The organism is Paenibacillus piscarius, from assembly GCF_022234545.1.
GTDB lineage: Bacteria > Bacillota > Bacilli > Paenibacillales > Paenibacillaceae > Paenibacillus_AQ > Paenibacillus_AQ piscarius.
Genome location: NZ_JAIEUI010000004.1, coordinates 403,700 through 459,330, shown reverse-complemented (window position 1 = coordinate 459,330; position 55,631 = coordinate 403,700). Strand labels below are relative to the sequence as shown.

At 53.6% G+C, this 55,631-nt stretch carries 60 protein-coding genes and 1 pseudogene (2 of these 61 running past the window's edge); 41 read left to right on the top strand and 20 right to left on the bottom strand.

Annotated features, from left to right (window positions below; all coding sequences use genetic code 11):
- Positions 1 to 563: the 5' portion of an AIM24 family protein gene (locus tag K1558_RS10315; protein ID WP_238651466.1), read on the bottom strand. Its footprint begins 235 nt before the window's first position; only the first 563 of its 798 coding nucleotides appear in the window; the start codon lies at positions 561 to 563; the stop codon falls past the left edge of the window.
- A gap of 224 nt (positions 564 to 787) precedes the next feature.
- Here K1558_RS10315 and K1558_RS10310 point away from each other — a divergent pair, with 224 nt between their 5' ends.
- The 3 genes from K1558_RS10310 to K1558_RS10300 all read left to right on the top strand — a co-directional run bounded on the left by K1558_RS10310 (position 788) and on the right by K1558_RS10300 (position 4,591).
- On the top strand, positions 788 to 2,026 hold the full coding sequence (locus K1558_RS10310; protein WP_238651465.1) for an ATP-binding protein: 1,239 nt from the start codon (positions 788 to 790) through the stop codon (positions 2,024 to 2,026).
- A gap of 87 nt (positions 2,027 to 2,113) precedes the next feature.
- Complete coding sequence (locus K1558_RS10305; protein ID WP_238651464.1) at positions 2,114 to 2,548, top strand: tetratricopeptide repeat protein; 435 nt, start codon at positions 2,114 to 2,116, stop codon at positions 2,546 to 2,548.
- A 336-nt stretch (positions 2,549 to 2,884) separates the two neighbouring features.
- The gene (locus tag K1558_RS10300; protein ID WP_238651463.1) at positions 2,885 to 4,591 is read left to right on the top strand and encodes an ABC transporter ATP-binding protein; all 1,707 of its coding nucleotides are present in this window, start codon (positions 2,885 to 2,887) and stop codon (positions 4,589 to 4,591) included.
- A 715-nt stretch (positions 4,592 to 5,306) separates the two neighbouring features.
- Here K1558_RS10300 and infC read toward each other — a convergent pair.
- Positions 5,307 to 5,819, bottom strand: a complete 513-nt coding sequence (gene infC, locus K1558_RS10295; protein WP_238651462.1) for a translation initiation factor IF-3 — start codon at positions 5,817 to 5,819, stop codon at positions 5,307 to 5,309.
- A gap of 269 nt (positions 5,820 to 6,088) precedes the next feature.
- Here infC and K1558_RS10290 point away from each other — a divergent pair, with 269 nt between their 5' ends.
- A complete protein-coding gene (locus K1558_RS10290; RefSeq protein ID WP_338019681.1) occupies positions 6,089 to 7,819 on the top strand; it encodes an Imm51 family immunity protein in 1,731 nt (576 codons plus the stop codon).
- Between the two features lie 151 nt (positions 7,820 to 7,970).
- On the opposite strand, the pseudogene K1558_RS10280 reads toward K1558_RS10290, so the two are convergent.
- Positions 7,971 to 8,225 (bottom strand): annotated as a pseudogene (locus tag K1558_RS10280) (helix-turn-helix domain-containing protein); the annotation flags it as partial.
- Positions 8,226 to 8,244: 19 nt separating this feature from the next.
- A complete protein-coding gene (locus tag K1558_RS10275; protein WP_238651461.1) occupies positions 8,245 to 8,592 on the bottom strand; it encodes a helix-turn-helix domain-containing protein in 348 nt (115 codons plus the stop codon).
- Positions 8,593 to 8,748: 156 nt separating this feature from the next.
- Here K1558_RS10275 and K1558_RS33020 point away from each other — a divergent pair, with 156 nt between their 5' ends.
- Entirely contained in the window at positions 8,749 to 9,030 is a 282-nt protein-coding gene (locus K1558_RS33020; RefSeq protein WP_338019680.1) for a hypothetical protein, read from the top strand.
- Positions 9,031 to 9,056: 26 nt separating this feature from the next.
- On the top strand, positions 9,057 to 9,245 hold the full coding sequence (locus K1558_RS33015; RefSeq protein ID WP_338019679.1) for a hypothetical protein: 189 nt from the start codon (positions 9,057 to 9,059) through the stop codon (positions 9,243 to 9,245).
- A 341-nt stretch (positions 9,246 to 9,586) separates the two neighbouring features.
- Here K1558_RS33015 and K1558_RS10265 read toward each other — a convergent pair whose 3' ends face one another.
- Positions 9,587 to 10,387 (bottom strand): SDR family NAD(P)-dependent oxidoreductase, encoded by an 801-nt coding sequence (locus K1558_RS10265; RefSeq protein ID WP_420800425.1) that lies wholly within the window; start codon positions 10,385 to 10,387, stop codon positions 9,587 to 9,589.
- A gap of 191 nt (positions 10,388 to 10,578) precedes the next feature.
- Between K1558_RS10265 and K1558_RS10260 the strand changes: the two genes are divergently transcribed.
- On the top strand, positions 10,579 to 11,274 hold the full coding sequence (locus K1558_RS10260; RefSeq protein ID WP_238651460.1) for a TetR/AcrR family transcriptional regulator: 696 nt from the start codon (positions 10,579 to 10,581) through the stop codon (positions 11,272 to 11,274).
- On the top strand, positions 11,271 to 12,017 hold the full coding sequence (locus K1558_RS10255; RefSeq protein WP_238651459.1) for a nucleotidyltransferase family protein: 747 nt from the start codon (positions 11,271 to 11,273) through the stop codon (positions 12,015 to 12,017). The genes K1558_RS10260 and K1558_RS10255 overlap by 4 nt, the downstream gene beginning before the upstream one ends.
- Positions 12,018 to 12,098: 81 nt before the next feature.
- On the opposite strand, the gene K1558_RS10250 is transcribed toward K1558_RS10255, so the two are convergent.
- The 4 genes from K1558_RS10250 to K1558_RS10235 form a co-directional block, all read right to left on the bottom strand.
- Complete coding sequence (locus K1558_RS10250) at positions 12,099 to 12,914, bottom strand: hypothetical protein (RefSeq protein ID WP_238651458.1); 816 nt, start codon at positions 12,912 to 12,914, stop codon at positions 12,099 to 12,101.
- A gap of 330 nt (positions 12,915 to 13,244) precedes the next feature.
- Entirely contained in the window at positions 13,245 to 13,496 is a 252-nt protein-coding gene (locus K1558_RS10245; protein WP_238651457.1) for a helix-turn-helix domain-containing protein, read from the bottom strand.
- Positions 13,497 to 13,576: 80 nt separating this feature from the next.
- The gene (locus K1558_RS10240) at positions 13,577 to 14,203 is read right to left on the bottom strand and encodes a sigma factor-like helix-turn-helix DNA-binding protein (protein WP_238651456.1); all 627 of its coding nucleotides are present in this window, start codon (positions 14,201 to 14,203) and stop codon (positions 13,577 to 13,579) included.
- Between the two features lie 273 nt (positions 14,204 to 14,476).
- Positions 14,477 to 15,082, bottom strand: coding sequence for a hypothetical protein (locus tag K1558_RS10235; protein WP_238651455.1), 606 nt, complete (start codon positions 15,080 to 15,082; stop codon positions 14,477 to 14,479).
- A 273-nt stretch (positions 15,083 to 15,355) separates the two neighbouring features.
- On the opposite strand from K1558_RS10235, the gene K1558_RS10230 reads away from it, so the two are divergent.
- A complete protein-coding gene (locus K1558_RS10230) occupies positions 15,356 to 16,438 on the top strand; it encodes a polysaccharide deacetylase family protein (protein WP_238651454.1) in 1,083 nt (360 codons plus the stop codon).
- Positions 16,439 to 16,505: 67 nt separating this feature from the next.
- On the opposite strand, the gene K1558_RS10225 is transcribed toward K1558_RS10230, so the two are convergent.
- From K1558_RS10225 to K1558_RS10215, 3 genes are read right to left on the bottom strand one after another with little or no spacing between them, the layout of a single operon-like run.
- Positions 16,506 to 17,153: a Vat family streptogramin A O-acetyltransferase gene (locus K1558_RS10225; RefSeq protein ID WP_238651453.1), complete on the bottom strand. Its 648-nt coding sequence runs from the start codon at positions 17,151 to 17,153 to the stop codon at positions 16,506 to 16,508.
- Between the two features lie 51 nt (positions 17,154 to 17,204).
- A complete protein-coding gene (locus K1558_RS10220; RefSeq protein WP_238651504.1) occupies positions 17,205 to 18,491 on the bottom strand; it encodes a sensor histidine kinase in 1,287 nt (428 codons plus the stop codon).
- On the bottom strand, positions 18,491 to 19,168 hold the full coding sequence (locus K1558_RS10215; RefSeq protein ID WP_238651452.1) for a response regulator transcription factor: 678 nt from the start codon (positions 19,166 to 19,168) through the stop codon (positions 18,491 to 18,493). Before K1558_RS10215 ends, K1558_RS10220 begins: the two co-directional genes overlap by 1 nt.
- A gap of 166 nt (positions 19,169 to 19,334) precedes the next feature.
- Here K1558_RS10215 and K1558_RS10210 point away from each other — a divergent pair, with 166 nt between their 5' ends.
- From K1558_RS10210 to K1558_RS10200, 3 genes are read left to right on the top strand one after another with little or no spacing between them, the layout of a single operon-like run.
- Positions 19,335 to 20,078 (top strand): polyphosphate polymerase domain-containing protein, encoded by a 744-nt coding sequence (locus K1558_RS10210; RefSeq protein WP_238651451.1) that lies wholly within the window; start codon positions 19,335 to 19,337, stop codon positions 20,076 to 20,078.
- Positions 20,071 to 20,754 (top strand): DUF4956 domain-containing protein, encoded by a 684-nt coding sequence (locus tag K1558_RS10205; RefSeq protein WP_238651450.1) that lies wholly within the window; start codon positions 20,071 to 20,073, stop codon positions 20,752 to 20,754. Before K1558_RS10210 ends, K1558_RS10205 begins: the two co-directional genes overlap by 8 nt.
- A 28-nt stretch (positions 20,755 to 20,782) precedes the next feature.
- Complete coding sequence (locus K1558_RS10200; protein ID WP_238651449.1) at positions 20,783 to 22,957, top strand: carbohydrate-binding domain-containing protein; 2,175 nt, start codon at positions 20,783 to 20,785, stop codon at positions 22,955 to 22,957.
- A gap of 74 nt (positions 22,958 to 23,031) precedes the next feature.
- Here the strand turns inward: K1558_RS10200 and K1558_RS10195 are convergent, their stop codons facing one another.
- Positions 23,032 to 23,946 carry a phosphatidate cytidylyltransferase gene (locus tag K1558_RS10195; RefSeq protein WP_238651448.1) on the bottom strand — a complete coding sequence of 305 codons (915 nt, stop codon included), beginning with the start codon at positions 23,944 to 23,946 and terminating at the stop codon, positions 23,032 to 23,034.
- Positions 23,947 to 24,065: 119 nt separating this feature from the next.
- On the opposite strand from K1558_RS10195, the gene K1558_RS10190 reads away from it, so the two are divergent.
- The 3 genes from K1558_RS10190 to K1558_RS10180 all read left to right on the top strand — a co-directional run bounded on the left by K1558_RS10190 (position 24,066) and on the right by K1558_RS10180 (position 26,396).
- The gene (locus K1558_RS10190) at positions 24,066 to 24,611 is read left to right on the top strand and encodes a hypothetical protein (RefSeq protein ID WP_238651447.1); all 546 of its coding nucleotides are present in this window, start codon (positions 24,066 to 24,068) and stop codon (positions 24,609 to 24,611) included.
- A 285-nt stretch (positions 24,612 to 24,896) separates the two neighbouring features.
- On the top strand, positions 24,897 to 25,370 hold the full coding sequence (locus K1558_RS10185; RefSeq protein ID WP_238651446.1) for a DinB family protein: 474 nt from the start codon (positions 24,897 to 24,899) through the stop codon (positions 25,368 to 25,370).
- Between the two features lie 150 nt (positions 25,371 to 25,520).
- Positions 25,521 to 26,396, top strand: a complete 876-nt coding sequence (locus K1558_RS10180) for a phosphotransferase family protein (RefSeq protein WP_238651445.1) — start codon at positions 25,521 to 25,523, stop codon at positions 26,394 to 26,396.
- Between the two features lie 11 nt (positions 26,397 to 26,407).
- Here K1558_RS10180 and K1558_RS10175 read toward each other — a convergent pair whose 3' ends face one another.
- The 3 genes from K1558_RS10175 to K1558_RS10165 form a co-directional block, all read right to left on the bottom strand.
- Positions 26,408 to 27,295 (bottom strand): diacylglycerol/lipid kinase family protein, encoded by an 888-nt coding sequence (locus tag K1558_RS10175; protein WP_238651444.1) that lies wholly within the window; start codon positions 27,293 to 27,295, stop codon positions 26,408 to 26,410.
- A gap of 137 nt (positions 27,296 to 27,432) precedes the next feature.
- Positions 27,433 to 28,401: a catalase family peroxidase gene (locus K1558_RS10170; RefSeq protein ID WP_238651443.1), complete on the bottom strand. Its 969-nt coding sequence runs from the start codon at positions 28,399 to 28,401 to the stop codon at positions 27,433 to 27,435.
- A 70-nt stretch (positions 28,402 to 28,471) separates the two neighbouring features.
- The gene (locus tag K1558_RS10165; RefSeq protein ID WP_238651442.1) at positions 28,472 to 28,957 is read right to left on the bottom strand and encodes a GNAT family N-acetyltransferase; all 486 of its coding nucleotides are present in this window, start codon (positions 28,955 to 28,957) and stop codon (positions 28,472 to 28,474) included.
- A 149-nt stretch (positions 28,958 to 29,106) separates the two neighbouring features.
- Between K1558_RS10165 and K1558_RS10160 the strand changes: the two genes are divergently transcribed.
- Positions 29,107 to 29,448 carry a zinc ribbon domain-containing protein YjdM gene (locus K1558_RS10160; RefSeq protein WP_238651441.1) on the top strand — a complete coding sequence of 114 codons (342 nt, stop codon included), beginning with the start codon at positions 29,107 to 29,109 and terminating at the stop codon, positions 29,446 to 29,448.
- A gap of 62 nt (positions 29,449 to 29,510) precedes the next feature.
- Here the strand turns inward: K1558_RS10160 and K1558_RS10155 are convergent, their stop codons facing one another.
- On the bottom strand, positions 29,511 to 30,551 hold the full coding sequence (locus tag K1558_RS10155) for a C40 family peptidase (RefSeq protein ID WP_238651440.1): 1,041 nt from the start codon (positions 30,549 to 30,551) through the stop codon (positions 29,511 to 29,513).
- 89 nt (positions 30,552 to 30,640) lie between these two features.
- On the opposite strand from K1558_RS10155, the gene K1558_RS10150 reads away from it, so the two are divergent.
- Positions 30,641 to 30,880 carry an MFS transporter gene (locus K1558_RS10150; protein WP_238651439.1) on the top strand — a complete coding sequence of 80 codons (240 nt, stop codon included), beginning with the start codon at positions 30,641 to 30,643 and terminating at the stop codon, positions 30,878 to 30,880.
- A gap of 28 nt (positions 30,881 to 30,908) precedes the next feature.
- Here K1558_RS10150 and K1558_RS10145 read toward each other — a convergent pair whose 3' ends face one another.
- A complete protein-coding gene (locus K1558_RS10145; protein WP_238651438.1) occupies positions 30,909 to 31,343 on the bottom strand; it encodes a MarR family winged helix-turn-helix transcriptional regulator in 435 nt (144 codons plus the stop codon).
- 121 nt (positions 31,344 to 31,464) lie between these two features.
- On the opposite strand from K1558_RS10145, the gene K1558_RS10140 reads away from it, so the two are divergent.
- The 5 genes from K1558_RS10140 to K1558_RS10120 all read left to right on the top strand — a co-directional run bounded on the left by K1558_RS10140 (position 31,465) and on the right by K1558_RS10120 (position 35,481).
- Positions 31,465 to 32,049, top strand: coding sequence for an NAD(P)H-dependent oxidoreductase (locus tag K1558_RS10140; RefSeq protein WP_238651437.1), 585 nt, complete (start codon positions 31,465 to 31,467; stop codon positions 32,047 to 32,049).
- A gap of 129 nt (positions 32,050 to 32,178) precedes the next feature.
- Positions 32,179 to 33,033 (top strand): SDR family oxidoreductase, encoded by an 855-nt coding sequence (locus K1558_RS10135; protein ID WP_238651436.1) that lies wholly within the window; start codon positions 32,179 to 32,181, stop codon positions 33,031 to 33,033.
- 174 nt (positions 33,034 to 33,207) lie between these two features.
- A complete protein-coding gene (locus K1558_RS10130) occupies positions 33,208 to 33,660 on the top strand; it encodes a LytTR family DNA-binding domain-containing protein (RefSeq protein WP_338019684.1) in 453 nt (150 codons plus the stop codon).
- A gap of 13 nt (positions 33,661 to 33,673) precedes the next feature.
- Positions 33,674 to 34,108, top strand: coding sequence for a DUF3021 family protein (locus K1558_RS10125; protein ID WP_238651434.1), 435 nt, complete (start codon positions 33,674 to 33,676; stop codon positions 34,106 to 34,108).
- A gap of 137 nt (positions 34,109 to 34,245) precedes the next feature.
- Positions 34,246 to 35,481, top strand: a complete 1,236-nt coding sequence (locus K1558_RS10120; protein ID WP_238651433.1) for an alpha/beta hydrolase — start codon at positions 34,246 to 34,248, stop codon at positions 35,479 to 35,481.
- 2 nt (positions 35,482 to 35,483) lie between these two features.
- Here K1558_RS10120 and K1558_RS10115 read toward each other — a convergent pair whose 3' ends face one another.
- Positions 35,484 to 36,587 carry a GIY-YIG nuclease family protein gene (locus K1558_RS10115; RefSeq protein WP_238651432.1) on the bottom strand — a complete coding sequence of 368 codons (1,104 nt, stop codon included), beginning with the start codon at positions 36,585 to 36,587 and terminating at the stop codon, positions 35,484 to 35,486.
- A gap of 167 nt (positions 36,588 to 36,754) precedes the next feature.
- Here K1558_RS10115 and K1558_RS10110 point away from each other — a divergent pair, with 167 nt between their 5' ends.
- The 14 genes from K1558_RS10110 (at position 36,755) to K1558_RS10045 (ending at position 50,658) form a co-directional block, all read left to right on the top strand.
- Positions 36,755 to 37,567 carry a MerR family transcriptional regulator gene (locus K1558_RS10110; RefSeq protein WP_238651431.1) on the top strand — a complete coding sequence of 271 codons (813 nt, stop codon included), beginning with the start codon at positions 36,755 to 36,757 and terminating at the stop codon, positions 37,565 to 37,567.
- A 108-nt stretch (positions 37,568 to 37,675) separates the two neighbouring features.
- On the top strand, positions 37,676 to 39,667 hold the full coding sequence (locus K1558_RS10105) for an FAD-dependent oxidoreductase (protein WP_238651430.1): 1,992 nt from the start codon (positions 37,676 to 37,678) through the stop codon (positions 39,665 to 39,667).
- A gap of 104 nt (positions 39,668 to 39,771) precedes the next feature.
- Positions 39,772 to 40,308, top strand: coding sequence for a hypothetical protein (locus tag K1558_RS10100; protein ID WP_238651429.1), 537 nt, complete (start codon positions 39,772 to 39,774; stop codon positions 40,306 to 40,308).
- A gap of 228 nt (positions 40,309 to 40,536) precedes the next feature.
- Positions 40,537 to 41,727, top strand: a complete 1,191-nt coding sequence (locus tag K1558_RS10095) for a stalk domain-containing protein (RefSeq protein WP_238651428.1) — start codon at positions 40,537 to 40,539, stop codon at positions 41,725 to 41,727.
- 270 nt (positions 41,728 to 41,997) lie between these two features.
- On the top strand, positions 41,998 to 43,419 hold the full coding sequence (locus K1558_RS10090; protein ID WP_238651427.1) for a hypothetical protein: 1,422 nt from the start codon (positions 41,998 to 42,000) through the stop codon (positions 43,417 to 43,419).
- 128 nt (positions 43,420 to 43,547) lie between these two features.
- Complete coding sequence (locus K1558_RS10085) at positions 43,548 to 43,829, top strand: hypothetical protein (protein ID WP_238651426.1); 282 nt, start codon at positions 43,548 to 43,550, stop codon at positions 43,827 to 43,829.
- Positions 43,830 to 44,082: 253 nt separating this feature from the next.
- On the top strand, positions 44,083 to 44,484 hold the full coding sequence (gene tnpA / locus K1558_RS10080; RefSeq protein ID WP_238651503.1) for an IS200/IS605 family transposase: 402 nt from the start codon (positions 44,083 to 44,085) through the stop codon (positions 44,482 to 44,484).
- Positions 44,485 to 44,490: 6 nt separating this feature from the next.
- Positions 44,491 to 45,564, top strand: a complete 1,074-nt coding sequence (tnpB, locus tag K1558_RS10075) for an IS200/IS605 family element RNA-guided endonuclease TnpB (RefSeq protein WP_238651425.1) — start codon at positions 44,491 to 44,493, stop codon at positions 45,562 to 45,564.
- 428 nt (positions 45,565 to 45,992) lie between these two features.
- Entirely contained in the window at positions 45,993 to 46,838 is an 846-nt protein-coding gene (locus K1558_RS10070; protein WP_420800424.1) for an EcsC family protein, read from the top strand.
- 2 nt (positions 46,839 to 46,840) lie between these two features.
- On the top strand, positions 46,841 to 48,019 hold the full coding sequence (locus K1558_RS10065) for a nitric oxide synthase oxygenase (protein WP_238651424.1): 1,179 nt from the start codon (positions 46,841 to 46,843) through the stop codon (positions 48,017 to 48,019).
- A 39-nt stretch (positions 48,020 to 48,058) separates the two neighbouring features.
- On the top strand, positions 48,059 to 48,607 hold the full coding sequence (locus K1558_RS10060; protein ID WP_238651423.1) for a TetR/AcrR family transcriptional regulator: 549 nt from the start codon (positions 48,059 to 48,061) through the stop codon (positions 48,605 to 48,607).
- A 103-nt stretch (positions 48,608 to 48,710) separates the two neighbouring features.
- Positions 48,711 to 49,067, top strand: coding sequence for a nucleotide excision repair endonuclease (locus K1558_RS10055; protein ID WP_238651422.1), 357 nt, complete (start codon positions 48,711 to 48,713; stop codon positions 49,065 to 49,067).
- Positions 49,068 to 49,228: 161 nt separating this feature from the next.
- Entirely contained in the window at positions 49,229 to 50,326 is a 1,098-nt protein-coding gene (rlmN, locus tag K1558_RS10050) for a dual-specificity RNA methyltransferase RlmN (protein WP_238651421.1), read from the top strand.
- Between the two features lie 44 nt (positions 50,327 to 50,370).
- Positions 50,371 to 50,658, top strand: a complete 288-nt coding sequence (locus tag K1558_RS10045; protein ID WP_238651420.1) for a DUF6509 family protein — start codon at positions 50,371 to 50,373, stop codon at positions 50,656 to 50,658.
- A gap of 188 nt (positions 50,659 to 50,846) precedes the next feature.
- On the opposite strand, the gene K1558_RS10040 is transcribed toward K1558_RS10045, so the two are convergent.
- The gene (locus K1558_RS10040) at positions 50,847 to 51,284 is read right to left on the bottom strand and encodes a MarR family winged helix-turn-helix transcriptional regulator (protein ID WP_238651419.1); all 438 of its coding nucleotides are present in this window, start codon (positions 51,282 to 51,284) and stop codon (positions 50,847 to 50,849) included.
- 163 nt (positions 51,285 to 51,447) lie between these two features.
- Here K1558_RS10040 and K1558_RS10035 point away from each other — a divergent pair, with 163 nt between their 5' ends.
- The 5 genes from K1558_RS10035 to K1558_RS10015 all read left to right on the top strand — a co-directional run.
- A complete protein-coding gene (locus K1558_RS10035) occupies positions 51,448 to 52,899 on the top strand; it encodes an MDR family MFS transporter (protein WP_238651418.1) in 1,452 nt (483 codons plus the stop codon).
- Between the two features lie 36 nt (positions 52,900 to 52,935).
- Entirely contained in the window at positions 52,936 to 53,418 is a 483-nt protein-coding gene (gene greA, locus K1558_RS10030; RefSeq protein WP_238651417.1) for a transcription elongation factor GreA, read from the top strand.
- A gap of 143 nt (positions 53,419 to 53,561) precedes the next feature.
- Entirely contained in the window at positions 53,562 to 54,488 is a 927-nt protein-coding gene (locus K1558_RS10025; protein ID WP_238651416.1) for an AEC family transporter, read from the top strand.
- Between the two features lie 192 nt (positions 54,489 to 54,680).
- Positions 54,681 to 55,268, top strand: coding sequence for an RNA polymerase sigma factor (locus K1558_RS10020; protein WP_238651415.1), 588 nt, complete (start codon positions 54,681 to 54,683; stop codon positions 55,266 to 55,268).
- Positions 55,243 to 55,631 carry the 5' portion of a hypothetical protein gene (locus tag K1558_RS10015; RefSeq protein WP_238651414.1) on the top strand. 646 nt of this gene lie beyond the right edge of the window, so only the first 389 of its 1,035 coding nucleotides appear in the window; its start codon is at positions 55,243 to 55,245; its stop codon lies beyond the right edge, outside the window. The genes K1558_RS10020 and K1558_RS10015 overlap by 26 nt, the downstream gene beginning before the upstream one ends.

Here is a 55,631-nt window from a genome sequence, read left to right as displayed (position 1 = left end):
GCCGGAATCGGCGCTTCCAGCGCCAGTATGCCCTTGCCCCGGGCACTCAGGTTGAACAGGCCCTCTCCGCCGAGAACGGCAGAGGACACATTCTTGCGGGCTGTAACCGAGACATCCAGCGTGGTCTCACAGGCCAGGAACAGCCCGTCATCCAGAACGATATCGTCATGGTCTACGTCAATCAGCCACAGATACTTGTAAGTGGTCTCCAGCATAATCGTGCCGGTTCCTTTATAGAGCGGTTTAACTGCACTTGTTCCCGTGGCTGCGCCTGACAGCATATTGCGCATCAGACCGCCGACACCCTTGATGCCGGAGGTCATCTCAATGTTACCGATCATGTACTGCATAGCGCCTGCGCTGAGCATTACCTCGCTGTTATTCAGCTCAATCATAAGCTGCTTATTGCGCATGTTGCTCTGGCTCATGAAGTAATTGGCCTGCGCCTCGGCAACGGAGGTACAGCTTAAGTCCTCCTTGTATTCAAGCACCGAGAACCCGCCCAGCTCCTGCCTGACGACTACGTTGGAATTGTCCTTCAGATTACTGATGGTAAAAGCCATGGTGATCTACTCCTTCGGTCGCAATTATTATGCACAGCCGTGTAATCATGTCTTCCGCCATAAATATTCGACACCGCCCGCGGGTATCCTTGGCATTGAAATAAAAAAGACAGTATAACAATTCCTTTACATATATTATCAGATTAGCGTAATGTTCTAAGTATAGTGCCTTGCGCACAAACGCATTTGCCTCTACCCGCAGTAGAGCCGAAAGGAAGTTAGCCTTGTTTGAGACATTGCTGCTCAATTTCTTGTTCATGCTGTTTCCCGTGCTGATCTTTCTGATCTTCTTCGAGAACAGGCCCCATGCCTATAACCGGAAGATCCTTGTGCTGCTCACAGCCCTCACCATGATCCTGTGTATTGCCAAGCCGATTCAGCTGGAGAGCGGATTTATCTTTGACTTGCGGTATGTCCCGTTTATAATTACAGCTTTGTACGGAGGGTACAAAAACGTCCTTCCCTTATATCTGATCCTGAATATATACCGCTTCTATGTCGGCGGCGAAGGAACGGTGCAGTCGCTGCTGTTCTCGACGGCGGTTCTGGCTCTGGTTCCGGCGCTTAGCAAGCGGTTTCTTCGTTCTAAGCCGAGAGGCCGTATTATTTGGGCAACCTGTCTCGTAATCATCACGATGGGCTGTTATCTCATTGTTCTGAGCCTGATCCTGAACAAGCTGGATATGCAGTACTGGATGCTGGTTGTCAACGCCTTAACGATTCACGCTGTCGTCATGGCGGTCCTGATGATTCTGCTGGAGCAGATTCTGTTAAACCTCAGGAACCGCGAGCGGATGATGCAGTCGGAGCGCCTGAACGTGGTCAGCGAGCTGGCGGCCAGCGTCTCGCATGAGATGCGTAACCCGTTAACCGTGACCAGCGGCTTCCTTCAGCTGCTGAATCTGTCGAAGGGCCTCACTCCTGAAGAGAAAAGCTATATCGAGCTGTCCTTGCTGGAGCTGAACCGGGCGGAGAAGATTATCAGCGACTATCTGTCTTTTGCCAAGCCGCAGTCTGAGGACCGGGTCTACTCCAATCTCCAGGCGGAATGCGAATACACCAAGAATGTCATCCTGCCCTATGCCACTATTCACAAGGTTGCCGTTGAATTCAGCTTCAATAATTCACTATATACCCATTACGACCGGAACCAGATGCAGCAGTGCCTGATCAATCTCTACAAGAATGCCATTGAAGCGATGGAGGGGACCGAGGATGCGGTGCTGTCGATTGATATTTCCGAGAGTGAGCAGAACATCCTCATTACCATCCGGGATAACGGTATCGGGATGACGAAGGAGGAGCTGTCGCGCCTGGGCAAGCCGTATTATTCGACCAAGGCAGAGGGCACAGGTCTCGGAATGCTGATGGCCTACAATGCGGTCCATAAGGTGGGCGGGCACATCCGGGTCCAGAGTGTAAAAGGAAAAGGAACCACCTTCCGCATCATCATCCCTACATAACCTCAGGAGCCAGTGGGAAAGTCACCGTGAACATGATAAAGTAACTGTTAGAGGAATGGATTTATTAACCGGGAGGCCTAAATTGCAATGAGAGAAGAATTAATTGCCCAACTGAATGCCTGGCATGAGGCAGACGAGTTTGAAGAGATCGTATCGCGTATCAAAGAGGTGCCTACCCCGCTGATCGACGATGAGCTGGCGGTTCACCTCGGACGGGCGCTCAATAATCTGGGCCGTTATAAGGAAGCGCTTAAATGGTTCAACAAGACCAAGGAGAAGAGCAAGAAAGACCCGCTGTGGCACTTCCGTGTCGGTTACGCCTACTATTACCTGAATGAATACGACAAAGCGATCAAGGCCTTCGAGCGGGCGCATAAGCTGGACCCGGAGGATCAGGATGCAATAGAGTTCCTGGAATGGAGCCGGACTGAAGCGGCGGCGCTGGCAGATACGGAAGATGTTGAGGATACCGACGAGGCTTCCGCCACAGAGGGTGAGACTTCGGAAGAGACCAAGCGTTAGAGTCTGTGAAGGGAAGCCGGTATTGACAGTACGGCGGCCTGCAGCCTACAATGATGACAATCTTACAATCGGGGTGAACAGGATGCCATACCGTACCGTTACGAGTAACTAGTTACCGGGCTGGGTAGAACGCGTACCAGCCGCCAAGGGGGAAGTCTGCCCTTGGGACACGTTAACTAGGAACCTCGTACGGTGTCTGTATGGTTATTCTTGTTGTAGCCGGGACACTGGTTATTCCGCGCGCGATCCAACTGCTGATGCAGGCGGCTTCGTGTATGGAATGACGGGCAGTCCCGGCTTTTTTGCATACCTATGAATAGATTGGAGATTGAATTTATGCTGCGTAAAACTCTTGAATCCCTCAAAGGGTGGGTTATTCTATATCTGGTCCTCGGTTTCACCATTCAGCTCTTGGGCAGCCTGGGGATTGTTGTCTTTCAGAAGGTGCTGGATCAGGCGGCCGGGGGCTGGAGCTTCCGGGATATCCTGTTCTGGATTGTTCTGTACGGAATATTGCTGGGGTTAACGGTCGTTCTCAATTATGCGGATGAATATCCAAGTGCATACCTGTCCAACAGCATCACGGAGAGGCTGAAGATTATGGCCATGTCCTCCATCTCCAGAATGGATTACTCTGCTTATCAGAACATGGGCACCGGCCAGATGATCAAGGTGATCGAGAATGGTGCGGCCGCCGGTAACAGTATTCTGTTTTCTTTTGTTCTGCACACGCTGCATGAGCTGCTGCCGGCCATCCTCTTCAGTCTGCTCTTCATCAGCTACTATGATCTCAGCATCATGCTGGTGATTGCGGGCGGGTATGTAGTGATCTTTGTGCTGACGAATGTGCTGCTTAAGGTGCTTTACCGGATCAAAGAGTCTGTACTGAGCGAGCAGGAGAAAATGTCCCGGTACGGGGTGCGCGGCTTCATGGAGCTGGTGGTGTTCCGCACCAACAAGAAGTATGCCCAGGAGATCGCCAAGCTGAACGAATCGGCCCGGCAGATCATCGGGCAGAGTGCACGGCTGCAGATGGTGCATGAGGCTTTTTTTGCCTTGTTTGAATTGTTCATTACGCTGATTAAGGTCATTATTCTGCTCTACGGGGTGAAGCAGGTGGCCTCCGGGGAAGCCACGGTCGGAGTGATGGTCGCGCTGTTCATGTTTATTGAGAAAATATACACGCCGATCGCCATCTTCAACGTCCTGTTCGTCGGATACAAGCTGAACCGGGTCACCTATCAGCGGTTCGAGGATTTCCTGAATGCCCCGGTGGACCGCAATCTGGAGCAGGGCAAGGAGATCACCGCCCTGCAGGGCGGGATTGAATTCAAGGAGGTCACCTTCAGCTACGGGGATGTCCCGGTACTGGACCGGCTGTCCTTCTCCATTGCCCCCGGCACCTCGGTGGCGCTGGTGGGCCTGAGCGGCAGCGGCAAGTCAACGGTCATTAAGCTGATCACCGGCCTGCTGAAGAAAAGCGGCGGCGAGCTGCTGGTGGACGGAACAGATATCGATGAGCTGCGTCTGAACAGCTACTACGACCACATCTCGTATCTGTCACAGGATAGCCCCATCTTCGATACCTCAATCCGGGGGAATATGGTGTTCGATCAGGAGGTTCCGGATGAGGAGCTGTATGCAGTGCTGGATAAGGTGCATCTGAAAGAGAAGGTGCTGGAGCTGCCGGAGAAGCTGGAGACGAGGGTTGGTGAGCGGGGGCTGAAGCTGTCGGGCGGCGAACGCCAGCGGGTGGCCTTCGCCCGGGCCATTCTGCAGCAGCGGAAGCTGATTATCCTGGATGAGCCGGCATCCGCGCTGGACAATGTGACGGAGGCCAGTCTGATGGAGACCGTGTTCGAAGCGTTCCGCGGAAGAACGGTCATCATCATCGCCCACCGGCTGAATTTCATCTCCCGCGTGGACCAGATTCTGGTCCTGGAGCGGAGGAAGCTGGTTGGAGAAGGGGACTTCGCGACGCTGCTGCGGGATAATGCTCCGTTCCGCCACCTGTGGAATAACGGACGGGGGCAGGTGGAGTAGGGGGCGGGGCTGATGAGGGGCTGCTGGCGGAGACTGATTAGGTGACTGCTGGCAGAGACTGCAAGTACTTCATCAGATTCACACGTGTGAAAGTTACTTCTAACTCATCGCTTGCTGCTTAGGGTTGCCGTGCCCGATTAAGGTGCCAGGGGTAGGCTTAAGTGCAATCTGTACAACTAATCCGCCGGTTGTTCCACCAAACCTCTGTTTAGCTGTATTTCGTGCAAGTAAAATGCTTCTATACCTGGATTTTCGCCCATCCGGGCAAATGTAGTTGTACAGAATACAGTTAAAAGAGGAAAGCTTTCTGTTTCACTGTTTTTAGATGCACACAATACACTTATCTCTGATTATTCGCTACAAACGCAGCTAATACCTCACTGCAATTGTCCAGCGTTCCGTCTGCCGATTGCATTATGTACATGAGAATTAGTGATTTCGCCAGCTATATAGCGATCTGTTGCAGATCGTGCAATTGAAATCTGCATATTAGCCCGATAAAGCTAACTTTGCTGAAATCTGCTGTACAGAGTACAACAGGTTCGATAATATGGCCGATTTCGGGTCGATCTATTGCAGGTAATGCAATGGATCGGCATCCGGCAGGGTGGAGCTGCCAGCTCAAAAAGGCGATCTCATCAGAGATCGCCTTGGCGGGGCACTTCAACCTCGAAGCCCGAGCCATTCCGATTCGTTCTGCCAGATCGGGCCGCTACTACGTGAGCGGATTCATCCGCACCTGCGCGCCCTTGCCGCTGGTCTGCAGCCCGGAAGCCTTGCTTCCGGCCTCCTTCAGGTCCGCGACCAGGCGTTCCAGCACGGCCTTCGCAGCGGCGGCTTCCTTCGCGCCGGAGGACTTCACGACAAGCTGCACCGGCTTGCCGGAGCGTAAGTGCTTGTCCGCCTGACGGAGCTTTGTGTCGTAGTCATGCTCTTCGATATAAGCGGTGAAGCGCAGCTCCTTCACCTTCTCGCTGCTGCCTCCGCCGCCTTGGGGGCGGGTGGCAGTGCCTTTGCGGGCAGCCTTCGCAGCCGCTTTGCCTGTGCCCTTGGCCACCAGGCTGCAGGGCGGCGGGCTGCTCATCAGCGAGGTGCAGACGAGGTCGGCACCTGCGGCTCTGGCCATTGACAGTGCCTCTTCGCGGGATAGGGTGCCGAGCTTCTCGCCCTTCAGCCCGGTCAACTGGACCTCGGCGGCCCGGATCTGTTCATTTATCAGTACAGCCACGGATAAGCATCCTCCTTTAATCAAGTATGATATAGCTATCATATATGGAAGCGGAGCTGTCTTCAATATGGGTAGCCGGATGACGGCAGCGCGGCAGTAACTTTAGGCGAAATGGCAATGAATGATATTGGAGAGGTTGTCCTGGTGCCGGGGAGGTTCCGGACAGCCTCCTTTTTGTGCGGAATCAAGTTTCTGTGATCTGAAGCATGTTTAATCTACTGATTTTCCGGTGAAATGGGTAATAGTGACAGAACTAGGGAGGTTAAAGTATGGATGAAGCATTGCTTGCACAATTCAAGCGTTGGCATGAGCAGGATGAGCACCAGCAGATCGTGGACCGCATTCTGGAGATTCCGGTAGACGAGAGAGGGTATGAGTTAACCAGCCAGTTAGGCCGGGCCTACAATAACCTGGACCAATACGGGGAAGCGCTGGAGCTGCTGCTTAGTGTGGCGGAGGAGGGCGCGGATGATCCGCTGTGGCATTTCCGCATAGGATATTCCTATTATCATCTGAAGCAGTATGAGCAGGCCGTTCAGGCGTTTGCGCGGGCGGATGAATTGCAGCCGGGAGACGGAGATTTTCAGGCGATGCTGGAGTATAGCCGGGAGGGTGTGCAGCGTGAGGCGAGAGAGCAGGCCAGACGCGCCGAAGCGATACATAATGCTAAATTGCTAAGAGAGAGCGGAAGCAGGGACCTGGGTTCTTTTCTTGATTTCTGTGCGGATTTCTGGGATGACAGCGACTACGCCTTGGAATCTTATGTGTCTCCACTGCCAAGTGACGAGCTGATTGCTTCGGTTGAGGAGGAGCTGGGCTATAAGCTGCCGGCTTCTTACATCGCCATGATGAAGCAGCATAACGGGGGGATTCCGCGCAATACCTGTTTTCCGGTGAGTGAATCTACGTCCTGGGCGGAGGATCATGTGGCGATCTCAGGGATTGCCGGCATCGGGCGTGACAAAAGCTACTCTCTCTGCGGGGATTTGGGCAGCCGCTTCATGATCGAGGAGTGGGGGTATCCCGATATCGGCGTGGTCTTCGGCGACTGTCCTTCCGCAGGCCATGATGTGATCATGCTGGATTACCGCCACTGCGGGCCGGAGGGTGAGCCCGAGGTCATACATGTAGACCAGGAGGGGAATTATGAGATTACGTTCCTGGCCCCAGACTTCGAGACCTTCATCCGCGGGCTGGTGAACGATGAGGTGTTCGATACCTCGGAAGAGGACAAGCAGGCGGACCTGACGAAGGTGGCCTCTGCGCAGTTCTCTCCGCTGCTGCAGGAGCTGTGCGGCAAGGTAACGGAAGTGGACGACATAGAGGGCATCATCCGCAGGATCTGTACCGCCATCGTTGAGGAGAAGGGGCATTTCAGTCTTCATGCAGATGAACGCTCCACTCTGATGTATGATCTGCAATTCTGGCTCTACACCAACGCCTATCCGGATACGAGCCGTGAACAATATCTTGAGGTGTATTCCAAAATGATCGCGTTCGGCGGGGAATTCAGCACTGGCGGATATGCCCCGGGATTCATCACGGACTGGCTGGATGACCGTATCCGGCAGGGTATGATCGTGAACACCGGCGGGAATCTCCGGTTCACGGATGAAGCGAAGGAACAATTATTGAAGAAGCTGAAGGAGGCGGAAACGGTGGGAGCTGTGGATCTGAAGCCTTTTATTATTGTGGAGCAGGATAACGGCGGCAAGTCCGTGATTCTGAACGCAGGCAGCTATAAGTCCGAGGTGTTCGCGGCGCGGGAGGACGAGGGCTTCGAAGGGGGAGGATATGACTGGGCCTCTCTGGCCGCAGTCTTCCTGGAGGAGCGGATGCCGGAGCTGGCCCAGCTCATCCGCTTCGACCCGGAGGCGGATATGTTCTGCGCCTATTCCTCGGACGGCGATGCGCTGGTCAAGTTCGCCACCGCCTTCAAGCGGGCCTGTGAGGACGACGAGCTGATCCGCGATTTGTTCTCGCGGGCGGAGCTGGATTAGGGGGAATGGATGGGACTGCCTTCTTTTAGAGGGCGGTCCCTTGCTTTTATCAGAGAGATGAAAATAGGTGAATCCGGCCAGCCAAGTGGCATAAATGTGGGGAAGCGTGGCGGGTAGCTGTAGTTCTGCAACTAAGCCGCCCGCCGGGCCATAAGGTATCTATAGAAAAATTTCGCTCTCCGCGCTCAACTTGACCCACATAATTGGTATGTAGACCTGACCGTTCTGCAAGCTGCTCTTGCGAGAGGTTCATTTCTTTACGTGATCTTCGGATGCGGTCTCCGCGTTCAACCCCGCCTATATAGCTATAGTGAAGTGATGCAGCTTCTGCCAGTTGCTCCTGGGTCCATCCTTTAGCTTTTCTAAGCTCACGTATCCGACTTCCTACACTTTCTGGTAAATTCATGGGATCACCTCATGAATACTTATGCCTCAAAAGCTCCTTTTACCTCGCCAACAATCCTCTGTAAAGTGCTGATTTGCTTCACGCTTAATCCACGAACAATAACCGCATATTCATCAAGGGCTTTCCGCTGCGCAGCTTCAGTCTCGTTGAGACCTTGAGAATGGAGAAATAACTCGCCGGGTTGAATTTGTAGTGCTGTTACGATTTTCTCCAAGGTATCTATAGAAAAATTTCGCTCTCCGCGCTCAACTGCTCCTATGTACGCATCATCTAAGTTGGATAGCTCAGCTAATTGCTGCTGTGTTAATCCTTGGGCCTTCCTTATTGCGCGCATTCGGTCTCCGACCGTGTTCCGTAAGTCTGTCATAGAAATCACCTCTCCTAAAGGTTAGGAGAGTACGTGCTTAAAAAGCAGGGTCGTAAAGGCGGTAAAAGTAATTGATAATACTACTTATTAGCAGTATATTTGATTTATTGTACTACTTTTCAACTTTTATATAAAGAAAAAAAGGAGGCTCCACCCATGCGCCCTTCTATTCTAAAATTACTCAATCCGGACATTATCGTTGAAATGCTGGTAATGGAAAATTGCTTAGAGGAATGGGACAAGATGCTGAATACGGCAGATATTCTGTACAGCTATGCGCAGTGTATCTATGAGGAGAGGCAGTATCACAAGGCTAAAGGGCTTCCGGTACCGCTTATGGACATGCAGCGTCCGCTTGTCTATTATTTCGGGTTCAGTCATCTGATGCGGGCATCGCTTATCAGAAGCAGCAGAAGTATGACGACGCTAGAGAGATGATATACCGCTATGCTGAGCTTGGCTGGATGGAGGATTTGGGTGTAGAAGGGGAGGCAATTGCTGAGGAGTTCAGAGGTTTGGCGCGTGCTAACCTGTATATTATGGATATTCTCTCAGGGAAGACTGGACTTCTGGAGGAATATTGCAGTTTTTTGGAGGATAATCCTGAAGAGCTGCTACCCGGACTTGGTGCCATCCTTCAGGCTGCTAACTAGCCCACCAGTCCAGACACGATAGCAACTTCAAGCGTTGTCTGGCATTATTTGAAGCGCTGCGTGAGAGAGTGACGGCAGAAGAGAGCAGACGGTATGATGAGGTACTGGCAGATTGTCTGGCGCAGGTTGTTCTAGAGCTTCCTGAATATCTACCTTCGGAAGTCTAATAGCCATAAGGTCCGGTTAACTGAAAATCTGTTGAGAGAGATTATAAAAAGCAATTCTTCTACATAGAGGACAAGGGAACAAGATCTGTATGTTCGGATTAACCAGACTCTTGCCCCCACATCCCAGCACAACGGCGTGTAGCTTGTTTGCACTGATTATGTCCGTTTATCTAACTAAATTTGCTTAGGCTCTGAAGGGCGAAGCATCCCCCCGACCAGCCTCAGACTTTGTCTGCGGGTCATGAACCGCGTAATCTGGGCACTCAGGTAATTGCGGATTCCAGGAACAACGTATTGTTTCCCCCTGGCCATTGCCCGCAGTGTGAGGGCTACAACCCGCTCCGGAGAGTCCTTCGCGCCGCCGACAGAGGCATCCTCCGTTCCTACCACGTTGAAGAAATTAGTCTCTGTCGAGCCTGGACACAGGGCGAAGAACTGCACGCCGCGGTTACGGTTCTCCCACCACAGGGCGTCCGTAAAAGACAAGACAAAAGCTTTAGTCGCCCCGTAGACGGCCATATAAGGCAGCGGCTGAAAGCCTGCGGTAGAAGAAACATTGATCACAGCGCCTGTTCCTCTGTGGAGCATTCCAGGAAGGAAGAGATGTGTCATATCGACTACAGCGGCTACGTTGAGCATGACCTCTTCATGCTGACGTTCGCCGGAGACCTGCTCGAACAGACCATGGGTAGCAAACCCCGCATTGTTCACCAGCAGGTCAATATTCAGGCCAAGCTGCTGGCATTGCTGGTACAGCTCTCCGGCAGCACCTTCGAGTGACAGATCCAGGGGAATAACCCGGCACTCCACTCCATGCCTTTGTGTCAATTCGGCTGCAAGGGCATTTAGTTTGCTTGCGGTCCTGGCTACCAGTACCAGATGACTGCCTTCCTTAGCTAATTGTCTGGCGAACTGTTCGCCGATTCCCGAAGAGGCTCCGGTGACTAATGACCATTTCCCTTTAATATTCATCATTTCTACTCCTTTTGAATCAATGTTTTGTTTTGGTAACAGTGTTACCTTTATAAATCATAGTAACCAAGATGTCACGCGTGTGTCAATTCATTTTTTCAGCATGATGGGTGAATTGACAAGCTTTGAGCAAATGTTTAGAATTCCTGTTAGAACCGGGCAACTCTGTTGCTGGTCAATAACATGATAACCGAATGCAGGTGATTCTTATCTATAACGAAGACCAGTCCCCGCCAGCTACAGGCCGAACACTGAAGACCTATCAGGAAGCCCGTCTGCAAAATACGGAAAATCTCCGTAAGCTAGTGGTGGATGCAGCCGCAGCTATTCTGCAGGAAGAGGGGCCGGAGGCCGTCACTGTGCGCAGGGTATCGCAGAGGATGGGCTGTTCCACCAAGATCATCTACAGTCTGTTTGTCAATAAAGAGGGCCTGGCCCAGCAGTTGTATCTGGAGGGCTGCAAGCTGCTGGCCCGGCGGTTTGAAGAAGTACCGCCGTCCGCTGACCTCCGGCAGCATCTGCTGGATCTGGGCGAGGCCTTCTGGCAGTTTGGGCAGGACTATACCAGCTACTATAAGCTGATGTTCGGAGGGGCTTTTGCCGAGTTCAAGCCGGATGCGGAGAGTATGCAGGGAACGCTGACTGCCATACGCCGTTTGCTGATGCTAATTAGCACGGGGCAACAGCAAGGACAAATCTCGGATCAGGAAGAGACGGAGACCCTTGTCAGCACGATATGGGCATCGCTGCACGGTGTGATCCATCTATATATGGGCGGGTTCCTTGGCGATGCCGAAGCAGCCCATGCCGTATACAAACAAACAATGGCTTTGCTGTCCCAATCCTTGTTTACGTCGCCTGGGCCAGGCAGAGGGGAGAGCAGAGAATGATTGCACTAATCTTGGCAGCGGGGTATGCGACCCGCCTGTATCCGTTGACGATAGACACGCCGAAGCCGTTGCTGCCGGTTCAGGGGGAGCGGACCATTCTGGATCTGCTGGTGGCGCGCCTGGAGATGCTGGAGGACATTGCAGAGATTCTTATTGTGACGAATGACCGCTTCTTCGTTGCGTTTGAACAGTGGCGGCAGGAGTACCGGGGGAGGAAGCCTGTCCGTATTCTGAATGACGGCACCACTTCTCCTGAAGGGCGGTTAGGGGCGATCGGCGATATCCAGTATGTGCTGGAGCAGGAACAGATAGAGGACGATCTGCTGGTCCTGGCCGGAGATAATGTGCTGGGGTTCGGCCTTGAGGGATATTTAGACTATTTCCGCAAGGTGGGTAAGGACTGTATTCTGGTGCGGACAGTAGATGATCCGGCAGAGCTGCGCAGGATCGGCGTGGCGGAGCTGGATGCGCAGATGCGGGTGGTGTCGCTGGAGGAGAAGCCGCAGCAGCCCCGCTCGAACATCGGGGTGTTCGCGCTCTATATCTACAAGCGGTCTACGCTGCCGTTGTTCTCCCGGTATCTGGCCGAGGGGGGTAATCCGGATGCGCCGAGTTATTTCCCGGAATGGCTGCATTCCCGCCGGGAGCTGCGGGCCTACTATACGGACGGGACGATCGAGGATGTCGGCACCCCGGAGGCTTACGGGCAGATGCGGGCCAGGCTGGAGGGGCAGGGCGAATAAATAAGTTTAAGAAACAAGCAGTCTATCCAGCGGAGGATAGACTGCTTGTTTTCTTATAATAAAACTGACTGAATTCATCTACTATTTAGCCTGAAGTTTAAAAGAATAATCCTTATTATTGTATTTGAATTTTATAGAGTCCAATGTGTTTGTGGCAAGAGCGTAATCATCTAATTTCTCTTTCTTACCAGTAGAAACGTTATAAACAAAGGCTTCAGAGCTACTGCTGCCATCAGCATTCCCGGAAACTACGCTAACCCCGACGTAAAGATTTTCTTTTTCATCAATTGCATACGCATAAGAATCTCCCCCTGTCGAGTGAAACTCATTAATAGCTTTGTTAAATGTGGGATCTTGAACATCCATAACCCAGACTTGTTGTCTTAGCGGCTGGGCTCCATCTGTAAAGATGGAAGATGTATGATAGAGGATATGACTTCCAAATCCAAATACTTCATCAACTGTTAGAATAGCTTCACCATCTTTCAGTTGCAGGGTGGTTAGCTTTTTTGATTTCTCTACAACCAGATTCTTCTCATTGGCAGGACTTAAATAGAAAGTAAACGGTTCAGTTGGATAATAAACTGGATTTGCTTCTGTTCCAGGGGCTATTTTCATTTTTGGTGCCGGTGACCAAACGATACCAGCAGACGTCTTGACAGCAAAATTGAATTTTTCTGTTTTCATATCATTTAATGAAATACTGTAGCTGTCCTCTCCAATTTTCATGATTTTATTGTTGGAGTTTGAAGTGGAGTTTACTTGTTCCCCTGTTTGAGAAGTCGCATTCGATGCTTCTTTTGTTTTGTGAGAAGTGTTGGTACTACTGTTACATGCAGAAATAAGCAAAGTGCTCATGAGAATTGTTGTTAAAATGTAGAGTTTTGTATTTTTCATTGGTTGGGCTCTCCTAACATTACTTTATTTTTAATATACTTTATTATACAATACGGAAATAGTTTTTCATTACTTATTTGTTATTATATTCAATAAATAAAGAGACAATTATCATATATATATTTACATATTTGTAATGAATATTACCTACAGTCTGAGAGTATAACTGTGCAATTGTCCCTTTTTAGGCACTCTTCTTGGATGTTTCTCAATTTTAAAGCGTAGAGTTGACCAACTGAATCATAGAATTCCAGATCTTCCGGAGCAGCAGTGAGTATTTTTTTGTTTAATATGCAAATCTCTTTTTGAATTTCTAATTGTCTTTCCATATTACTTTTTACCATATTTAATTTCTCCGTTCGGTTTGAAGTGTGAAAAGTCAGGTGAATGTTCGATATCAAAATTTAGAGTCTTTTCAATTATTAGCTCTCTTAAGGTCTGTAATAAATCATCTTGGTCATTCAAATCGACTATATTCTTTTGTTTGTTAAGTAATGGAGAAAATATTTCTAAAATCCTCTCTAAAGCTCTTTGATCTCCTTTCTGGGCTAAACTGACCAAAAGATATAAATCTTCTTCCATAAATGATTGCTCCTTTGTTTATTTACTGAGGTGGAAAGGTCCTCACTAACTTTAGTCAGAGTCATTAAAGTAGTCGGGAGTTAATGATTATTAAGGCATCTACTGGTCTTTCTTCCACTGAAATAAATAGTTCTCATTTTAACCAATGCATTTCTTTTTCTATTGAAAACTGCTTGTGGACTGATGGAAAGGAACTCGGCAATCTCAGTATCTTGGTAAGACATCATGTAGGATAATACAATTACTTGTTTTTGCTTTGGGCTCAGATTGACCCATGCCAAGTAAAGTGTGTCGTCTTCAATATTATCTTTGAAAAATTTCTCTCCGAAAAAGTAATGATCAAAAAGTGGAGCATTATTAAAAAGGAGTTCATCCTTGTTGTTTTTATTAGAAGAGTAGTCACTGTCTAGGTAAAGAAGATTTCTTTCTTTAACCTTATTCATTTTTCTCATAAAACCAATGGTAGCAAAGTGTATAGTTGAAGAAATAAAGTGAATAAAACGTATCCTGAAATAATATTTCTTGAATGCTATATTAAGAAGTTGTAGAGTAACTTCGCTCCCTTTAATAGCTTGAACTAACCATTTAATGTGTTGTTCGTCATCAAAAAAGGAGTTGACGATTGGATTTAACGATATGTTTTCTTTATTTTGGAAAAAACTCTCGACAAGTCCCGACTCTGCTTTGCTCAACAATGTTAAATTCATTACGTATATCCTCCTCACGATTAATATGAAGTCTATTAATAAAGTGAAGAATAGAATCCTAAAATAAACCTAAATTAGAACATATGTTCTATTATATCTCATAAACCTACATATTTGTTTTTTTATTAAATTTTTTGTAAAAAGAAATATGTTTCTCCCAGTCTTGAGGCTACTAAAATCTAAAATGCAAAAGGACGAGGTGTCCCGTAAAAGGGTTCCTCGTCCTTGATATCAACATTAAATACTTTCCTCATAAAATGGTTCCGACAGATTTTAGCCACAGCAACTGGGTGCCAGAGTAGTACCGATTTTAGTTTTGGATATAGAGGAGTAAAAAACCTCCCACCATCGTTGAAGAATATTTCCAGCTGCGCTTGGAATTGCACCTACAGCAGAGCCGGGAGAGTAATAAAAACTTTCAGCCCATCCCATTGCCCCCATGGCAGCGCATCCTGCACCGAAACCAGGAGGATAATATGTGCCAGCACCTGGGATTGATCCATACCTATTACTGGCTGGAAGTGTATAACCATTAGCAATTGCGTCTTTAATATACTTTGATGCAGAGCGTCCATTAGCGTCAACAGCACTAACTTTAAAATTTGTTCCTGTCATCAGATTAATGAAGTCTGTAACGCCTACACAGATATTTGCATACGGGTGGGCAGGACCACTTCCATAAGCATTTGCTGGATTGTTGTAGGGAGTATTAATATTTTGACTTCCTTTTCCGCTCTCGTGATACCACATAATCAGAATCATTACGTAAGGAACGCCTGTCTTGTAGCTTGCCCAGTCAGCATACTTCCCATAAATCGATTCAAATGTTGAAGCTGAGAGTTCGACGCCTCCACCATTTGTTGAACATGTAAATGCCATAAATCAACACATCCTTAATTAGAATTTAAGCTCAAACAACTTACCATGGATGATGTTGTTCTCTTGCTTATATCTAATAAAGTGAAGTCTATGTTCTTTAAATCAACCTACAGTTCACCAAATTTCCATCTAGCTAAAAAAGTAAATAATTGTTATAGTTACTAATGTAAGCGCTTGACCAAAATTCATCGGAGATAGATACATACAGATAGTGGACGGATACCGTGACTGCGGGCTAGGAATCAATACACCATTAATAAGGAGGAAGGCGGAATGAAGTTTAGAGCCAAAGCTATTCAAAGGGTTACCCAATGGGCCGCGATGGGGCTGCTGGTGGTGTCGTTATTCGGCGGCTCCCTGGCGGCGGGCGGTGAGAAGGTGTACGCCGCCGATTGCTCGAACGGCTACGTGGCCTTGACGTATGATGACGGGCCGAATGCAAGCACCACCACCAATCTGCTGAATGCGCTGCAGCAGAACGGTCTGCGCGCCACGTTCTTCAATGTCGGGCAGAAGGCGCAGAGTAATCCTTCTCTGGTGCTGGCCCAGAAGAACGCAGGGATGTGGATTGGCAACCACTCCTGGTCCCATGCCAATCTGACACAGGTAGGCACCTCTCAGGCCACCTCAGAGATTACGCAGACACAGCAGACGCTGCAATCCATCACCGGCACCGCGCCGAAGCTGTTCCGTCCGCCGTATGGTGCAACCAATGCGGCCCTGAAGTCGATTCAGGCCCAGAACGGCCTTACCGAAGTGCTCTGGAATGTGGATTCCCAGGACTGGAACGGAGCTGGAACCTCTCAGATCGTGGCTGCTGTCGGAACAATGAAGAATGGCGATGTCATCCTGATGCATGACCAGTATCAGACGACGCTCCAGGCCGTTCCGCAGATTGCGCAGAACCTGAAGAACCGCGGCCTGTGCTCCGGCATGATCTCCCCAAGCACCGGCAGGGCGGTTGCGCCTGACGGCGGCAATGGTCCTGGCCCTGCAGTAACGAAGGTGGAGGCGGAGAACATGACCAAATCCGGGCAGTACACCTCCAATATCAGCTCTCCATTCACAGGAGTCGCTCTGTACGCGAACAATGATTCCGTGAAGTATACCCAGTATTTCACCAGCGGCACGCATAACTTTTCTCTCCGCGGGGCCTCCAATAACGCCAACATGGCCAGGGTGGATCTGAAGATCGGCGGGGTGACGAAGGGGACCTTCTACTATGGCGGAAGCAGCCCTGCGGTCTACACGATTAACAATGTCAGCCATGGAACGGGCAATCAGTTGATTGAGCTGATAGTCACCGCCGATGACGGGACCTGGGATGCTTACCTGGATTATCTGGAGATCAATTAGCGCGCATAGGTAAGGGGATGCCCCGAACAGCCAGCACATGGCTGCCGGGGCATCCCCTTATTTCGCGTCAGCTCTGCCCGGCCAGCCCCCGGATCTGCTCCAGATCACTGCTGCACAGCACCTTGAGGTGAGCGGTAATCTTCTCAGGAGTCCAATCCCACCACTTCAGTTCCAGCAGCAGGGCGGTGAGTTCATCGTCGAAGCGCTGCCGCAGAATCCGGGCCGGATTGCCCCCGGCGATATGGTAGGCGGGCACATCCTTGGTGACGGTAGCATTAGCCGCAATGATCGCCCCGTCGCCAATGGTCACGCCAGGCATAATCGTAACATTCTGGCCGATCCAGACATCGTTGCCGATAACGGTATCGCCTTTGTAGGGCAGGTCTGCCAGTTCAGGAGTAGCCTGCTCCCAGCCGCCGCCCATAATGTTGAAGGGGTAGGTGGTCACCGAGCTCATCCGGTGGTTGGCGCCGTTCATAATGAATTCGACCCCTCTGGCAATGGCGCAGAACTTGCCGATCACCAGCTTGTCTCCGATGAATTCATAATGATGGGTGACGCGGCTCTCGAAGGTCACCGACTCGTCGGGTTCATCGAAGTAGGAGAAGTCTCCGGCGATGATATTCGGGCGGGTCAGCGTATTTTTGATGAAGCGGACCTGGGGAATCTGCGGATTGGGATGAATCGCGTTCGGATTCGGGCCAACAGGCTGCATAAGCATTCACACACCTTTCCGGAAGAATGGTAGGTTTCATATAATTCCCCATTATAACCGATGGTTCCCGGAAGGCAACTGTACATAGAATGTTGTAGATTCGCCGGCCACACTTTTCGCGTAGATTCTCCCCTTATGCTGCTCCACAATGGACTTCGCAATCGCCAGACCCAGGCCGTACCCGCCCTGCTTGCGTGCTCTAGAGGTATCGGCCCGGTAAAAGCGGTCAAAAATCCGCGTCAGATGCTCCGCCGCAATGCCTTCCCCTGTATTCGAAACGGAGAGGAGAACATCGCTGTTCAGCTTATGGAGCGAGATGTGTACAGCCCCCTTGGGATTCGCATATTTTACCGCGTTATCCAGCAGAATCATGGCCACCTGCTTCACCTGCTCACTGTTGCCCGGCACGGTAAGTCCAGGCTGAATGTCATAGTCGAAGGCGAGATTCTTCTCGAAGATGACGGCCTCCATGGTTAAAATAATGTTCTCAACCGCTTCGCTGATATTGAACCTGCTGTGGAGCATTTCCGTGCGCGCGTCATCCATCTCCGTCAGGTACAGAAGGTCCCCTGTCAGCCGGGTCATGCGCTCAGTCTCGGATTTGATGTACTGCAGCCATTTTGCCTGATTACGGATCGTATCCTCACTGTTCGCCAGCAGCACATCCGCGTTCGTGTTAATGATCGTCAGCGGCGTCTTCAGCTCATGGGAGGCGTCGGCGATGAACTGCTTCTGCTTCTCAAAAGCCTCCCGCACCGGCGCAATCGAGCGCCCCGCAAAGTAGCGGCTGGTGAAATAGAGAATGACCAGCGTCAGCAAGCCGACAGCGGCGAAGGTGTAGATCAGGTTGGTCAGAATTCGCTGCTGGGACGTGATGTCCATGAAGATGAACTGTTTGCCGCTGCCTGTAGCCTTGGTCATGTAAATCCACCGGCTGCCATCCAGCGTAAAGCGCCCCGTATCCTGACCGATCCCGCGGGCCTCCTTCAGTGCGTTCGTGTATAACTCATCGTCCATCGTGAATACCGATTCCTTGCCGGTCATTTGGCCGCTGGCATCGGTCTCCACCTTGAAGGAGACGGAACGCTCCGGCTGGTAGGGGTCAATCGGCCCTTTATCCATAGGGCTGCTTCCCCCGCCGCTTCCCGGCCCCCGTGGTCCGTGCCCATCATCTGGTCCCGGCTGCTGCATGCCCGCAATCCGGTGCAGTGACATGTAGATGTCGCTCTGTACATTGCGGTAGGTGAAGATGTAGATGGCGGCGAAGGCGGCCAGCATAATAATGGAGATGGTCACCAGATTAACAATCAGGAACCGGGTTCTGAGCTTACGGAATATCATGCGCTCCCCTCCAGCACGTACCCCACACTTCGAATCGTGGTAATGCGAACCTCGGAGTTCAGGAAGGCCAGCTTTTTACGCAAAAAAGAAATATAGACCTCCACGTTGTTATGCTCCGCCTCAGAATCGAATCCCCACAGCTTCTCAATAATCAGCTCCTTCGAGGTCACCGCCTGCTTCCTCAGGATCAGCAGCTCCAGCAGCTCCGTTTCCTTCAGATTCAGCTTCATTTCCTGACCCTTCACTGTCAGCTTCGGATTGGCTGTATTCAGCTCAATATCCCCGTATTTCAGGGCATCGTCAGGAATAACCTCGCCTTTGCGGCGCAGAGCCGCGCGGATACGGGCCAGCAGCTCCTCGGAAGCGAACGGCTTGGCGATATAATCGTCCGCCCCGTAATCCAGACCGGTCACCATATCGGTGATCTCCCCTTTAGCAGTAAGCATGATGACCGGTGTGGAGATACCGTCCCGGCGCAGCTCCTTCAACAGACTGATTCCGTCCAGCTCCGGCATCATAATATCGAGCAGCAGCAGGTCATAGATCCCGCTCTGCGCATAATCCAGGCCGGTTCTGCCGTCGTGGACGGCATCTACTGAATAATTGTTTTTTTTGAGGATTTGGGTTAAGGCCTCCGCCAGATGAACCTCGTCTTCTACAATTAGTATTCTCATGGGATGGATCATCCTCTGCATATGTGATGGTTGTGCTGCTGTTGCCATTATATCAAGGGTACCTTTAACCAACCTTAACCCATTTAAGATTCATTAAAGGTTCGGGGGCTAAGATACATCCATAAGCAAGCGGCACCCTATACTCTCCCGAAAGGATCTGATTCCTATGGCCATTGAGGTCTTCAACCGTTACGAGAACAAATATCTGTTCAACCACGAATCCTATCTGAAGCTCTACCACGAACTGCTGGAATATATGGAGCCTGATGAATACAACAAGCAGCACGGCTCCTACTCCATTACGAATCTCTATTATGACACACCGCAGAACTCCCTGATCCGCAGCAGCCTGGCGAAGCCGAAGTATAAGGAGAAGCTCCGCATCAGAGCTTACGGCATTCCGGACAGCGACACCAGAGTCTATCTGGAGATCAAGAAGAAGGTGCTGGGCCTGGTCAACAAAAGAAGAACTCCGCTCAAGCTGGACGAAGCCTATGCGTTCATTAAGAGTGGCAGGGAGCCTGAATTCGCCAGCTACATGAACAAGCAGGTAATCGAGGAGATCAAGTACCTGCTGACCCGCTATCCGCTGGAGCCGAAGCTGTATCTGTCCTATGACCGTAAAGCCATGTTCTGCAAAAACAACCGCGACCTGCGCATCACCTTCGACACCAATATCCGCTGCCGCCGGTATGACCTGAAGCTGGAGCACGGTGTATACGGTGAGGAGCTGCTGGAGCCGGGGCAGTGGCTGATGGAGGTGAAGGCCGAGAAGACGATTCCGGTCTGGCTGGCCAGGATGCTCTCGGAGCATCAGATGTACCGCACCAGCTTCTCCAAATACGGCAATGAATATAAAAAAATGCTGAGAAACAATCAAATAGAAAGAGAGAGTGTCTGCTATGCTTGATTCGATTTTTGCTGTTGCTGAATCTAGTACTGAACTTACGTTCATGAGTGCTGTGTTAACCATTATTATTGCCATCATACTCGGCGGACTGATCAGCCTCACCTATATGAAGACCAGCGCTGCCGGATACTCACAGAGCTTCACGCTGACGATGGTGCTGCTGCCGGTGATTGTCGCGATCATTATTCTGTTGATTGGCAGCAATGTAGCCCGGGCCTTCAGCCTGGCCGGCGCCTTCTCGATTATCCGGTTCCGCAGCGCACCCGGCGATCCGAAGGACATCACCTTCGTTCTGTTCACCATGGCCTCCGGGCTGGCTTGCGGCGTAGGAGCGTTCGGTTATGCGGTCTTCTTCACGCTGATTCTCTGTGTGCTGATGGTTCTGCTGAACCGGACCGGCTTCGGAGGCAAGCGGTCGATGCAGAAGACACTGAAAGTAACGATCCCCGAGAATCTGGGCTATGAGGAAGCCTTCGCGGAGGTCTTCAACACCTTCAATGTCGCTTATGAGCTGAAGAAAATCAGAACCACGGAGCTGGGCAGCCTGTATGAGCTGATCTACGCCGTAACCATTACAGAGCAGACGAGCCAGAAGGAGCTGCTGGACGCAATCCGTACACGCAACGGAAATCTGGATCTGTCACTGACCATGGCCCCGGCCATGAATGACTATTAAATTGTGAGATACGAAAGGGATGAGAGTAATGAAAAAGTATAGAACAGCCAGCAGAATAGGGATGGTGCTGTTATGCGCAGCCGTTATGACAGCATGCAGTGCTAATGCCGCTTCGCTAAACAGTGTAAGTAACAACGGGAATGCATCAGCTTCGTCTGGTCAGAGCAGTATCACTGGCACCGTAATGCCGGTAAGTGTGAAGACAGCAGATCTTGTGACCTGGGATGAGGAGGATACAGTAACCGCCTGGACGGCAGCGGATTCCACAGCCATTACTCTCACCGGGACGAGTGCCGCCGCAGACGGGGCCGGTGTCACGGTGCAAGAAGGCACAATTACCATTACAAAAGCTGGAACGTACGTGCTCAGCGGCACGCTCAGCGACGGCCAGATTATCGTAGATGAGCAGGCTAAGGGCACGGTGAGGCTGGTGCTGAACGGCGCTCACCTGACGGACAGCGACAATGCTCCAATCTATATCAAGCAAGCCGGCAAAGTGGTCATCACCTTGCAGGAGGGTACGGATAACAGCGTGACAGACGGAGCTGCTTATGTGTTCGCAGACGGAGCTGAGGATGAGCCCAGCGCAGCCATCTTCAGCAAGGCGGATCTGACGGTTAACGGCACGGGCAAGCTGACGGTCACTGGCAATTATAATGATGGCATTACCAGCAAGGATGATCTGAAAATCATGTCCGGCACGATCGAAATACAGGCCGCAGATGACGGCATCGTCGGTAAAGATATGATTGCCATTAAGGACGGCTATATCACGGTGAATGCCGCAGGCGACGGCATCAAATCAACCAATGATAAGGACGCTACCAAGGGCTTCATCGCCATTGCCACCGGGACCTTCGATATTACAGCAGGCAATGACGGCATTCAGGCGGAGACCGCAGCTGTCATTGACGGCGGGAACTTTACACTGGTGACGGGCGGAGGCGAGGAGAATGCTGAAGTGAAGACCGGCGATCAAGGCGGGCCGGGTATGGGCGGCGGAGGCGGCTTCGGCCAGCGTCCGGAGGATGGCACCTTCCCAGCTCCGGGAGAAGCCGGAGGCACACCGCCTGCAATGGATGCAGCGCCAGGGGCCGGCATGCCCCAAGCAGCGGAGAGTGGCACTGCGGCAGCGGCCCAGACAGACACCGCAGCAGCAGAAGAGACGGACACGGTCAGCACAAAGGGTCTTAAGGCCGGAGGCGACCTGACGGTGAACGGCGGCAGCTTCAAAATCAATTCCGCCGATGATGCGGTGCACAGCAACAGCAATATCTCGGTGACGGACGGAGACTTCCAGATCGCTACCGGCGATGACGGAATCCACGCCGATGCCCAGGTCTTCCTCTCGGGCGGGACCCTCGATATAACGAAGAGCTATGAAGGGATAGAAGGGGCGGATATCACTATATCCGGCGGTGACATCCATGTAACTGCCTCCGATGACGGTCTCAATGTATCCTGGAGCGATGAAGACAACACCGCGGCGGCAACCGGGGAACAGGGCCAGTCCGGCAGCACAGGCAGCCATAAGCTGACCATCAGCGGCGGCAAGCTGACAGTCAACGCTGCAGGCGATGGCTTGGATTCTAACGATTCGATAACGATGACCGGCGGCACTGTTATTGTGAATGGCCCTGAGAACTCCGGCAACGGTGCGCTGGATTATGACGGAGCCTTCAATATTACAAGCGGATTCCTGGTAGCCGCAGGTGCATCGGGAATGGCACAGGCTCCGGGCGAGGATTCCGGCCAGTATTCCGTAAGCATGGAGTTTGCAGCAACCCAGCCAGCCGGAACCCTGGTTCATCTGGAGGATGCGGACGGGAAGACGATCCTGACCTTCGCTCCGGCGAAGAGCTTCCAGAGCGTAGTCGTCAGTTCGCCTGAGCTGAAGGAAGGCTCATACACCGTCTATACCGGCGGGAGCTCTACAGGAACTGCCGCAGACGGGCTGTACACCGGCGGAGAGTATAGCGGGGGCACCAAGTTCGTTGCCTTTGACATTACCAGCAAGGTAACCTGGGTCGATGCTTCCGGTGTCACTACCGGGGGAAGCGGGATGGGCGGCCCGGGCGGCGGCGGCTTCGGGGGCGGAGGAAGAGGCAATAGAGCCGGGGGAGGCCCCGGCGGACAGGGCGGAACACCTCCGGCCGATGCCGGCACTACAGCTCCAGACGGTGCAGGTACAAGCACGAATTAAGCGGGACAGCAGAACAGAGACTATCCATTAGCGGATAGTCTCTGTTTTTGTACAAATATAAGTATGATCAGCAGCTACATGAAATCGAAATAGTAACGGATGACATGGAAGAACACCGGTGCGGTATAGGCAAGGCTGTCCACACGGCTCAGATAGCTCTGCTTCAGGGCGGCGAATTTGTCATCATCGCCGATCAGCAGATCGCGCTTCAGCACGGAGACCGTCAGACTGCCGAAGAAGCCGCTGACGCTGACCAGCATCCCGGAGAGATACCCGAAGGCCGGGTTCAGCGGGGTGAGGTGCGGATACAACAGATACGAGGCGATGGTGGTGACCACGAACGCACAGCCGAAGCCCTCCCAGGTCAGGCTCGGGTTGGCGGTCGGAACAATCCGGTGCTTGCCGACATAGATCGAAGCCAGATAATGTACGGCATCATTGAGCTGGGTCAGCACCACCAGGAACAGGACCAGCCCTGCCCCATATTCCGGTGTGGCGAACTGGAAGTAGGCCAGATGGCTAAGCCCGAATACCATCAGCATCAGCCCCCACTGTACAGAGCTTACACCGCGCAGGAAGCCGAGCGTCCCCTTGTTGATCAGGCGGGGAAGCGGCAGCAGCAGGAACACATAGACCGGAATGAAGATGATGAACATCCCGTACCATTCAATGTAGATCCAGTAGAATTGCAGCGGAATGGACAGGTACGCCCACAGGAACAGCCTGCGGTCCGCTTTGCGGGCACGGATCATGGAGAAATATTCCTTGAGGGCGAAGAAGCTCAGCACCATCAGGGACAGCAGGGACACTACAGCATTGGACAGGGTGGCGAGGCAGAAGATGAACACCATGCCCCACCAGGTCCGGATCCGGAAGCCGATGCCGGAATAATCCTTGTCCTTCTGTAACCGGCTGACAATCAGATACAGCACATGTACAACAGACAGCACTGCAATAATAAGAATAAGTGTGAATAAGGAACGGCTCATCAGCAATCACCAACTTGTCTCGGGGTGGCATTCAATACAGGGATTTTATGCTAAAATAGACAAAGCGTCCAGCTTATTATGAAGCAAAATAACGGACTTGATAAGGGGAAATCTTGTAAATGTCAGCAGATTCATCAGTATATATCCTGCTCACCAATACGGGAACGCTGTTCACCAGACTGATTCAGGGCTATACCAAAGCCCCGTATAATCATGCGTCGATCTCTTTTAACCGGGAGTTGTCTGAGCTCTACAGCTTCGGCAGAAAGCATCCGGCTAACCCGCTGAACGGGGGGTTCGTGAAGGAGGATATCCGCACCGGCACCTACAGCAAATATCCGGGTACAACCTGCGTGATCTATGAGCTTCAGGTTACAGAGCGCGAGGTGGAGAAAATGAAGCGGGTGCTCCAGGTCTTCATCCGCAGCCGCCAGAAGTATCTGTATAATATTCTCGGCGTCCTCGGCATCGCCCTGAAGGAGCCGGTTGAATTCAGCAACTCCTATTTCTGCTCGCAATTCGTGGCCGAGATTCTGGAGCGCTCCGGCATTAAGCTCTGGAACAAGCTGCCCGCGCTGGTCACCCCCGATGATTTCCGGCAGAGCGACCGGCTGAAGCTGGTCTATTACGGCAAGCTGAGCGAGTATCAGCCTTCGGTCACATAGCAGCAGTTCGAGAAGTCCCGTTCCCGGCATACATTTGCTCGCAAGCAGGCACACGGCCCGAATGTATGTGGAAAACAGCATACATTATGCTCGCAAGCAGGCACACGGCCCGAATGTATGTGGAAAACAGCATACATTATGCTCGCAAGCAGGCACACGGCCCGAATGTATGTGGAAAACAGCATACAGTCCTTCACCCGCTGGGTGACTTTGTTTATAGAAGAAGCTTACCTGGCTTATCCCGCCTGGATTGTGATATTTTGAGGGGAAAAGGAGAGTGAATAAGTGGTTCATGCTAAGGATGTGCTGACCGATCAATTACTGGCTGGCGCCAATGACCCGAGCTGGTATCTGCCGTATATGCAGGCAACAGAGGAGGTCACCGAGGAAGAAGCCTTCTGGAAACCTGGGGAAGGGACGTTCAGCATTGCCGAGCTTACCGCTCATCTGCTGTACTGGAATGAAGCCTGGCAGACCCGGTACCGGGAGGGGCATATGGATGCCGTGCCTCCGGTAGGAGATAATCGCCTGAGCTTCATGCTGCCTGCAAATACTTCCTTCGGTGAGCTTCGCAGCAGACTGGTGGACGCAATGCTGGCCTGGCAGGAGCTGTTGTCCGAGGAAGGGCTGGAGAACCGGGTGGACGGGTTCCCGGAGCCAGCGGCCTGGTGGGAGCTTATCAGCAATGCGGCGACGCATAATGCCTATCATATCGGGCAGATCGTACTGCTGCATAAGCTGTATAAACAGGCTAAGTAACGTAAGAAGCATAGAGCGGGCAGACAGACTGGCTGGGTAATTCCTGCCGGTCTCTTTGCTGTGCAGAATACCTTAACCTGTAATTAAGGGGAGCATGTGCTATTCTTGGAATATGGCCTACAGAAGGATAAAAGCGAGGGATTTCATATCATGACTGATCATATCATCAGAGTGCTGGAAGCAAGGTACGCCTGCCGGCTGGAGCGGCTGACAGGAGGGTATACGAATCTTACCTATCTGATGGCGGGGGTGGAACCTCCGCTTGTAGCCAAAATCGCGAACCTGTCCAACGAAGACACACTGAATGAAATACAGGTCATGAAGCTGGTGCAGGGAAGCTGCGATACACCGGCTGTACATAAGGTAATGGAGATGGACGGAATGCGGATTATCCTCATGGACAGGATGCAGGGGCTGAACGCCCAGTCTGTGCTTGATGCAGAGGACTGGAAGAGGGCTGAACGGATCTATGGGAGGATGGGCCTGCTGCTGGCAGAGCAGATTCATTCCCGCCCGTATCATCCGCCCGGCAAGGAGATCCGCCGCAGCAACAGGTCTGAACTGAGCGGGATGATTACCTCGCTCGAATTCGTACCGGATTCCTTGGGCAGGCACTCGCTTCAGCTGCTGGAAGCGGACGGGGCCGGAGAGCTCCCGTGGGTTCTGACCCATGGCGATTACGGGGTGCATAATCTTCTCTGCGATGAGGAGGACGGGCTGCATGTGCTGGATTGGGAGTGGGCCGAGTGGGGCAGCCCGCTCAATGATGTGGCCTGGGTCTGCTGGTTCACGAAGCATCACTATCCGGCGAAGGCCCGGGTACTGAACGCCGCCTTCCTGGAGGGGTATCTGGCCGGTAATCCGCTGGCGTTCACCCCCCGGCAGATGAAGGCAGCGAGTCTATATAGAGTATGGAATATTCTCTACCGTCTGCGGATTGCCCCCAAGGAGGTACAGCGTGAATGGACACGCCGCCTGGAATGGACGCTGGGCGAAGACTTCCGGGAGCTGTCTGGAGCCCGGTGAGGCAGCAGAGATTATTCTTCCGGGACAACCACCTGAAGATGACGCGGAATCGTGCTTAGCGTGAGCGGCAGCGGCGGCCCCGCTTCCCCGTCTACATTCGTTCGGACCGGCTCGGAGGAGCGGAGCGTCACCTCACGGGCCGTGAAATAGATGACATCCTTGTGGCTTCTCAGATTGCCGAGCAGCAGGGAGATGCTGACTGTCACCGAATTCAGCAGGTGAAGATCCTTGACGATGAAGCAGTGCAGCAGGCCGTCATCGACAGCAGCTCCGGGAGCAAGCTTCTCGAAGCCGCCGACAGAATTAGTGAGCGCAGCGATAAACAGCGGGGAGGAGCCCTCCCAGACTTCCCCGTCGTGGATGATCGTCAGCGGGTGCGTCTTGCTGCTGGTCAGCTCCTTGATCCCTTCCCGCAAGTAAGCCAGGAAGCCGAGCCGGTTCTTGTCGTCTGAGGAGACAGAGGAGAGGGAGCCGGCCAGGGAGCCTGCGGCGACCACATTGACGAACAGCCGCTCATTCAGCCGGCCCATATCGACCCGGCGTGTGCGGGAAGAGGCCAGATTACGGATAGCTTGCTCGGGATTGAGCGGAATCTGCAGGGCCCGGGCGAAATCGTTGACCGTGCCCATCGGCACGATGCCAAGCACAGGCCGGTGCTGCTGATCGGCCAGCCCGTTCATTGTCTCGTGCAGCGTGCCGTCTCCGCCGATCGCGACCACCAGATCACAGCCTTCGCTGCACGCCTGGACACAGAAAGCCGTGGCATCCCCTTCGCCGGCGGTCTCATTGACAGTAACCTGATACCCTGCGACCTGCAGCACCTCTTCCGCTGCCTGGATATATTCCCGCGCCTCTGCTTTGCCGGAGGAGGGATTCATGATGATCATAGCCTGCTTCATACTGCACTCCTCTCTTATGTAACCGGATTATTAACCATTAACCAGCTTAGCCCGGCCTTTGAAACAGCAAGCGCCGGAGGGACGCTGCGGTCCCTCCGGCGCTGGGCTGCCTGATTCGGGCGGACAGCCGCCGTTAGCTAACCTTCTCCGATCCGCCGCTGATAGGACTCGGCGTAGGCTGCGCTGCGGAACTTCAGAATCGGGTCATCCGAGAGACGCATTCCGGTCGTAAGAATGGTGGGGTCCATGAGCAGATATTTCGGATCAGGGTAGATCTCGGAAATATGCAGCCGGCCGAGATCGACTCTCCGGCGGTCCTCCGGCCAGGCGCGGGTCGGATCATCTGTCGCGTCGCCTTCCTCGCCCAGAACGGCGACAAGCTGGAAGATGGCCGGTTCATCCTTCAGGCGCAGCTCCAGCTCCTCCTCCAGATAATGATCCGGCTGCTGTGCCGCTTCCTCCAGCGACAGGGTGCGCACTCCCGCCTCCGGCACCCACTCGAAGCGGACAGGCTGCTCCCTCCCCTCAGCATTGACGAGCACATAAGCATGGATGCAGTAATAGGGGCATTCCGCATAACTGGCCGGCGGCTTCAGCCGCTTCACGGCGCGCAAGGCTCCCTTGCTCTCGCTGAAGTGGCTGGCAATCTCCTTAATCAGCTCCAGCGGTCCGAGGCTTCCAGTCCGGAGCCGGTGGGCGGTACGGACAATGTCGATGAAGGACTCCGGGGTCCGGGCAAAAAAGACCGGTACCGTTACCCCCACCAGATTCGTAACCTCGCCATCCGGCAGGATGAACTGGACCGCCATTCCCTTGGCGGGCGAGAGCAGATCCGCCAGTGCCGGATCGGTCGAGCTGCCGGAGAAGCGCACGATAGCATTCACCTGCTGCTCCTGAAGATGCTCCGCCTCCGTCAACTCCATCCCCAGCCCGCTCGGCCGGAAGAATCCGCGGCAGCAGATGCCCTTGGCATGGGCGCGGCGGTATCCGGGATGGACGCCGGATAGCTGCTCGATAGCGTCAACTGCCTCAGCCGCCAGCCCGTCAGCCTGATCTCCTGCCAGCAGTTGGCCGTCCTGTTCAGCTTCATTCTTGCCCTCATTCACGTTCGTAACCCTCCCCTCAAATCCATTGAATTGGAATAATCTACATCCTAATTCTTACCACAACGGCCATTCATTTAAACTGCTTCTCGTAGACATCCACTTCGTTATTGTGGTTATCGGCCGCTCTTCTCACCGGGGTGAAGCCATTCCGGGTCCAGAAGGCTTCCCCTGCTTTGTTCTCCAGCTGCACTGCCAGTCTGACGGCGCCAAGCCCCTGGGTCCTGAACATTTGCTCCAGTTCATGTATCGCTGCTATGCCGATCCCTTGACGGCTATATTGCCGGTGAATCACCAGCAGGCCGATCCATGGATAATGATCCGCGCTATAGTCAGGCAGGTAGGTGATGAGACCGGCAATCCGGTCATGGCTCCTGATGTACAGCATTTTCTCCCCCATAGCGAGGTTGTTGCGGTTCTCCTCCTCCAGCTCCGAGGGCTCCACATAAGCCTTGTGCAGGACCATCAGGTTGAATTCAGGCTGTGAGTTCAGGATGGAGGCCTGGATCTCCAGACTCTGCGGTGTGAGCGCGTCAGGCACCGGTTCTAACCAAATCATTTAATCACCCGCTTGTTATTAATTAAATATCTAATTAGATATTAATATAATAATATAGAGTTATCAACTCACAAAGGGGAAAATATGCTAAAATAGAGCGGACTTACCCAAAAAAACGTGCATGAAGCAGAAATGGAGCTTGTTAATCAATGAATGAATTACCGAATTGCCCGCAGTGCGGCTCTGTGTATACCTATGAGGATGGAGCGATGCTGGTCTGCCCGGAGTGTGCACATGAGTGGTCTTTGGATGCAGCGGGCGCAAGCAGCGAGGATGAGAAGGTAGTGAAGGATGCCAATGGGAATGTCTTGACTGATGGGGATACCGTAACGGTGATTAAGGATCTGAAGGTCAAAGGCAGCTCATCCGTACTGAAGATAGGCACCAAGGTGAAAAATATCCGGCTGGTGGACGGCGATCATGATATCGATTGCAAAATCGAAGGGTTCGGGGCGATGAAGCTGAAATCGGAGTTTGTGCGCAAGGCATAGCTGAAGAACCGGAAATCCGCTGCCCGCCGGGCAGCAGGCTCCGGTCCGCCAACATTCCCAAGTTATAGAACCCGTTGCGCGGTGACAAACCGCTTTTGCCACTTGCTGCTGAACTCCTCCATATGTACACCCTGCTCCTTGGAGTAGGTATGCAGTATCCGGTTATTGCCGGCATAGATGGCTACATGTCCGATGTCAAGGCCCCGGGCGGTGAAGAACAGCAGGTCCCCGGTACGCAGCTCGTCCAGGCTGACCTTCCGGCCTTCCTGGGCCTGATCATAAGAGACGCGGGGCAGCTCGAGCGAGAGGGCATCCGCGAACACACGCTTCACGAACGAGGAACAGTCGAACGTATCCGTCTGATCCGGCGAAGCGCCGAATTCATAAGGGGTATTCAGGTATTTCCGGCCCTCGTTAATCAGTGCCTCTCCCTGCTTCTGGAGCAGCGAGGGGCTTCTGTAATCCGTAAATTTCGGTTTGGCCGATACATAGCCCCTGCCATTCTCCGCTGTCCGTACCTCCAGCCAGAGCGGGCCGGCCTCGCGGACGACATGGACCTTGCTGCCGGCCGGCAGCAGAGCCAGGCTGTTCGCTGACTGCCCGGCATCCGGAGTGCTGCGCAGGTTAACTCCCCAGGTGACCGTGGTCTCATAGGCGGCTGCCGAGGAGATCAGGACGGAGCCTGAAGACGGCTCCCAGGCCACCTGGCTGCCCAGAGCCTCGCTGACGAAGCGCAGGGGTATCATACTGTAGCCTTGCGACAGCTGTCCGGGAACCGCAAGATCAACCGTTCTCCCGTTCACACGGGCGGTGGATGAGCCAAGGGTATAGGTTAAGGCAGTGCCGCTCTTGACGGCAGTTACCGTCTTGCTGGTATTGTCCCAGGAGAGCTCGGCCCCTTGGGCTTCGAACAGTCCCCTCATAGGAACCAGTACGGTCCCGCTGAAGTTGAGCGGCCGGGTCTCCGGCTGAAGCTGCTGCCCGTCCAGGTAGATGGAGATCGGCTGGGGTGAGGGTGCTGCATCTGCATGGGCATAACCGCCCGCCGCAGCGGTCAGGGCCAGTCCTAGCAGAGACAGCAGCATAGTCGTTCTTGTTGTCATGGATTCATCACCTTATGGATAGATTTAACTCTCTCCAGTTAGACGCGATTGGTGTGAATTGGTTTTGTGCCAATTGTTGGTAACGTTTCATGGCTATTCTAATAATCGGGACGATCGCGGGGCTATTGAATCAATCCTCACTGAATACGGCGCTGCCGAACATTATGGGGGAGTTCCGGTTGTCTGCGAGCACTGTGCAGTGGTTAACGACCGCTTATGCACTGGTTACGGGTATTGTTGTTCCGATTACTGCTTATCTTATTCAGCGCTTCAAGCGCAAGGAGGAGGCTCCGGCGGAGGTTTCAGCAGAGGGGATTGCTGTGAAATAACCGCTCATCTATGGGATAGGATGTATCCTCAGCTCAAATAGAATACCTTCTGCTGCAAGAGATCGAGCGCCTGCTCGGTCTCTTTGCGTTCCTCAGCGCTCAGGCCGGCAATGCGCTGCTCGAACCGGACGGCAATCTGCGAGAACGCCTCATTCATCAGCGCCCCGCCTGCGGCAGAGAGGGTAATCTCCTGCTTGCGGCGGTCAGCGGGGTCGGTGATGCGGGTACAGAGACCTTTTTCGCTGAGCTTCTTCAGTTCACGGCTCGTATTCGGCATCGATATATTCATACAGTCGCTGATCTCGCTGAGGGTTACCGGCTGGCTGACAGCGATGTATTCGATAATCTTATATTGCAGCGGCGTTAAGCCGTCTGAATTCACATCTCTGGTAATATCATTTGTTATTTGATGGACAGAAGCAGTGAAGGCTATGAATTTCTGAAAAAGCTGGTTGTTGTCCATTAGATCACCTCAGAGGTCACGATACCAGATTAATTATCAAAAAACAATTATCATTTGACAAGTATTTCGTGCCTGTGCTATGTTTTGGTTATCAAATGACAACTAAAGGGGAATACCACTGATGAATACACTTGTGATCTACACCCATCCGAACCAAAAGAGCCTGAGCTACGCCTTCCTGCAGGAGGTGCTGCGCGGCAGCAAGGAGAATGCGAAGATTACGGAAGTCAAGGTGCTTGACCTGTACGAGGCCGGATTCGATCCGGTGCTTGTATTCAATGAGAATCGGCGCAGACGGGATATGTACCGTGAACCGGAGCTGGCGGAGTACAGGGAGCAGCTGCTGTGGGCCGATCAGATCGTCCTGGTCTATCCGATCTGGTGGGGCAGACCGCCAGCGATGCTAATGGGCTATATCGACCGGATGTTTGCATCGGGCTTCGCCTACCGGGATAAGGGCGGCCTGCTGCCGGAGGGCCTGCTCAAGGGGAAGAGCGTGATCTGCATTTCCAGCATGAAGGGGCCGGCCCACTACCCGCTGCTGTGGCTGGGGAACTCGCATAAGATACTGATGCGCAAAGCGCTGTTCAACTTCGTCGGCATCCGTAAGGTGAAGTTCTTCGAGTTCGGCAGCATGGAGAGCAAGAAGGGGAAGCAGAGCAAGAAGCTGGAGCAGATCTACCGTTATTTCAAGACGGTTGGGTGAATCTTGCACAATCTATTTGACAATCGGGTCACTTGTAACTACAATGGTTACATGATTGATAATTACCGCTGTCAACTTGAGCTTTGATAGCCAAGATTGAAATACAACAACCAAATGGAGGAATGAAGTATGACGATCGCATTAACAGGAGCAACAGGCCAATTTGGTTCTATCGTAGCAGAGACTCTGCTGAAGACTGTACCCGCTGCGAAGATTGTAGCCAGTGTCAGAAATCCGGAGAAGGCAGAGGCCCTGAAGGCGCAAGGCATCGATGTACGCCACGGCGACTTCGATCAGCCGGAGACACTGGACACCGCCTTCGCCGGAGTGGAGCGCCTGCTGATCGTCTCAGCAGACGGCGACAATGACACCCGTATCCGCCAGCATAAGGCGGCTGTAGATGCTGCTGTCCGTGCAGGGGTGGGCTTTATCGTATACACGAGTGTAGGCGATGCCGAGAACAGCTCCCTGTTCCTGGCGCCGGTACACCGTGCTACGGAAGAATTCATCCGCGAATCCGGCATTCCGTATGCCTTCCTGCGCAACAACTGGTACCTGGAGAACGAAGTCGGCTCCATTCAGGCTGTGAAGGCCGGTGCTCCTTGGCTGACCTCAGCCGGAGACGGTAAGGTAGGCTGGGCTACGCGCCGCGATTATGCTGAAGCGGCGGCTGCTGTTCTGGCAGGCGAGAGCCGTGAGAGTGTCGTCTACGAATTGTCCGGCACCCCGCTTACCCAGGCAGAGCTGGCAGCTGTAGTCGGCGAAGTGCTAGGCCGGGAGGTTGCCGTGCAGCAGGTGGATGATGCCACCTATGCCAAGGTAATGGGCGAAGCAGGCGTGCCGGAAGCGGCGCTGCCGATCGTCGTTGCCATTCAGGGAGCCATCCGCGATGGCGCACTGGATATCGAGAGCGGCGACCTTGCGAAGCTGCTGAACCGCCCGCAGACCCCAATTAGCGAAGGCGTGCGCGCGCTGCTGGGTTAAGTGCTGCGCGTATGAGCAAGCCTGCCAGTTATACACTGGCAGGCTCGCTATGATAAGAGGCTGTCCGACCGGTCTAACCGGAGGGCAGCCTTTTGTGTTGCGGTCCGCTTGCCGCATAGGAACGTTTCCCTTATCATGAACATGAATTAGGCAGCAGACCTACTAATCTGAACGATTGCAGGTGATCCTATCCGAATATCCATCGAGCATATCAGCAGGGAGCAGCAAGAGGAGATCATCATCAGATGCCATGAGGCGGACGAAGAAATCTATGAAATCGTAAATAAGCTGAAGACAGAGACGCTTATCATTCTGGGAATTCAGGAAGAGCGGGTCAGCCGCATCAAGCTTAGTGATGTCTATTATTTTGAAGCGGTGGACGGCAAGGTATATGTGTACAGTGAGAACCAGGTGCATGAAGTGAAGCAGAAGCTGTATGAGCTGGAGGAATTGTGCCGGGACAGAGGCTGCTTCCGGGCTTCCAAATCGACGATTCTGAATATCGCCAAGATCGAGAGCGTGCGCCCCTCCCTGAGCGGCCGGTTCACCGCACTGCTGGATAACGGGGAACGTGTAGTGATTTCAAGACAATATGTGCCTGTACTCAAAAAAAGACTCGGATTATAAGGGGGCTCACCGCATGAAACGGTCTGAATATGCCAGGGAGATCATCCGCGATTTTCTGATTATTTTTGCATCCATCATCATTATCATTACAGTGCTGCGGCAGATTTACATGCCTGACCTCGCGTTTGACCTGATATCGATCTACACGATTATGGGCTTCTCGCTGCTTGGCGCATTGACGGGCATGATATTGTATACGCCAAATGAGGTGAGCGAGCGGGCGATGCGGGTTAGAATCGTGCTTCATTTTGTCCTGCTGGAGACGCTGTTAATAGCTCTTGCCAGCCTGATCGGAGTTGTGGCCAGTGTGTCCGCTGCACTTCTGCTTGCCCTGCAGATTGCCGTCGTATATGTTATTGTCCGTCTGCTGTCCTATGAGAAGGATAAGAAGGAAGCTGCCCGGATTAATGAGCGGCTGAAGGCGGCGAGGCAGGAGGTCCGCGAGTAATCCGAAGTTAGCCCCCATTTAATGGGCGATTTATGCATCTTATTGCCCTGTAGCTACAGCTTACCGCAAACCGGTATACATCCTTTTCGCTGTTTTTTATGATGAGTTCATGAACTAACGCGAAAAGGAGAATCCCTATGCACAACCGCATCAAGCTCATAAGCTGGATTAGAATCACCCTGTTTATCGTCTTCCTTATACTGGCACTGTCCCCCGTGATCGAGTGGGGTTTCCGCTGGGTGCTGCTGGCGGCACTGCTGTTTATGTTTGCGCTGAAAGGTTCGATTGATCTGATCCGCAAGAAGACAGACGTAAGACCGTCCAGACGTTCAACCCGTGTGTGGAAAAGACTGCTAACCGCTGTGGCGCTGCTAATCGCGCTGATCCCGCCCATTCTGTTCCCGCAGTACCATGCACCTGAAGTGACCGGAGAATATGAAGTCAGGACGGCTGTCTATTCCTATACGGACCCCAACCGGGTGGAGGAATTTACGGATACAGGGGAGCCTCGGCAGGTGAATGTGGAATTCTGGTATCCGGGCCATGGGGAGGGCAAATATCCGCTGGTCGTCTTTTCTCATGGAGCCTTCGGCATTAGGGAGAGCAATGCTTCCACCTTCACGGAGCTGGCCAGTCACGGCTATGTTGTGGTATCCATAGATCATCCTCACCAATCCTTTTATACACAGGGCGTGGACGGGAAGATCACTACGATTAATGCAGAGTACATGCGGGAGGTTAACGATTCTAATAAGGACGGGGTATACACTGTGGAAGAGCTATACGGTCTTACGCAAAAGTGGATGAAGCTGCGGACTGGTGATATGAATCTGGTGATCGATACAATCCTGGAGAACGCCGCTAGTAGCGAGGACCCCGTGTACCGGCTGATCGATAGTGAGCATATTGGCGTAATCGGCCACTCGATGGGTGGTGCGGCAAGCGTCGCGCTTGGCCGGGAACGCGGCGATGTGGATGCTGTGGTGAATCTGGATGCCCCGTTCTTCACCGAGCTGGTGTATGACCGGAAGCTCAATGAGCTGGCGGTCCAAGATGAGCCCTACCGCGTACCGCTGCTGAACATATACACGGACGATGTGTGGAGACAGCTCGGGAAGAACTCGGCTTACGCGGCGAATAACACCGCCAATCCGAACTTTAAGGACGCGTATACCGTTCATTTTCAGGGAGCCAAGCACTTGAGTCTGACCGATCTGCCGCTGTTCTCCCCGATCCTGGCAAATATCCTTCAGCGCGGTCAAGCGGATATCGATAAGTATTACTGTATAGAGACGATGAACAAGCTGATTCTTAAGTTCTATGACTATACGCTAAAAGGCACCGGGCAGTTTGCACCGCAGGCGGTGTATTGAGGCTACAGCTCGATCACAGCAGACTGAACCAGCCCAGCGATCCCTTCCTCCAGCTCCGCGCCGCTCTCCTCCGCCAGCCATTCCGGCGGGACGAGCAGATAGTGGCCGGAGCTGCTCTTCAGGTAGCTGTAGATGATCTGCGCCTCATCGATCTTGTGGCGGCTCATCTCCTCCGTAGCTGCGGCCTGGCTGCTGCTGTGGAAGACCTCCCTTGCGGCGGCAGCGATCGTGCCGGTGAGCTGACCCTCATGCAGCGTTTCTGTAGCCAGCAGGGTGCGGTGAAGAATGACGCTGCCCTTGATCAGGATCAGCTTGTGCGAATGCCCGTCCACCGGCTCCAGCACGATAATATTTTTGTTCGCCCCGGTGAATTCGATCACCTGCTCCTTCTGCAGCAGGGAGCGGATTGCACCGAGGGTATCGCGGGTTTTGGCGGCGGCCTCGAAGTCGAACCGCAGCGCCGCCTCCTCCATCCGGGCTTCCAGACCGGCCACAATCCCGTTGTCCTTGCCCTCCAGCAGGCAGATGAGCTGGTCGATGACCGCTTCATAATACGCTATGGCTTCCGCACTGCCGCCGCACATCCCCATACATAACCCCAGTGAGTAGTTCAGACAGCGCGAGCTCCGCGAATGGGGGCTGCCGCAGAGAATCCGCTGCGACTCCTTGATGCCCAGCACCGCCCGCTCCACCGTACTCCGGCTGGTATAAGGGCCATAGACCAGGCTACCTGCCGCGCTGCTCGGTTCATAGCCGATCTCAATTTGCCGGTAAGGTGCAGCACTGACGATAGAGATGTAGCTGTAGGCGAGCGGATTTTTCATTTTACGGTTATACATGGGTTTGATTTCTTTGATCAATTGGCATTCCAGCATGAAGGCCTCCAGCTCCGTATCGGTCAGCCGGTAATCCAGATCGCGGATATGCTTCACGAGTTGCTTCACCTTGGGCGAATGCCCCTTATTATTATAGAAATAAGACTGGACCCGCTTCCTGAGCTGCTTCGCCTTGCCCACATAGATGATATGGCCCAGGCTGTCCTTCATCAGATAGACGCCGGGCGTCAGAGGAAGCGCTGCAATCTTGTCTGTCAGATCCGCGGACATGGCTCCGCCTCCGTTCGTAAGCATCTTCAGTATCTATTAGTATAAACGAAGCTGCACCCGCCCGCGAGGCAGCAATGTGACATATTCCACAATGTCTCTCTCCCAAACCCTCTATCATTATTGATATGACATGAATGCGATCAAGTAAGCTGGGTGGGGGGCTGCTGATGAAATATTCGATCGGGGAATTCGCGTCCATTCTGGGAGTGACCGCAGATACACTGCGCTTGTATGAGAAGCATGATATCGTCCGGCCCATGAAGGATGAACATAATAATTACCGTTATTTCAGCGACCTGGACGCGCGGAATCTGTTGTCGAGCCGGTGGTACCGGAGTATGCAGATTCCGCTTCAGGATGTGGCGGGACTGATTCAGGAAGCACCGTCCGGGCGGGTAGTGGAGTCGATTGCCGCTGCCGGAGCGCAGCTTGAGGAGGAGATCCGGCGCAGCACGCTGCTGCTGGGCAAGATCCGGGAAATTCACGATGAGCTGGCGCGGATCAGTGAAGCCTTCTATACGTGCAGCATCAAGGAGGTGCCCGGAATGTACCGGATTGAGCAGACCTACAAGAATCACCTGCTGCAAAAAGAGAGCATCAAGAGCACCGTGCAAGCCTGGATGGAGCTGCTGCCGTTCACCTTCTATTCCTTCCGCATGGAGAATACGGAGAGCATCTGCGGAGAGGGGATGCTGGATTACAGCTGGGGTCTGGCCCTGCTGGAGGAGGATCAGCAGAAGCTGGAGGTGTGCCTGGATGACAATGTGGAATATCTGGAGCCCGCGACCTGCCTCTCGGCCGTAATTGTCAGCGGCTATGAGGAATATCTGGAGCCGGACGCCTTCCGGTTCATGCTGGATTATGCACAGGCGCAGGGATACAGGATCACCGGAAGCATCAGCGGCAAAATCCTGTTCACCGAACGCATGAATCACGGCAGCCGGACTTATCTGGAGATCAACATTCCTGTTGGACTTTGAGAAAATTTTCACATTATGTTCATTGACCTTGGTCCTGTACCAAGGTTTACACTTTGTGCCGTAGTCATCAGTCCTTACAAGAGAGACTAAACAGCAGGGGGAGAAATCATGCACAAGAAAGCAGCAAAAAGAATGTCGATCTTCACGGTTTGTCTAATCATGGTTCTGTCGCTCATCAGCGGCTGCAGCGGGAACAAGAATGCCGCACCGGCCGCTACGGAGCAGCCTTCGGCCTCGCCGGAAGCAGCGCAGCAAGCGGATACGGGTGCAGTACCGGCCGGTTTCAAAGCGGGAACCTATACAGCGGAAGCGGACGGCAAGGACGGCAAGATCCAGGTTAAGGTCACGCTTGACGACAAGTCAGTCATTACAGATATCCAGGTGATCAGCCAGAATGAGACCGCCGGAATCGGGGTGGAGGCGATCAACAAGGTGAAGGAAGAGATCATCGCCGGCCAGTCCCTGAATATCGATGCCGTCAGCGGGGCGTCCGAGTCCAGTAAGGCGATCCTGACCGCCGTGGAGGATGCGCTGAAGCAGGCGGGCGGGAACGTGGAGGCTTTTAAAGCCAAGACTGTAGTGAAAGCGGGAGAAGGCAAAACCGAGCAGCTGTCCGCCGATGTAGTGGTGGTTGGTGCGGGGGCGTCCGGTGTGTCGGCCGCAGTCTCGGCAGCGGATAAAGGCGCCAAGGTCATTCTGATTGAGAAAACAGCCACGATCGGCGGAGCGAGCAACCTGTCCTGGGCGGGCAAATTCTATAACTCCTCAGCAGCGGTAAACAGCGGGCTGAAAGTGGAGGTGGAGAAGGAGATCGCCGACTGGATCGTCAACAACCACTGGAGAGTGGATGCGGCAGCCATCCGTCAATATGTCACGAAGTCGGGCGAGACCTATGACTGGCTGACCGGCAAAGGCTACACCACCACCTTCCTGAACTTCGCCGGGGAACAGCTCCATATGCTGCCTCCTTATGAGACCCGCCAGGAGCTGCTGCGCAAGATGCTGGCTGCGTCCGTTGAGAAGGGCGGCGGGCAGGTCATCACAGAGGCGACTGCGGAGAAGCTCATGACAGGCACGAATGGAGAGGTAACGGGTGTCGTGGCCAAGAGGTCTGACGGAACTACCTTAGAGATTGCCGGTAAAAGCATTGTAATGGCTACCGGAGGCTATGCCGGGAACAAGGAGATGGTGAAGGAGGCCTTTGGCTTTGAAGGTGTCAACGGCGGACTGGGGCAGAACATCGGCGAAGGGCTGAAGATGTCCTGGGAGATCGGCGCGAAGGTGCCGGACAACTTCGGAGGCCAGATGCTCCACCAGACGCTGGCCCGGGCTACGGACAAGCTGAAGGCACAATACGAGCCGTTCGAAGCCAGCTACCCTATGATGCTGTCCTACCTGCCGACCCTGATGAATGTCGGCCCTTCGGGCGCGAGATTCCGGGACGAGGCGGCGACGCTGACGGCGGTTGCGGCGGCGAATACGAGTGCTTTTAACGGAGCTTATCATCTGGTCATTGTCTCGCAGTCACAGATCGATGCCCTCAAGACCAAGGGGATGAAGGGCCTGCAGGCGCCGAAGCTGCCGGGAATGCCGCCGGAGTTCTATGCGCCTTACAAAGACAAATTCAAGCTCGACCAGCCTTGGAAGGATGCGGACAAAGTCTTTGAATCGATGGTGGCGAACGGCGACGGCTTCAAGGGGAATACGATTGAGGAGCTGGCGAAGAATGCGGGGATGGACCCTGCGGTGTTCACTGCGGACTTCAAGCTCTATGAGGAAGCGGTCAAGAGCGGCACCGATACCCAGTTCGGCAAAGCGAAGGAATACCTGGTGCCGATGGGCAGCACCGGCCCGTATTACGCGGTAATCGCTGAGGTCAACAACCTCTGCTCTGTGGGCGGCCTGCTGGTGAATACGAAGTTCCAGGTGCTGAATGACAAGCGGGTGCCGATCCAGGGACTGTATGCGGTGGGCGTGGAATCGGAAGGCGTGCTGTTCAATGATACGTATGTAGGCAATGGCGTCGGGCTGGGCTACTCCTTCACCTCCGGGCGTCTGGGCGGCGAGGATGCGGCAGCGGGTGCACTTGCCAAGAAGTAAGTTGCTGTAAGACCAATTTGCTGTAAGACCAATATAAGCAATACTCCTCATTCCGCCGATAAAAGAGTTGTCCTGAACTTTATACGCGAGAAGAGGAACGTCAGATGGTTAATCCCATTTCACGGATCCAGGCAGCTTCGTTGACCCGCACGCCGCATCAGGCAGGTGCTGGCGCTGCGGAGTCATCGGTATTCAGCTTCCCGGAGACGCTGGCAGCAGTCGCTGCCGCCATTCAAGATCAGGCACGCAGAATCAGACAGAAGTACGGCTTGACCGTACGGATTGCCGCAGGTTCCCCTGAGGGCAGCAAGACCGGTGCAGGCGGGCATAGTGACCGGCCGGAGCTTGTGATCGCTCCGAATATTCTGCAGCAGATGAGCAAAGATCCTGCACTGCAGCGCAGAATCTACGGTTATCTCGACGAATATGTCAGAGAGGAATACATACCGGGCCGTCCCGGCCTTGTTATTCACAGGGACGGGACCTGCACCCGTCCGCCAGCTGAAGCTGGAACGGAAGCGGCCCCAGGCGGAAGGCATCTGATGGCCGGTCATCCGGAGATGCAGAGCCGCAGCTACGCTCAGGACAGGCTGCAGCAGCTCGCCTTCCTCCGGGCGCGCAGGTCAGGCAGACAACTGTAGCCGGGCAGTAATCCAATAATTGGTCCCCGAATCCATGTGATGTGGAGGCGGGGATCTTTTTTTGAAATATAAGAATTTGGAAGGGAGGTATCCGGCAGATCCTTGATGCGCTCGACAAGATTCTATGAGGTTCATGCCCTAATTTGGTCCTTTAGTCCCTTAAGTGCCGTTAATTCCCATGCTAAGGTTGAAATATCAACCTCTTCATAGGAGCTAAGGAGGAAACAGATGAATAACATGATGTCACTTGGAAGATTCGCCTGGCACAACGCGCGTATTCGCTTAGGGGCAGGGATGGTTGCACTGGTATTCATTTCCTTATGGGCTGGCGCATCCGCCGTACATGCGGAGGAGCCGCCGATTGTCGTGTCGCTCAATGATCAGAAGGTCATATTTCAGGAGCAGCCTTTGCTGTTGAACGGTACGACCTTTGTTCAGATTCGGCCGCTGTTTGAAGCGTTGGGGATCGAGATGAAATGGGACGCAGCCAAGAAAGTCGTACATGGCAGCAAGCAGAACTTAACCTTCTCGATGCCAGTCGGCGGCAAGGAGGCGACTGTCAACGGCAAACGTATCCAGACGGATGTGTCCCCCATCGTCCGTAACGGCCATACACTTGTGCCGCTTCGTCTGATCGGTGAGTCTGCAGAGTTGCTCGTCCTCTGGGACGGGTATAACCGGGTCATCTATATGTTTGCAGATCCTTATTTGCAGCAAAAAGGGTTGACGCGTGAGGCGGTGACCCAAGGCTTTGAAATTCACCAGCAGCAAGAGAAGGAAAAACGACAGAAACAACAGCCAACGCCGTCCAAGGACCCCAAGCCGGGGGACGGTGGGTCTGATTCCAAACTGAAAACGCCACAGAGTCTGGAGGACATAAAGCATCTCAAGGGCATGTATTACGGGTACAGACTTGATGTGGGCGGTTATCAATGCGGCGGCGTCTGCTGGCCCAAATACACGTTTCTTAATAACCAGCGGCTATTCGTTGGCGAGCCCCCTGCAGGCGGACCGGAGACGATCAATTGTTCCACCGACGATTGCCTCACCTACACGCTTAAGGATGGCAAGCTGATCCTCAGTAACGGAAAATCCTACACGATTCGGTTGAACGAGGCCGGAGAGCCTGTAATCGGGGATGTGCCCCTGACCAAGGTGGCGCCGGTTCAAGCCGGCTTGAAATTGAATGGTACCTACACGTACTATAGCAGCGGACCTTTAGCGTCCGGAACGGAATCCTTCACCTTCAAGTCGGACGGCACATTTACCCGCAGCAAAAAATCAGGCACCTACACCATCCAAAACAATACCATCACGTTCACTTACTCGGATGGACAGGAACGTCAGCAACTGTTCTTCCTGCATCACGGCAAGGCGAACTCGATCCAGATTAACAGTAAAAATTACAATCTCAAATAGAACATGAAGAGGGTTGCTCAGGCTATAACAGCTTGTAGCAACTCTCTTTCGAGCTTAGGGGCTTAACCCTTTAGGAATTCTTGCCGGGTCTCAGGTCTTTATTCGCCCAGTAAGGCATTCCTTACTTCCCTCTCATGTCATAACGCAGGGCGACAAGACAGAGCACGCGGCGGTACCCTGCTTTTGCTGATGAACAATGGCCTATCCTCCCGCATAGCATATAGCACCTGCTTGCTATTTGTAAGTAAGTGGAAAGGGGGCGCATAGGTAATGGATATCCAGCTTACTGCGATTCATTGGGTGTATCTGGTGTTTATTGTGTTCATTCTGGCCTTGATGATCCGGCGGCGCGATACGACGATGATCTGTGTGGCCGGCATTCTGGCGCTGGGAGTGCTGGCAACGGCTACGGTCAGCGGATCGGTGTCGGGAATCTTCAATGCCTTCGTATATGCGACCCGGGAGCTGCTCGGCACGATTATGATTATCTCCATCATCGTGGCGATGAGCCGGATTCTGATTATAACGGGCATCAATGAGACGATGGTCGCCCCGCTCACCCGGTTCCTGCGCACACCGGCGATGGCCTACTGGGGAATCGGGCTGATTATGATGGTGACCTCCTTCTTCTTCTGGCCTTCGCCTGCCGTGGCGCTGGTTGGAGCGGTGCTGCTGCCGGTTGCCGTCCGTGTCGGCCTTCCTGCCCTGGGTGCCGCAATGGCGATGAATCTGTTCGGACACGGAATCGCCCTCTCCGGCGATTATATTATTCAGGGCGCGCCGAAGCTCACGGCGGATGCGGCCGGCCTTCCGGTGTCCAGCGTGATGGAGGCCAGCATTCCGCTGGTGCTGGTGATGGGCGTGGTCACCACCGTGACTGCGTTCTGGATGATGCGCAGAGACCAGAAGAACGGTACCTGGCGGGATGGCCTAGTCTCTGCGCAGGAGGCCAAGGGGGCGCTGGCTGAAGCCGGGACGGAGGAGGAACGGCAGGCAGTCATGAGCGATGGCCTGCGCCGGGGGCTGGCTGTGGCTATCCCGCTGCTCTTCCTGCTGGATGTGATCGCCATGTTCATGCTGAAGCTGCAAGGCGGGGATGCCACCGCGCTGGTTGGGGGAACCGCTGTCCTGATCCTGATTGTCGTTACTCTGCTGGCCCACCGCAGCCAGGGCCAGGGGCTGGAGAAGATCACCGCTTATCTCATCCAAGGCTTCACCTTCGGCTTCAAGGTCTTCGGACCGGTGATCCCGATCGCCGCCTTCTTCTACCTGGGCGACTCGGCGTTCGGCGAGCTGTTCGGCCAGGTGCTGCCGGACGGCTCGCACGGCATTGTGAACGACCTGGGCGTCGCCCTGGCGCATCACGTGCCGCTGAATGCCCCGGCCTCCGCCGTAACGCTGACGGTGATCGGCGCGATCACCGGGCTCGACGGCTCCGGCTTCTCCGGCATCTCGCTGGCCGGCTCGATTGCCGGGCTGTTCGCCGCCGCGATCCATTCCGGCGCGGCGACGCTGACCGCCCTGGGTCAGGTGGCCGCCATCTGGGTCGGCGGCGGCACCTTGATCCCGTGGGCGCTCATTCCCGCTGCCGCCATCTGCGGCGTCAGCCCGTTCGAGCTGGCCCGGCGCAATCTGAAGCCGGTCCTGCTGGGTCTGGCGGCGATGACGGTCACCGCCATGTTCCTGATCTAGCAGGGCGGCAGATAGTCCTGCCGATCTGCATCCCATCATCCCGCCATCCAGCGATGCATAAGAACACAGCCCCTAATCCATCCTACAGAGGAATGGAAACTGAGCTAGAGGCAGGGAGGATTGATCTTATGAAGCATTATGAATCCAGTCAGCGGACCAACAGCACGGTGGATCAGGCGCAGGATGCGGTGACCCGGCTGCATAATTCTGTCACTCAGGCGCTTAGCCACCCCACAGAAGAGATGATCGAGCAGGCGGAGAACAGCCTGAGCCATGCGGAGGAGGCTGTGCGGCATGCCCCGGAGGGCTCGATTGGCGGCCAGGGGGTAGACCTGGTGGAAGACAGGCTGGAGGAGGAGAAACGCAGACTGGCGATGCTGGATGTGCCGGGAAGCACAGCACGGGATTAAGCGTCTGTGCGTTACTGCCCGGCTATAGGAAACGAATGTCAGGCATTTCCGGGGAACGAACCGGGAGTGCCTGTTTGCGCTTGCTTGAATATTGCGGTTGACCTGTGCAATCATTTAACCCTCAGTTGACAGAATTCTCCCATCTTCTTTAAGCGGGGGATGAATGGAAACGGTCTAATCTACATGGATTCTAACCGCCTAAGATGCTATAATTAAAGTATTCAGTCGTATCTTGGAAAGGTCAGTGAAATTAATGAAGTTAGATTCAAATAATCATTCAGTATTCTCCCTTCACTTTCACCTTATTCTAGTTATCAAGTATCGTAGGAAGGTCATTACAGATCCCATATCCGAACGTCTGAAAGAGATATTTGCATCCATTCAGCCTACTTACAATGTGACTTTGCAGGAATGGAATCATGACAGGGATCACGTTCAGATCCTAATGAAAACTCATCCTAATACCGACATCTCTAAATTTCTCAACGCTTATAAGAGTGCATCCTCTAGGCTGATCAAGAAGGAGTTTCCTACCCTCCGAACATCACTTTGGAAAGAGGCTTTTTGGTCACGCTCCTATTGCTTGCTTACAACGGGTGAAGCGCCAATAGACGTCATTCAAAAATACATCGAAAACCAAGGTATGAAAGGGTGATCGCCATTGCTGAAAGCCTACAAATACCGTATCTATCCAAGCCATGGGCAACAACACTACTTCGCTAAAGTGTTCGGATGCGTTCGCTTTATCTACAACAGAATGCTTGCAGATAAAATTGAACATTACAAGCAAACGGAAACGATGCTGAGGAATACACCCGCACAATACAAAAAGGAATTCGACTGGCTGAAAGAAGTCGATAGCCTTGCCTTAGCGAATACCCAACTGAATTTAGATAAGGCTTATAAGAATTTTTTTCGGGATCAGAAAACGGGATTTCCTAAATTCAAGAGCAAGAAGACGAATCATCATAGCTTCACAACGAATAACCAAAATGGAACAGTGGCGATAGAGGATGGATATCTCCAGATTCCAAAGCTAAAAACGGGCATCAAAATCAAGCTGCACCGCCCATTCCTGGGGCTGATCAAATCATGCACGATTTCAAAAACACCAACGGGAAAGTATTATGCTTCCGTATTGGTTGAAACGGATATCGTCCAGTTGCCCAAAATACATACGAAGATTGGCGTTGATCTTGGGCTGAAAGACTTTGCTATCACTTCAAATGGCGAAATCATATCCAATCCTAAATACTTGCGTACGTCTGAAAAGCGATTAGCGAAGCTGCAGAAGGATGTATCGCGGAAGAAGAAGGGAAGCCATAACCGTCATAAGGCTAGGCTGAAAGTTGCCAAGCACCATGAAAAAATAGCGAATCAGCGTAAAGACTTCTTGCATAAAACGTCTGCCAAAATGATAAACGAAAACCAAGTTATCGTGATGGAAGACTTATGTGTAAAGAATATGCTGCAGAATCACAAACTTGCAAAAGCGATTAGCGAGGTCTCTTGGAGTATGTTCCGTTCGATGCTTGAATATAAGGCTCAATGGTATGGCAGAGAGCTTATGATTGCCCCTAAGCACTATGCAAGCAGTCAGCTTTGCTCCTGTTGCGGTTATAAGAATGCAGAGGTGAAGAATCTCGCCTTGCGAGAGTGGACTTGTCCAGAATGTAACGTGCATCATGATCGGGATGTAAACGCTGCTCAAAACCTACTGAAACTAGCCATGTGATATTGCAATGATTGGGCTAGGGACTAGCCTTTGAGCTTGGGTAAACTTGGAGCAGTAGCTTCATTGACCAAGAAGCCGCCACCTCTTAGATGGATGGTAGTTCACAGGGAATGAGGTTATAAGGTATCTATATAGATTGAACTTGAAAATATTAGGACAGGGAAAAGTGGCAGAGGGGAATTTGGGAACTGTAGGAGCGATAGCGTTCACCTGAAAGCTTTCCGAAGGAAAGCTCGCATCGTAAGCATCAGCTAGTCACCGGATTTCTACCGCGAATAGCGGTTCTAATCATGAAATCTGGGGACAACAGCGACCGAAAGTCCAAACATTCTCTGGAGTCACGTCTATCCCAAAACAAAAAATAAAAGTACATTCTATATTAGGAAGCAGACAAGCTAAGCGAGATGATTCACGGGAGGAGAATAACTATGCAAGACAGGGAAACGGACGGTTCAAGGAACCCGCTGGAGACACCGGAGATGCTGCGGGCCGCGCTGGCCGAGATTGCCAAGTGGGAGAAGGAGCAGAACAAGCTGATGATCTGGGACCGGATTGCCCGCCTGCCGTTCAAGCTGCTGGATAAGGTCACTCCGAAGTTCATCCATGAGAAAATTGGCCAGCTGCTCGACGAGCTGGGCAGCTACATCCAGAATGGCGGCAATTATCTGGTGGCCGGCCGGAAGGTAGGCAAGCTGATGGAGGAGACCAGCCGTGCATCGGGCGGCACGGATAACGGGCCCTATCCGCTGGCGGTAATGGATGCGGCAGCGCAGAAGCTGTCAGAGACCAGCCGGAATGCAGCGACCGCCCAAGGGGCGACGACGGGGTTCGGCGGAATTTTCACCCTGGCCGCCGATATTCCCGCTGTGCTGGGCCTCTCCCTGAAGGCGATCCAGGAGATTGGCCTGTGCTACGGTTATGATCCCACGGATAAGACGGAGCGTATTTTCACGGTAAAAGTCATGCAGTTCGCCTCCTCCGACATCGTCGGCAAGCGCACCGTGCTGAAGGAGCTGAATCTGCAGGCCGGAGGTGACGGCAACATCGCAGCCGGTACGAACGAGACAGTCTCCCGGATTCAGGGCTGGCGGGAGGTCGTGACCGTGTACCGCGATAACTGGGGCTGGAAAAAACTGTTTCAGATGGTCCCCGTGGCCGGAATGTTCTTCGGCGCTTACAACAACCGGAAAGCACTGGATGAGGTGACGGAGGCTGCGCGGATGCTCTACCGCAAGCGCAGAATTATGGCCAGACTACAAGAACTGGAAGGATAAACATGAAGACCCTACATCAACAAGAACGTGAGCGCACCCTGGAGCGGACCGGACAAGCTGAGGCCTTCGTCACCGCATGTTATCAGGAGCTGGGGAAGACGGGGGCCGAGCGGGAGGAGCGTCTTGCCGGGGTGCGGGAAGAGATCCGGCAGACCGGTACATATGTCCATACAGCAGAGGAGCTGACCCATGGGGCGAGAATGGCCTGGCGTCATAACAGCCGCTGCATCGGCAGGCTGTTCTGGCATTCGCTCCAGGTGATCGATGCACGCGGAGCTGAGACCGCAGAGGAGGTTGCCGGGGCGCTGCTGCATCATGTGCAGCACGCCTACAATGGCGGGCGGATACGCCCGGTGATTACGGTATTCCGCAGCGGAGAGGACCCGGAGCGGGCTATCCGCATCTGGAATCATCAGCTGATCCGCTATGCGGGCTATCCCGGGGAGGGCGGGCTGCCTAGGGCCGGTGACCCGGCCTCGGATGAATTCACCGCACTCTGTCTGAAGCTGGGCTGGCGGGGCAGCGGCGGCGACTTCGACCTGCTGCCGCTCGTCATCAGCATCGGGGAAGAGGAGCCGCGCTGGTTCCCGCTCCCGCTGGGACTGGTGCGTGAGATTCCGCTCAGCCATCCGGAGATCAGCCGCTTCCCGGAGCTGGGCCTGCGCTGGTATCCGGTGCCGGTCGTCTCGGATATGTGCCTGGAGATCGGCGGCATAATGTACCCTGCGGCTCCGTTCAACGGCTGGTATATGGAGACAGAGATCGGCTCGCGGAATTTCGGCGATACAGACCGCTATAACCGTCTGCCGGCGGTAGCCGACCTGCTGGGTCTGGACCGTTCGACGAACACCTCACTGTGGAAGGACCGGGCGCTGCTGGAGCTGAACCGGGCGGTGCTGCATTCATTCAAGCAGGCCGGGGTCAGCATTGTGGATCACCATACAGTCGCCGAGCAGTTCGTCCGCTTCCAGCAGCAGGAGAAGAAGCAGGGACGTGAGGTATCCGGCAAATGGGGCTGGCTGATTCCGCCGATGTCGCCATCCTCCACACCGATCTGGAACGACAACAAGCTAAGGGAGCTGCCGCTCAGTCCGCGCTTTATATACCGGAAGACTGCGGAGGCGGCCGGGCGCCCAGGCGCTGCGCCTGTACAGGGCTGTCCGTTCCATACGACGGATTGATTCTCTGGAACCAAGATCCTGATAGAAAGGGTGGCTGATATGGTCAAGCAATCCGGTACCTCCCGTCAAGGAGAAGAATCCGCAGCAGCTGCGAACCGCCGGGATCAGATTCTGGAGGCGGCTGTGGCGGTTTTTGCAGAGCATGGATACTACCGGGCGACCACTGCACAGGTGGCGGCAAGGGTAGGGATCTCCCAGCCCTACATCTTCAAGCTGTTCAAGAATAAGGAGGAGCTGTTCACTGGTGCGCTTACGCTCGCTTTTGACCGGATGCTCAGCACCTTCTCCGGACTTAAGGCGCCGAAGAAGAAGCTGCTGGACAAAGCTCTTCAGCTATATAAGGCATTCACCCGCAGTCATCCGAATGAGGTCATTCTGCAGATGCAGGCCTCCGGTATCCGTGAAGCAGCGATCCGTCAGGTGGTACAGGCAGGAATGCTGGAGTTCACCGCTCTGATGGAGGGCAAATTCACGGCGGCCGGCTTCGGGCGTCCTGAGGTGAAGCTGAGGTTGTTCATGGCGGATGTGATGCTCTGCAATATGTCTCTGACGCTGGACCTGCCGGAGCTTGCGCCGCAGCAGCGGTAACCCGGCAGCACGGTCCGGGGAGTGATTGTCCGGGTACCAATAGTCACCGCTGACGATCTGTGATACTATTTATGTCTATATCCCATGAGGAAGTGAATGTTCAATGATCAGCATTACGATACCAGCACCGGATGTTACGATACACAAGCAGGCGGACCCGGTGCTCAGCCATATTTACGGATTCACTGATTTTCACCTGATTACCCGCGAGGCCGGCGGCATCTTCATGTTCTATAATGACCAGGATGAGCTGCTGTTTGTCGGCAAGGCGCGCAAGCTGAGACCGCGGATCAAGAAGCATTTTGAAGACAATGTCTCCGTGATGAAGCCGCACCGTGACGAGGTGACCCGGATTGAGGTCTGCCTCGTGGAAGACGCGGTGGACCGCGAGATTTATGAGACGTACATTGTGAACAAGCTTAGAGCGAAATACAATGTGGACAAAGTATTCTATAAATAAAAGATGAAGAGCGCGGTCCCTGCGGACTGCGTTTTTTTGTAGCAGCAAATGTTGTATTCCATGTGTTCCCCCTTGTTTTAATAAACGAAATTTGAGACAATAAGTTATTGTTGGTTGAACTTTGCATTGTGGATTAAAGTGTACTGAAGAGAGGATATCTAATGAATAAAACATCCATTTATGGATTGACCTTAGAACAGCTCACCGCCTGGCTGCTGGAGCATGGGCATAAGAAGTCGCGCGCCTCTGCCGTCTGGGAATGGTTATACCGCAAGCGGGTTACCCGCTTCACCGATATGGAAGGAATGAATCCGGACTGCCTGCAGCTGCTGGAGGAGCATTATGTGTTCCAGACCATGGAGGAGCATGTGCGGCAGGAGTCGGCGGACGGTACGGTCAAATTTCTGTTCCGTTTATATGACGGCAATCTGATCGAGACAGTGCTGATGCGCCAAAAATACGGCCTGTCCGTATGCGTCACCACCCAGGTTGGCTGCAATATCGGCTGCAGCTTCTGCGCCAGCGGGCTGCTGAAGAAGAGCCGGGACCTCACCAGCGGGGAGATTGTGGAGCAGATTATGAAGGTCCAGCTCTATCTGGATCAGGCCGGTCAGGGCCAGCGGGTCAGCCACGTTGTTGTGATGGGGATTGGCGAGCCGTTCGATAATTTCACGAATCTGCTGAATTTCCTGACGACCATCAAGGACCACAAGGGTCTGGCCATCGCCGGTAAAGGCATTACCGTGTCTACCAGCGGTCTGGCTGACAAGATCAGAGAATTTGCCGATGCCAATATGCAGGTCAATCTGGCGATTTCTTTACATGCGCCTAATAATGAGCTGCGGACCCGGATTATGATGATCAACCGCGCCATTCCTATAGAGAAGCTAATGCCTGCAATCGATTATTACCTGGAGAAGACGAACCGGAGAATTACGCTGGAGTATATCCTGCTGAAGGACATCAATGACCGTGAGGAACATGCGCTGGAGCTGGCGGAATTAATCGGAGAGCGTCGTTCGCTGGCCAATGTGAACCTGATTCCGTATAACCCGGTTGACGAGCATAGCCAGTATCAGCGGAGTGAGCGCGAGTCGGTCCGTGCCTTCTTCGACACGCTGAAGAAGCAGGGGATCAGCGTCAGCACCCGGCTGGAGCAGGGCGTCGATATCGATGCCGCCTGCGGACAGCTGCGCAGCAAGCAGATCAAGAAGGCCAAGGGCCAGGCAGAGAGTACGGGAAGCGCAGTCGTAGGATAAGTGGTACAATAAGTGGCAGTGATCTGAGAAAAGAGGAATGTGAAGTGCTGACAGTTACAAGCTATACGGCGGATCAGGTGAAAGATCCTTTTGGCATCCTCAGCGGGCAACGCTACGAGTTCGTCATTAAGCTGGATGTGCCGGAGGAGGATGAGCTGTACACTGAGAACGGCGTCTCGGTCCGCGCCATCGTTAAGGTGGAGGACGGGCAGCCCGGCATGGTCAGCTATGACCTGCAGGACTCCCTGTCGGGCGAGCTTCTGGATTTCGAGCTGGAAGAGGATGAGGAAGCGGAGCTGTTCAAGTTCTGCTCGGAGCATCTGCCGGAATAGGGGGATGTTGGGAAGGGGACTGCTGGAGAAGCAGTCTCCTTTTTGCGTTGTGCGGACGCGGGGTGTGGGGGTGAGATGTATGCGAAAAACCGACCACATTGCGCCGTATGGCGGCGCGTGGACCCAATGGAATCGAAAAACCGATTACATTGCGCCCGCAACGCGCCAAACTCGCCCCCGCCGGCCCCCTACTCCTCCTTGCGCTGTAGTCTGCGGTTGAGCCGGGCCAGCAGCTCGCTGAAGGTCTGGCAGTCGGCGGCGGACCAGTCCTCGAAGATCTGCCCGTAGCGCTCCAGCCGGATCTCGCGGGCCTTGGCGAGCTTCTCGGACCCGAGCGCCGTGATCTCGAAGTAGCTGGAGCGGCCGTCCTGCGGATCAGGCACCCGGACTACATAATGATTCGCCATCAGCACGCTTGTCTGCCTGCTGATAGTGGAGGTGTCCAGTCCCAGAGCTTCGGCGAGCGCCTTCACGCCAACCTTGCCGTGATTCGCCAGATGATGGAGCAGCGTATAGGAGGAGCGGTCCAGCCCTCCGTGCTTCTTGTCCAGCGAGCCGTGACGGATGAGTGTGATTAATTCATGATTCAGGGCGTCAAGGTTCTTGTCATTGTGCGGATCTGTCATTCCGGGTTGCATCCTTCCTGAGCTGTGCAGAAGCTTATTCCATATTGACTTCCGCACATATAGTTGTATAATACACATATACTAAAATTGATTGTATCATACACCTATATGGACGTAAAGTACATCTTTCTTTCAAGGTGGCAGTGCAGAGGAGCGAGCAGATTTGAATGATCAACCCGCAGTAAAAACATCATTTTGGCTTATTATTCTGGCCATCTTTTTCGGCAATTTTATGGCAATTCTCAGTACGACAACGATTAACGTAGCGTTTCCCGTCTTCCTGAAGGACTTCGATGCCAGCATCGGCACGGTGCAATGGATGATTACCGGGTACCTGCTGGCGACTGGCGTCGTTGCGCCGGTAGTCGGCTATTTCGGCGACAAATGGAGCTATAAATACCTCTATATTGCCGCCCTGTCCGGCTTCACGCTGTTCTCGGGACTGTGTACCGTGGCTTGGAGCATTCATTCGCTGATTGCCTTCCGCATTATTCAGGGCGTGTTCGGCGGGCTGATTATCCCGACGACGATGACCATGATCTACCAGTTCATCGCCAAGGAGAAGCAAGCCTTCGCGATGAGCCTGTGGAGCCTGTCCTCCATGCTGGCCCCGGCCTTCGGGCCGACGCTCGGCGGCTGGCTGACCGGATACTTCGGCTGGCAGTCGCTGTTCTTCATCAACCTGCCGATTGGGCTTACGGCTATCGCCGTGGCGCTGAAATGCCTGCCTTACCAGCGGCAGAGCACCGGCAGCAGCAGCTTTGACCTGCCGGGCTTCGTGACGGTTATTATGAGCAGCGCTCTCCTGATTCTATCCTGGAGCAAGGGGAATGCCTGGGGCTGGACCTCGTGGAAGACCCTGTCACTGCTGCTGGTTGGAGCAGCGGCCCTGGCCTACTTCATCCGCAGGGAGCTGTCGCTGCGGGAGCCGCTGCTGAATCTGAAGGTGTTCCAGCAGCACCGGTTCACCTTCAGCCTGGTGATTAACTGCATCATTACTATAGCCCTGTATTCGGGCACCTTCCTGATTCCGGTGTTCCTGCAGGATATTCAGCAGTCTACCCCGCTGATGACGGCGCTGGTGCTGCTGCCCGGCTCGATTGTAATGGCCGTTATGTCGCCGGTGGTCGGCAGGCTCTACCCGCGGGTGGGCCCGTTCTGGCTTATTCTCGCCGGTGTAGTCCTGCTGAGCGTGTCCACCTGGGAGCTTGCCCATATCACACTGGCGGTGACCCATACCCGTGTAGCCCTGCTGATGGCGGTGCGCAATGCCGGGATTGCCCTGGCCTTCATGCCGGTGACGAATGCCGGAATGTCTGCTGTGCCCCGGGCAATCACAGGCCACGCCTCCTCCGTCACGAACTGGGTGCGGCAGGCTACAGGCGCGTTGTCGATCGCTGTATTCAGCTCGCTGCTGGCTTCGCGGTCGGTTGCCCACCAGAAGGAACTGGCGGACGGGGCAGCTTCTGCCGCAGGTTCCCTGCTGAAGGCACAGGGGATGACGATGGGCGTGCAGGATATTTTCCTGCTGGCTACAGTGATCGGCCTGCTCGCGATTCCGCTGACCTTCCTTCTGCGGGGCAAATCTTTTACAACCCGGCCTGAAATGGGGTAGAATACAAGAAAGCAGGCACAATTAGGAGTTGTAGACATGTCCAATAATGAAGAAGTATTCTTGACGAAGGAAGGCTTGGCCAAGCTGGAGGAAGAGCTTAGGGAGCTGAAGGAAGTAGGGCGCAAGGAACTCGCGGCCCGGCTTAAGCTGGCGATCAGCTACGGCGACCTTAAGGAGAACAGCGAATACCACTCCGCCAAGGAAGATCAATCCTTCATGGAGACCCGCATCATGATTCTGGAGAAGATGCTGACCAAAGCGCAGATTGTGGATGAGAGCACGATGGATCTCAGCACCGTCAGCGTGGGCTGCATTGTGACGCTGAATGATGTGGAGTACTCAGAGAAGATTGAATATAGAGTGGTCGGCCCGGCAGAGGCAGATGTACTGGACAACAAGATTTCCTACGAGAGTCCGCTCGGCAAAGAGCTGCTCGGCAAGAGGGTAGGCGACATCATCAGTGTCAATGCCCCGATGGGTATCATCAAATACGAGCTGCTTGAGATCAAAATGCTGTAAAGCGGCATCCCGCTCCCTTACGAGGGGGCTTTTTTTATACAAGGCGATAGGCAGCTTCTATTACAGATATTCGTTCTCTGTCTTAGACGCTTCCGCCCCGAAGGGTTATAGTAGGAGTATCTAATGAACAGAGGAGTTTGCTTGTGATTCAGACTGTATTAACCACGCTTGTTGAAGTCATTGTGCCGCTGTCCATTCCCGTGGGCGCCGGTGCGCTGCTGGGACGCTTTAAGAATCTCGATACGAAGCCTCTGCTGACGCTGTATCTGTATTTTCTCAGCCCCGCTATTATTCTGGATACGCTGGCTACGGCAGAGATCTCCTTCGATGATGTGTATAAGACGCTCGCCTTCTCGCTGCTGAATCTGTTTCTGTTATGGCTGCTTGCAACTCTGATCGGTAAAATCCTTAAGCTGGACGGGCCGGAGGCCGCCGGTCTCACGCTCATCGCCACCTTCACGAACAGCGTCAACTACGGGTTGCCGCTGGTGCTGCTGGCCTTCGGCCAGCTCGGCCTGGACAAGGCCTCGGTCTATGTCATCGGCCAGATGGTGATCGTGAATACCATCGGTGTCTATTTCGCCGCCCGGTCGCAGTTCTCGGTGCGCAGCGCCGTGAAGTCGGTGTTCTCGCTGCCGGCCATCTACGCAGCCATACTGGCCCTGCTGCTGCGGGCGCTCGGTCTGCAGCTGCCGCATGAGCTGGCTTCGGGCGTATCCATGGCCGCTGCGGCCTATTCGCCCGTCGTGCTGGCGATCCTCGGCGCGCAGATGGTGAAGGTCCGCTCCGCGCCCGTAGAGCGCAACGTGCAGCTGGCCTTCTGGACGGGACTCAGCGTCCGGCTGCTGCTCGCTCCGCTGCTGGCGGCGCTGGTGCTGACGGTGCTGAACATCTCGGGCACTCTTTTCTCCGTGCTGCTGATTCTAGCCTCGATGCCGGTGGCGGTCAATTCGGTGGTGCTGGCCGAACGCTTCGGCAGCTCGCCTGCACTGGTCTCCCGCTGCATCGTCTGGACGACGCTGGCTTCCTTCCTGGTGCTGCCGGTGCTGATCGCAGTGGTGGGCGGGTAGCTGAACAGGTTCGGCGATGAAGAAACACAATACTCAGGGTATGCACCCTTCTTACATAAACCTCCCGTGATTTACTCATGAGCAGGTTTATTTAGAAGAGTGCTATTTTCTTTTACGGAATTTTTGAGATGGCTGTCACAAAATGAGTGGCATTGGTGTTGTATGAGTGTAGGCAGGAGGGGAGGATGATCGTTGGACAGGCATTACAGAGAGAATGAATCGAACGCGGAGGACATTGAGCTGCTGGTGGAAAGAACCAAGCTTGGCGATAAGGACGCCTTCACTACGCTGATCAGAATGTTTGAGAAACCGATGTATATCTATTGCTACCATATGCTCAGAAGCAAGGAAGAAGCCGAGGACGCGTTGCAGGAAATATTCATTAAAGTGTATCAGCAGATCCACAAATACCGTCCAACTATGACGTTCTCGGCCTGGCTGTACAAAATTGCCTATCATTACAGTCTGAATCAGATCCGCAGCAGAAAAAGGTGGTTCCGGTTCATAGACCGGTATAAATATGATCAGCCGGAGACCCCGGTGGAGCATATCGGCAGTCAAACGACCCTGAAGGAGTATCTGGACTTACTGACTGCTGAGGAGAGGCATATCATCGTGCTCCGGGCGCTTCACCGGTATGACTACAACGAGATCAGTGAAATGCTCAATATGAAGCCGGCAACGGTGCGCAAAAAGTATGAACGCCTTCGTAAAAAACTGCAGGCGAAGGAAGCTAAGGAAGGAGGGACCGTGAATGCGCCGATCAGCAAATCCATCTAAACCCGTCAGCCTGCACCAGGTGGAGCAAATGATTCGCGAGACGGAGACGCCGGAGCACAGCATGAGTGAGCAGATTGCCGCCAAGCTTGAATCCCGGAGTCTGCCCCGGCAGAAGCCGGTCTTCACCAGAAGAGCGGGAGTACTGGCAGCCTCACTGGTTGCATTCTGTGTGTTTATGACTCCTGTCATGGCTCAGGCCATAGAACGGCTTAACTTGCTTGAATATATCAATCCGTTTGCCCGTGAAGTCAAAACCAATCCCAACGAGAAGGTGGAGACTATTTATGCCCGGGGGTTGGACGGGAGCAAGTCTTTTCACACGGGGCTGATCCGCTTTGACGACATTGAGGATCAGGCGTTTAA

Bases quoted from the DNA above. Each gene is read 5' to 3' on its own strand.
- K1558_RS10305 (WP_238651464.1), top strand. From the start codon at position 2,114: ATGAGAGAAGAATTAATTGCCCAACTGAATGCCTGGCATGAGGCAGAC.
- K1558_RS10300 (WP_238651463.1), top strand. From the start codon at position 2,885: ATGCTGCGTAAAACTCTTGAATCCCTCAAAGGGTGGGTTATTCTATAT.
- K1558_RS10290 (WP_338019681.1), top strand. From the start codon at position 6,089: ATGGATGAAGCATTGCTTGCACAATTCAAGCGTTGGCATGAGCAGGAT.
- K1558_RS10275 (WP_238651461.1), bottom strand. From the start codon at position 8,592: ATGACAGACTTACGGAACACGGTCGGAGACCGAATGCGCGCAATAAGG.
- K1558_RS33020 (WP_338019680.1), top strand. From the start codon at position 8,749: ATGCGCCCTTCTATTCTAAAATTACTCAATCCGGACATTATCGTTGAA.
- K1558_RS33015 (WP_338019679.1), top strand. From the start codon at position 9,057: ATGGAGGATTTGGGTGTAGAAGGGGAGGCAATTGCTGAGGAGTTCAGA.
- K1558_RS10265 (WP_420800425.1), bottom strand. From the start codon at position 10,387: ATGATGAATATTAAAGGGAAATGGTCATTAGTCACCGGAGCCTCTTCG.
- K1558_RS10260 (WP_238651460.1), top strand. From the start codon at position 10,579: ATGCAGGTGATTCTTATCTATAACGAAGACCAGTCCCCGCCAGCTACA.
- K1558_RS10255 (WP_238651459.1), top strand. From the start codon at position 11,271: ATGATTGCACTAATCTTGGCAGCGGGGTATGCGACCCGCCTGTATCCG.
- K1558_RS10250 (WP_238651458.1), bottom strand. From the start codon at position 12,914: ATGAAAAATACAAAACTCTACATTTTAACAACAATTCTCATGAGCACT.
- K1558_RS10245 (WP_238651457.1), bottom strand. From the start codon at position 13,496: ATGGAAGAAGATTTATATCTTTTGGTCAGTTTAGCCCAGAAAGGAGAT.
- K1558_RS10240 (WP_238651456.1), bottom strand. From the start codon at position 14,203: ATGAATTTAACATTGTTGAGCAAAGCAGAGTCGGGACTTGTCGAGAGT.
- K1558_RS10235 (WP_238651455.1), bottom strand. From the start codon at position 15,082: ATGGCATTTACATGTTCAACAAATGGTGGAGGCGTCGAACTCTCAGCT.
- K1558_RS10230 (WP_238651454.1), top strand. From the start codon at position 15,356: ATGAAGTTTAGAGCCAAAGCTATTCAAAGGGTTACCCAATGGGCCGCG.
- K1558_RS10225 (WP_238651453.1), bottom strand. From the start codon at position 17,153: ATGCAGCCTGTTGGCCCGAATCCGAACGCGATTCATCCCAATCCGCAG.
- K1558_RS10215 (WP_238651452.1), bottom strand. From the start codon at position 19,168: ATGAGAATACTAATTGTAGAAGACGAGGTTCATCTGGCGGAGGCCTTA.
- K1558_RS10210 (WP_238651451.1), top strand. From the start codon at position 19,335: ATGGCCATTGAGGTCTTCAACCGTTACGAGAACAAATATCTGTTCAAC.
- K1558_RS10205 (WP_238651450.1), top strand. From the start codon at position 20,071: ATGCTTGATTCGATTTTTGCTGTTGCTGAATCTAGTACTGAACTTACG.
- K1558_RS10200 (WP_238651449.1), top strand. From the start codon at position 20,783: ATGAAAAAGTATAGAACAGCCAGCAGAATAGGGATGGTGCTGTTATGC.
- K1558_RS10195 (WP_238651448.1), bottom strand. From the start codon at position 23,946: ATGAGCCGTTCCTTATTCACACTTATTCTTATTATTGCAGTGCTGTCT.
- K1558_RS10190 (WP_238651447.1), top strand. From the start codon at position 24,066: ATGTCAGCAGATTCATCAGTATATATCCTGCTCACCAATACGGGAACG.
- K1558_RS10180 (WP_238651445.1), top strand. From the start codon at position 25,521: ATGACTGATCATATCATCAGAGTGCTGGAAGCAAGGTACGCCTGCCGG.
- K1558_RS10175 (WP_238651444.1), bottom strand. From the start codon at position 27,295: ATGAAGCAGGCTATGATCATCATGAATCCCTCCTCCGGCAAAGCAGAG.
- K1558_RS10165 (WP_238651442.1), bottom strand. From the start codon at position 28,957: ATGATTTGGTTAGAACCGGTGCCTGACGCGCTCACACCGCAGAGTCTG.
- K1558_RS10160 (WP_238651441.1), top strand. From the start codon at position 29,107: ATGAATGAATTACCGAATTGCCCGCAGTGCGGCTCTGTGTATACCTAT.
- K1558_RS10155 (WP_238651440.1), bottom strand. From the start codon at position 30,551: ATGACAACAAGAACGACTATGCTGCTGTCTCTGCTAGGACTGGCCCTG.
- K1558_RS10150 (WP_238651439.1), top strand. From the start codon at position 30,641: ATGGCTATTCTAATAATCGGGACGATCGCGGGGCTATTGAATCAATCC.
- K1558_RS10145 (WP_238651438.1), bottom strand. From the start codon at position 31,343: ATGGACAACAACCAGCTTTTTCAGAAATTCATAGCCTTCACTGCTTCT.
- K1558_RS10140 (WP_238651437.1), top strand. From the start codon at position 31,465: ATGAATACACTTGTGATCTACACCCATCCGAACCAAAAGAGCCTGAGC.
- K1558_RS10135 (WP_238651436.1), top strand. From the start codon at position 32,179: ATGACGATCGCATTAACAGGAGCAACAGGCCAATTTGGTTCTATCGTA.
- K1558_RS10125 (WP_238651434.1), top strand. From the start codon at position 33,674: ATGAAACGGTCTGAATATGCCAGGGAGATCATCCGCGATTTTCTGATT.
- K1558_RS10120 (WP_238651433.1), top strand. From the start codon at position 34,246: ATGCACAACCGCATCAAGCTCATAAGCTGGATTAGAATCACCCTGTTT.
- K1558_RS10115 (WP_238651432.1), bottom strand. From the start codon at position 36,587: ATGTCCGCGGATCTGACAGACAAGATTGCAGCGCTTCCTCTGACGCCC.
- K1558_RS10110 (WP_238651431.1), top strand. From the start codon at position 36,755: ATGAAATATTCGATCGGGGAATTCGCGTCCATTCTGGGAGTGACCGCA.
- K1558_RS10105 (WP_238651430.1), top strand. From the start codon at position 37,676: ATGCACAAGAAAGCAGCAAAAAGAATGTCGATCTTCACGGTTTGTCTA.
- K1558_RS10100 (WP_238651429.1), top strand. From the start codon at position 39,772: ATGGTTAATCCCATTTCACGGATCCAGGCAGCTTCGTTGACCCGCACG.
- K1558_RS10095 (WP_238651428.1), top strand. From the start codon at position 40,537: ATGAATAACATGATGTCACTTGGAAGATTCGCCTGGCACAACGCGCGT.
- K1558_RS10090 (WP_238651427.1), top strand. From the start codon at position 41,998: ATGGATATCCAGCTTACTGCGATTCATTGGGTGTATCTGGTGTTTATT.
- K1558_RS10085 (WP_238651426.1), top strand. From the start codon at position 43,548: ATGAAGCATTATGAATCCAGTCAGCGGACCAACAGCACGGTGGATCAG.
- tnpA (WP_238651503.1), top strand. From the start codon at position 44,083: ATGAAGTTAGATTCAAATAATCATTCAGTATTCTCCCTTCACTTTCAC.
- K1558_RS10070 (WP_420800424.1), top strand. From the start codon at position 45,993: ATGCAAGACAGGGAAACGGACGGTTCAAGGAACCCGCTGGAGACACCG.
- K1558_RS10065 (WP_238651424.1), top strand. From the start codon at position 46,841: ATGAAGACCCTACATCAACAAGAACGTGAGCGCACCCTGGAGCGGACC.
- K1558_RS10060 (WP_238651423.1), top strand. From the start codon at position 48,059: ATGGTCAAGCAATCCGGTACCTCCCGTCAAGGAGAAGAATCCGCAGCA.
- K1558_RS10055 (WP_238651422.1), top strand. From the start codon at position 48,711: ATGATCAGCATTACGATACCAGCACCGGATGTTACGATACACAAGCAG.
- rlmN (WP_238651421.1), top strand. From the start codon at position 49,229: ATGAATAAAACATCCATTTATGGATTGACCTTAGAACAGCTCACCGCC.
- K1558_RS10040 (WP_238651419.1), bottom strand. From the start codon at position 51,284: ATGACAGATCCGCACAATGACAAGAACCTTGACGCCCTGAATCATGAA.
- greA (WP_238651417.1), top strand. From the start codon at position 52,936: ATGTCCAATAATGAAGAAGTATTCTTGACGAAGGAAGGCTTGGCCAAG.